The 57,147-nt window shown below is 69.3% G+C and carries 47 protein-coding genes and 1 pseudogene (1 of these 48 only partly in view); 29 read left to right on the forward strand and 19 right to left on the reverse strand.

Going from position 1 to position 57,147, the window contains the following annotated elements:
• The first annotated feature begins 460 nt into the window (after positions 1-460).
• Genes ACFYQ5_RS23530 through ACFYQ5_RS23545 form a run of 4 tightly spaced genes read left to right on the forward strand, consistent with a single transcriptional unit; the run spans position 461 to position 6,325 of the window.
• On the forward strand, positions 461-787 hold the full coding sequence (locus ACFYQ5_RS23530; protein WP_389200097.1) for an SseB family protein: 327 nt from the start codon (positions 461-463) through the stop codon (positions 785-787).
• 11 nt (positions 788-798) lie between these two features.
• Positions 799-1,353, forward strand: coding sequence for a hypothetical protein (locus ACFYQ5_RS23535; protein WP_389200099.1), 555 nt, complete (start codon positions 799-801; stop codon positions 1,351-1,353).
• Positions 1,350-5,888 (forward strand): DUF6531 domain-containing protein, encoded by a 4,539-nt coding sequence (locus tag ACFYQ5_RS23540; protein ID WP_389200101.1) that lies wholly within the window; start codon positions 1,350-1,352, stop codon positions 5,886-5,888. Before ACFYQ5_RS23535 ends, ACFYQ5_RS23540 begins: the two co-directional genes overlap by 4 nt.
• A complete protein-coding gene (locus tag ACFYQ5_RS23545; RefSeq protein ID WP_389200102.1) occupies positions 5,885-6,325 on the forward strand; it encodes a hypothetical protein in 441 nt (146 codons plus the stop codon). Before ACFYQ5_RS23540 ends, ACFYQ5_RS23545 begins: the two co-directional genes overlap by 4 nt.
• Positions 6,326-7,346: 1,021 nt before the next feature.
• Here the strand turns inward: ACFYQ5_RS23545 and ACFYQ5_RS23550 are convergent.
• Positions 7,347-7,517, reverse strand: coding sequence for a hypothetical protein (locus tag ACFYQ5_RS23550; protein ID WP_389200104.1), 171 nt, complete (start codon positions 7,515-7,517; stop codon positions 7,347-7,349).
• 365 nt (positions 7,518-7,882) lie between these two features.
• Between ACFYQ5_RS23550 and ACFYQ5_RS23555 the strand changes: the two genes are divergently transcribed.
• Positions 7,883-9,145, forward strand: a complete 1,263-nt coding sequence (locus tag ACFYQ5_RS23555; RefSeq protein ID WP_389200106.1) for an MFS transporter — start codon at positions 7,883-7,885, stop codon at positions 9,143-9,145.
• A gap of 200 nt (positions 9,146-9,345) precedes the next feature.
• Here ACFYQ5_RS23555 and ACFYQ5_RS23560 read toward each other — a convergent pair whose 3' ends face one another.
• The 3 genes from ACFYQ5_RS23560 to ACFYQ5_RS23570 form a co-directional block, all read right to left on the reverse strand.
• Positions 9,346-10,599, reverse strand: coding sequence for a hypothetical protein (locus ACFYQ5_RS23560; RefSeq protein ID WP_389200108.1), 1,254 nt, complete (start codon positions 10,597-10,599; stop codon positions 9,346-9,348).
• Between the two features lie 62 nt (positions 10,600-10,661).
• Positions 10,662-12,401, reverse strand: a complete 1,740-nt coding sequence (locus ACFYQ5_RS23565; protein WP_389200110.1) for an SMI1/KNR4 family protein — start codon at positions 12,399-12,401, stop codon at positions 10,662-10,664.
• 181 nt (positions 12,402-12,582) lie between these two features.
• Entirely contained in the window at positions 12,583-12,840 is a 258-nt protein-coding gene (locus ACFYQ5_RS23570) for a hypothetical protein (RefSeq protein WP_389200112.1), read from the reverse strand.
• Positions 12,841-13,081: 241 nt separating this feature from the next.
• On the opposite strand from ACFYQ5_RS23570, the pseudogene ACFYQ5_RS23575 reads away from it, so the two are divergent.
• A pseudogene (locus ACFYQ5_RS23575) lies at positions 13,082-13,261 on the forward strand (SAM-dependent methyltransferase); the annotation flags it as partial.
• A 60-nt stretch (positions 13,262-13,321) separates the two neighbouring features.
• Here ACFYQ5_RS23575 and ACFYQ5_RS23580 read toward each other — a convergent pair.
• Positions 13,322-14,776, reverse strand: coding sequence for a hypothetical protein (locus ACFYQ5_RS23580; RefSeq protein ID WP_389200114.1), 1,455 nt, complete (start codon positions 14,774-14,776; stop codon positions 13,322-13,324).
• A 517-nt stretch (positions 14,777-15,293) separates the two neighbouring features.
• Positions 15,294-15,836, reverse strand: a complete 543-nt coding sequence (locus tag ACFYQ5_RS23585) for a GNAT family N-acetyltransferase (RefSeq protein ID WP_389200116.1) — start codon at positions 15,834-15,836, stop codon at positions 15,294-15,296.
• A gap of 50 nt (positions 15,837-15,886) precedes the next feature.
• Here ACFYQ5_RS23585 and ACFYQ5_RS23590 point away from each other — a divergent pair, with 50 nt between their 5' ends.
• Entirely contained in the window at positions 15,887-16,702 is an 816-nt protein-coding gene (locus ACFYQ5_RS23590) for an exodeoxyribonuclease III (RefSeq protein WP_389200118.1), read from the forward strand.
• 165 nt (positions 16,703-16,867) lie between these two features.
• Here ACFYQ5_RS23590 and ACFYQ5_RS23595 read toward each other — a convergent pair whose 3' ends face one another.
• Both ACFYQ5_RS23595 and ACFYQ5_RS23600 read right to left on the reverse strand, forming a co-directional pair.
• Complete coding sequence (locus tag ACFYQ5_RS23595; RefSeq protein ID WP_389200120.1) at positions 16,868-18,475, reverse strand: recombinase family protein; 1,608 nt, start codon at positions 18,473-18,475, stop codon at positions 16,868-16,870.
• Entirely contained in the window at positions 18,476-19,105 is a 630-nt protein-coding gene (locus tag ACFYQ5_RS23600; protein WP_389200367.1) for a MerR family transcriptional regulator, read from the reverse strand. It abuts the gene before it with no gap.
• 169 nt (positions 19,106-19,274) lie between these two features.
• On the opposite strand from ACFYQ5_RS23600, the gene ACFYQ5_RS23605 reads away from it, so the two are divergent.
• From ACFYQ5_RS23605 to ACFYQ5_RS23620, 4 genes are all read left to right on the forward strand, one after another.
• Positions 19,275-20,798: a flavin-containing monooxygenase gene (locus tag ACFYQ5_RS23605; RefSeq protein WP_389200122.1), complete on the forward strand. Its 1,524-nt coding sequence runs from the start codon at positions 19,275-19,277 to the stop codon at positions 20,796-20,798.
• Positions 20,795-21,745, forward strand: a complete 951-nt coding sequence (locus tag ACFYQ5_RS23610) for an alpha/beta fold hydrolase (RefSeq protein WP_389200124.1) — start codon at positions 20,795-20,797, stop codon at positions 21,743-21,745. The genes ACFYQ5_RS23605 and ACFYQ5_RS23610 overlap by 4 nt, the downstream gene beginning before the upstream one ends.
• Positions 21,742-22,626 carry an SDR family oxidoreductase gene (locus tag ACFYQ5_RS23615; protein ID WP_389200126.1) on the forward strand — a complete coding sequence of 295 codons (885 nt, stop codon included), beginning with the start codon at positions 21,742-21,744 and terminating at the stop codon, positions 22,624-22,626. Before ACFYQ5_RS23610 ends, ACFYQ5_RS23615 begins: the two co-directional genes overlap by 4 nt.
• 86 nt (positions 22,627-22,712) lie before the next feature.
• A complete protein-coding gene (locus ACFYQ5_RS23620) occupies positions 22,713-22,922 on the forward strand; it encodes a hypothetical protein (RefSeq protein ID WP_389200128.1) in 210 nt (69 codons plus the stop codon).
• Between the two features lie 218 nt (positions 22,923-23,140).
• Here the strand turns inward: ACFYQ5_RS23620 and ACFYQ5_RS23625 are convergent, their stop codons facing one another.
• Positions 23,141-26,539 carry a S41 family peptidase gene (locus ACFYQ5_RS23625; protein ID WP_389200129.1) on the reverse strand — a complete coding sequence of 1,133 codons (3,399 nt, stop codon included), beginning with the start codon at positions 26,537-26,539 and terminating at the stop codon, positions 23,141-23,143.
• A 177-nt stretch (positions 26,540-26,716) separates the two neighbouring features.
• Here ACFYQ5_RS23625 and ACFYQ5_RS23630 point away from each other — a divergent pair, with 177 nt between their 5' ends.
• A complete protein-coding gene (locus ACFYQ5_RS23630; RefSeq protein WP_389200131.1) occupies positions 26,717-27,289 on the forward strand; it encodes a TetR/AcrR family transcriptional regulator in 573 nt (190 codons plus the stop codon).
• Between the two features lie 128 nt (positions 27,290-27,417).
• A complete protein-coding gene (locus ACFYQ5_RS23635; protein ID WP_389200133.1) occupies positions 27,418-29,631 on the forward strand; it encodes an MMPL family transporter in 2,214 nt (737 codons plus the stop codon).
• A gap of 125 nt (positions 29,632-29,756) precedes the next feature.
• Here the strand turns inward: ACFYQ5_RS23635 and ACFYQ5_RS23640 are convergent, their stop codons facing one another.
• Entirely contained in the window at positions 29,757-30,125 is a 369-nt protein-coding gene (locus tag ACFYQ5_RS23640) for an SsgA family sporulation/cell division regulator (RefSeq protein WP_389200134.1), read from the reverse strand.
• A gap of 176 nt (positions 30,126-30,301) precedes the next feature.
• Between ACFYQ5_RS23640 and ACFYQ5_RS23645 the strand changes: the two genes are divergently transcribed.
• The 4 genes from ACFYQ5_RS23645 (at position 30,302) to ACFYQ5_RS23660 (ending at position 34,129) form a co-directional block, all read left to right on the forward strand.
• Entirely contained in the window at positions 30,302-31,363 is a 1,062-nt protein-coding gene (locus ACFYQ5_RS23645; RefSeq protein WP_389200136.1) for an energy-coupling factor ABC transporter permease, read from the forward strand.
• Positions 31,363-32,124: a cobalt ECF transporter T component CbiQ gene (gene cbiQ / locus ACFYQ5_RS23650; RefSeq protein WP_389200137.1), complete on the forward strand. Its 762-nt coding sequence runs from the start codon at positions 31,363-31,365 to the stop codon at positions 32,122-32,124. The genes ACFYQ5_RS23645 and cbiQ overlap by 1 nt, the downstream gene beginning before the upstream one ends.
• Positions 32,121-32,891: an energy-coupling factor ABC transporter ATP-binding protein gene (locus ACFYQ5_RS23655; RefSeq protein WP_389200139.1), complete on the forward strand. Its 771-nt coding sequence runs from the start codon at positions 32,121-32,123 to the stop codon at positions 32,889-32,891. Before cbiQ ends, ACFYQ5_RS23655 begins: the two co-directional genes overlap by 4 nt.
• Before the next feature lie 77 nt (positions 32,892-32,968).
• Positions 32,969-34,129 carry a serine hydrolase domain-containing protein gene (locus ACFYQ5_RS23660; RefSeq protein ID WP_389200369.1) on the forward strand — a complete coding sequence of 387 codons (1,161 nt, stop codon included), beginning with the start codon at positions 32,969-32,971 and terminating at the stop codon, positions 34,127-34,129.
• A gap of 363 nt (positions 34,130-34,492) precedes the next feature.
• Here the strand turns inward: ACFYQ5_RS23660 and ACFYQ5_RS23665 are convergent, their stop codons facing one another.
• Positions 34,493-34,696 (reverse strand): DUF397 domain-containing protein, encoded by a 204-nt coding sequence (locus tag ACFYQ5_RS23665; protein ID WP_389200141.1) that lies wholly within the window; start codon positions 34,694-34,696, stop codon positions 34,493-34,495.
• Complete coding sequence (locus tag ACFYQ5_RS23670) at positions 34,693-35,574, reverse strand: DUF5753 domain-containing protein (RefSeq protein ID WP_389200142.1); 882 nt, start codon at positions 35,572-35,574, stop codon at positions 34,693-34,695. The genes ACFYQ5_RS23665 and ACFYQ5_RS23670 overlap by 4 nt, the downstream gene beginning before the upstream one ends.
• 561 nt (positions 35,575-36,135) lie before the next feature.
• On the opposite strand from ACFYQ5_RS23670, the gene ACFYQ5_RS23675 reads away from it, so the two are divergent.
• A complete protein-coding gene (locus ACFYQ5_RS23675) occupies positions 36,136-36,567 on the forward strand; it encodes an ATP-binding protein (protein WP_389200144.1) in 432 nt (143 codons plus the stop codon).
• 699 nt (positions 36,568-37,266) lie between these two features.
• Here the strand turns inward: ACFYQ5_RS23675 and ACFYQ5_RS23680 are convergent.
• The 4 genes from ACFYQ5_RS23680 to ACFYQ5_RS23695 all read right to left on the reverse strand — a co-directional run bounded on the left by ACFYQ5_RS23680 (position 37,267) and on the right by ACFYQ5_RS23695 (position 41,721).
• Complete coding sequence (locus tag ACFYQ5_RS23680; RefSeq protein WP_389200146.1) at positions 37,267-37,650, reverse strand: hypothetical protein; 384 nt, start codon at positions 37,648-37,650, stop codon at positions 37,267-37,269.
• Positions 37,651-37,763: 113 nt separating this feature from the next.
• Positions 37,764-38,066, reverse strand: coding sequence for a hypothetical protein (locus tag ACFYQ5_RS23685; RefSeq protein WP_389200147.1), 303 nt, complete (start codon positions 38,064-38,066; stop codon positions 37,764-37,766).
• A gap of 101 nt (positions 38,067-38,167) precedes the next feature.
• Complete coding sequence (locus tag ACFYQ5_RS23690) at positions 38,168-39,802, reverse strand: penicillin-binding transpeptidase domain-containing protein (protein ID WP_389200148.1); 1,635 nt, start codon at positions 39,800-39,802, stop codon at positions 38,168-38,170.
• Positions 39,803-39,954: 152 nt separating this feature from the next.
• Positions 39,955-41,721: a dolichyl-phosphate-mannose--protein mannosyltransferase gene (locus tag ACFYQ5_RS23695; protein WP_389200150.1), complete on the reverse strand. Its 1,767-nt coding sequence runs from the start codon at positions 41,719-41,721 to the stop codon at positions 39,955-39,957.
• A gap of 53 nt (positions 41,722-41,774) precedes the next feature.
• On the opposite strand from ACFYQ5_RS23695, the gene rsmI reads away from it, so the two are divergent.
• The 6 genes from rsmI (at position 41,775) to ACFYQ5_RS23725 (ending at position 46,591) form a co-directional block, all read left to right on the forward strand.
• Positions 41,775-42,671, forward strand: coding sequence for a 16S rRNA (cytidine(1402)-2'-O)-methyltransferase (gene rsmI / locus ACFYQ5_RS23700; RefSeq protein ID WP_389200151.1), 897 nt, complete (start codon positions 41,775-41,777; stop codon positions 42,669-42,671).
• Positions 42,672-42,842: 171 nt separating this feature from the next.
• Positions 42,843-43,238: a hypothetical protein gene (locus ACFYQ5_RS23705; RefSeq protein WP_389200153.1), complete on the forward strand. Its 396-nt coding sequence runs from the start codon at positions 42,843-42,845 to the stop codon at positions 43,236-43,238.
• Positions 43,239-43,270: 32 nt separating this feature from the next.
• Positions 43,271-44,137, forward strand: a complete 867-nt coding sequence (locus tag ACFYQ5_RS23710) for a TatD family hydrolase (RefSeq protein WP_389200155.1) — start codon at positions 43,271-43,273, stop codon at positions 44,135-44,137.
• Positions 44,138-44,252: 115 nt separating this feature from the next.
• Positions 44,253-44,813, forward strand: coding sequence for a ubiquitin-like domain-containing protein (locus tag ACFYQ5_RS23715; protein WP_389200157.1), 561 nt, complete (start codon positions 44,253-44,255; stop codon positions 44,811-44,813).
• Between the two features lie 9 nt (positions 44,814-44,822).
• Positions 44,823-45,695, forward strand: a complete 873-nt coding sequence (gene rsmA, locus ACFYQ5_RS23720; protein ID WP_386464248.1) for a 16S rRNA (adenine(1518)-N(6)/adenine(1519)-N(6))-dimethyltransferase RsmA — start codon at positions 44,823-44,825, stop codon at positions 45,693-45,695.
• Entirely contained in the window at positions 45,692-46,591 is a 900-nt protein-coding gene (locus ACFYQ5_RS23725) for a 4-(cytidine 5'-diphospho)-2-C-methyl-D-erythritol kinase (protein ID WP_389200159.1), read from the forward strand. Before rsmA ends, ACFYQ5_RS23725 begins: the two co-directional genes overlap by 4 nt.
• Before the next feature lie 91 nt (positions 46,592-46,682).
• Here ACFYQ5_RS23725 and ACFYQ5_RS23730 read toward each other — a convergent pair whose 3' ends face one another.
• Positions 46,683-47,375, reverse strand: a complete 693-nt coding sequence (locus ACFYQ5_RS23730) for a lipoprotein (RefSeq protein ID WP_389200161.1) — start codon at positions 47,373-47,375, stop codon at positions 46,683-46,685.
• 92 nt (positions 47,376-47,467) lie between these two features.
• On the opposite strand from ACFYQ5_RS23730, the gene ACFYQ5_RS23735 reads away from it, so the two are divergent.
• The 5 genes from ACFYQ5_RS23735 (at position 47,468) to ACFYQ5_RS23755 (ending at position 56,016) form a co-directional block, all read left to right on the forward strand.
• A complete protein-coding gene (locus ACFYQ5_RS23735) occupies positions 47,468-49,285 on the forward strand; it encodes an ABC-F family ATP-binding cassette domain-containing protein (RefSeq protein WP_389200163.1) in 1,818 nt (605 codons plus the stop codon).
• A gap of 131 nt (positions 49,286-49,416) precedes the next feature.
• Positions 49,417-51,039, forward strand: a complete 1,623-nt coding sequence (locus ACFYQ5_RS23740) for a PQQ-binding-like beta-propeller repeat protein (RefSeq protein WP_389200164.1) — start codon at positions 49,417-49,419, stop codon at positions 51,037-51,039.
• A gap of 335 nt (positions 51,040-51,374) precedes the next feature.
• The gene (locus ACFYQ5_RS23745) at positions 51,375-53,180 is read left to right on the forward strand and encodes a PQQ-binding-like beta-propeller repeat protein (RefSeq protein ID WP_389200166.1); all 1,806 of its coding nucleotides are present in this window, start codon (positions 51,375-51,377) and stop codon (positions 53,178-53,180) included.
• 58 nt (positions 53,181-53,238) lie between these two features.
• On the forward strand, positions 53,239-55,074 hold the full coding sequence (locus tag ACFYQ5_RS23750; protein ID WP_389200168.1) for a PQQ-binding-like beta-propeller repeat protein: 1,836 nt from the start codon (positions 53,239-53,241) through the stop codon (positions 55,072-55,074).
• A gap of 246 nt (positions 55,075-55,320) precedes the next feature.
• Entirely contained in the window at positions 55,321-56,016 is a 696-nt protein-coding gene (locus ACFYQ5_RS23755) for a LuxR C-terminal-related transcriptional regulator (protein ID WP_389200371.1), read from the forward strand.
• 33 nt (positions 56,017-56,049) lie between these two features.
• Here ACFYQ5_RS23755 and ACFYQ5_RS23760 read toward each other — a convergent pair whose 3' ends face one another.
• Both ACFYQ5_RS23760 and ACFYQ5_RS23765 read right to left on the reverse strand, forming a co-directional pair.
• Positions 56,050-56,349 (reverse strand): hypothetical protein, encoded by a 300-nt coding sequence (locus ACFYQ5_RS23760; RefSeq protein WP_389200169.1) that lies wholly within the window; start codon positions 56,347-56,349, stop codon positions 56,050-56,052.
• Positions 56,350-56,364: 15 nt separating this feature from the next.
• A protein-coding gene (locus ACFYQ5_RS23765; RefSeq protein WP_389200171.1) for a sodium:solute symporter family protein crosses the window boundary here: on the reverse strand, positions 56,365-57,147 show its 3' end. 888 nt of this gene lie beyond the right edge of the window; only the last 783 of its 1,671 coding nucleotides appear in the window; the start codon falls outside the window, past its right edge; it ends in the stop codon at positions 56,365-56,367.

Raw genomic sequence — 57,147 nt, forward strand, 5'->3', positions numbered from 1 at the left:
ACCGCTTCTGGTACTTGCTTGCCACCTGGTCACTGCTTCCTCTGGAACCACTCAGGTCCCAGTTTCCAGGTGTTCACGATCAAGGGGAAGCTTCAAGTTCGAGGGCAACGTTCGACGGGACACCGATACGGACACGCGCCTCGTCCAGATGGGATGGGTGCCCTTACGGATCTGGGAACACGAGGTCATCGACGCAGCGGTGGGCAAGGTGGTACGTGCCCTCGGCGAACAGGGGCATCCGCGGGCGCTGCGGATACTGGGCGCTGCCGCGCCGACGAGGGGGTAAGCCTCACGTGCCCGCAAGTCGGTGGCGCTGCGTGCGGCAGCCGGTTGCGCATCCCGTGCCTGGTTGAAATAGGGCATCTACCCGTCGTCGACAACTCGAGTGCTGGCACGTACGTGCGATCATTTACGGTGGGTGTTCACGTGGTGACGACGCGAGCGGGCTGGGGGAAATGAGATGTCGCTGCGTGACCTGGTCCGTGACGAGACAGTCATGTCGATGTCTCGTTCGGAGCGGCTGGCGGCGGTGCGTTCCGCGCGCCTGTACTTCCAGCGGCCGCAGGAGCCAGGCTTCTTGGTGTGCGAGACGGAGGAGGGTCCGGTGGTGCCGGTATTCACTTCTCTGGGAGGACTCGCGCTGTTCGCCGGAACCTGCGGGTGGGCGTCTACGACGGTCGCGGACTTGGTGGAGCTACTGCCCGAGAACTTGTGCGTGTTGGTGGATCCGCTGGGCCCGCGGACGTTCGTGCTGGATCCCGACGCGCTCGGGATCATCGACCCGTAGGGGGGAACGCAGTGACGGAGCATGACACGGGAGTGCCGGGTTCGGGCGGCCCGAAGCCGGGTGACGGCTACAAGATTGAGATCGCCTCGGTGCGTAGGGTTCTGACGCCGCTGGAGGAGTCCGTGGTGGCCGCTCACAAGATCAAGCGTGACTGGGAGACGCTAGCCGGGCGCATCCAGAATTCGGCCGTCTTCGACGTCTACGATTCGACCGAGAAGATGCTCTCGTCCTGGGGCTTTGGCATGGGGAGGGTGGCCGAGCACACGGACACGATTGTGGAGACGCTTCGGCAGGTCATCGCCGCCTACGTGCTGGCCGACCTGTTGCGCATCAAGGACTTCGCGCCCACCGAGGACAACATAGCCAAGCTGCCGTTCGGCGAACACGGTCTGAAGGCGTGGCAGGACGGGTCCAGGCCGAAGTTCGATCCGCCGCCGGAGATCTATCAGGAGCCGTGGCTGGATGACGGCGGAACCGGGGGGACTCAGGACGTGCCCACCCGTCCCCGCCTGCGCTATGACGGCGGCTGGGAGGCCGACGGTGGGTCGGGGGGGACGATCGCATGACGCAGCGCGATGTGATGGAGGGTGGCGCTACCGAGCGCCTACCGCCCCATGCCAAGCCCGGCGACGTCATCTACGGCACGCCGTCCGACATCGATGACCTCGTCATCAAGCTCCGGGCCTATGCGGGCGCGTTCAAAGACGGGATGGACAAGCTGGTCGACCTGTCCTTGATGAACTGGACCGGGGCCGGTGCGGAGGGGTTCCAGAGCGCGACCCGGAAACTTCCGCAGGAACTGGAGTCCGCGCACACGTACTTCGGGGTCGCAGCGAGCGCCCTGGACGCCTATGCCGACAAGCTGCGCTCGGTCCACACCCGAGTCAAGCCGATCATCGAGGACGCGGACGAAGCGCGGGCGACCTCCAAGCGCCACTGGAGAACTGTCACGGACTACAACTCCGCCGTGGAACGGGGAGATGATCCGCTGCCCGAGCGCCCGCCGGAGGATGATCCCGGCCTCACTGCGCTGCAGGGCTGCTACGGCCGCCTGGACAAGCTGGAGAGCGAGCTGCAGCCCGTCATCGACGCGGCCAAGAGTGCACTCGGCAAGGCGGCTGAGAAGGCCCCGGACAAGCCCCCGCCCCCCAAGGGCTGGGACAAGGCGAAGAAGGGGATCGGCGACTTCTTCGGCGGAGCGGGTGACACCCTGGGCGGCTGGTACGAGGATTTCGACGACTTGGTCAACGACGGCCCTGACGGCGTAGGTCTGCGACTGGCAGGCATGGTGGATGGCGCCATCTACGCCGCAGATCACCCCAAGGAATTCGCCAAAGCCGTCACCAATTGGGATGAATGGCAGCGCAATCCCGCCCGTGCGGCCGGCCAGCTCACCCCAGACCTCCTCCTCGCCCTCGCCTCGGGCGGTGCCGGAGCGGCGCGGCGCGGCGGAGTCGTGGCCAAGGATGCCGCACAACGCCTGCTCAACCGGGAGCGGACGCTGCGCCGGGACGGTAGTGCCCGCGAGCGGACGGACAGCGATCCGAACAGGAACAACACGCCCAACGAGGAGCGGCCCACGACCGGTGAACCGATCGACGTGGCGACCGGTGAAATGATCATGTCCGCCACCGACGTCACGCTGCCCGGCGCCCTGCCGGTGGTCCTGGAGCGGCACTACGTGTCGGGGCATCCGTGCGGGGGGTGGTTCGGTCCCACCTGGGCAGGCACGCTTGACCAACGACTGGAGATCGACGAGGCAGGTGTCGTCTACGTCACGGACAGCGGCATGCTGCTGACGTATCCGGTGCCGGAGCCGGATGAACCGACGTTGCCCACCTCCGGTCCTCGTTGGCCGCTGTGCTGGGACGGCAAGCCCGACGGCACCTTCCGTATCGTCCTCCCGGAGCAGAACCGCACCCTGCACTTCGCGCCGCTGCCCGTGGGCGGCCGTGAGCTGGCTCTGACGGCGATCACCGACCGGACAGGCGATGGAGACCGCATCGCAATCGCCTACGACGCCCAGGGCGCACCGAAAGAGATCACCCACTCCGGCGGCTACCGCATCGCCGTCGATACCGACCCCAAGCTGCTGCGTGTCACAGCCCTTCGTCTCCTGCACGGTGAACAGCGCGAGCACAGCACCACCCTCGTCTCCTACGCATACGATGCTGCGGGCAACCTGACCGAAGTCTTCAACTCAGCCGGCAGGGCTCTGCGGTACCGGTACGACGCGGAACACCGTGTGACGTCGTGGACGGACCGCAACGGCACGTCATACGGGTACGTCTACGACCCCCGGGGCCGCGTTCTGCGCGGCATCGGCCCGGACGGCATCCTGTCAGGCCGACTGCACTACGACACGGCTGCCCGTACCACCCGCTACACCGACTCACAGGGCAATACCACTGTGTACGTCTGCAACGAGGCGTACAAGATCATCGCGCAGACCGACCCGCTCGGTAACACCAGCCGCACGGAATGGGACGAGTCCAACCGGCACCCCATCGCCGCCACCGATCCCCTGGGCCACACAACGCGCTACCGCTACGACGACCAGGACCGGCTGATCGCTGTTGAGCGGCCCGACGGCACCGTGGCCGAGACCGTTTACGACGACTGCGGTCTGCCGCTCGAGACCCGTCAACCGGGCGGCGCGGTATGGCGCCACACCTATGACGATCGTGGGTCACACACCTCGACCACCCACCCCAGCGGTGCCACCACGCACTACGCGTACAACAGCTCGGGCCACCTCACGTCCATCACGGACGCTCTGGGCCACACCACCCGGATCACGACGGACGCGGCAGGTCTCCCGGTCGAGATAGCTGACCCCCTGGGCCGCACCACGCGCATGCGCCGGGGCCCGCACGGTCAGGTCACGGCTGTCACCGATGCACTGGGAAGGACCACGCGTCATGGCTGGACGATCGAGGGCATGCCCGCTTGGCGGGAGGGCCCGGAAGGTGCCCGCGAGGTGTGGCAGTGGGATGCCGAAGGCAACCTCGCCCTCCACACCGACGAGGCCGGGCACACCACGACCTACACCCACACCCACTTCGACCAGCCCGCCACGAGGACCGACCCCGACGGCGCGCACTACGCCTTCGCCTACGACACCGAGCTGCGTCCGACCAGTGTCACCAACCCCCGGGGGCAGCAGTGGCATTACACGTACGATGCGGCAGGCCGCTTGGTCGAGGAGACCGACTTCAACGGTGCCAGACGCACCTACGAACGCGACGCGGCGGGCCGCCTCACAGCCCAGACGAACGCCCTGGGCGAAACGCTGCGCTACACACTTGACGCGGTCGGGCACATGGTCGCCCAGCACGATGAGACCAACGGCGACATCACGACCTACACATACGACGCGAGCGGCGCCCTGATCCACGCGGCGAACGCGGACACGGAGATGACCCGTGAACATGACTCGGTCGGCCGCGTCATCTCGGAAACGATCAACGGCCACATCAGTGCCTATGCGTACGACGCCATGGGCCGCCGCACCCATCGCACCACCCCCTCGGGCATGTGCTCGGAGTGGACCTACGACCCTGCCGGTCGCCCTGCCGGACTGAGTGGTGGCGTCGGAACCATGGCCTTCACCTACGACGCTGCCGGCCGCGAGACCGAACGCCGCATCGGTGACGACACCACCCTCAGGCAGACCTGGGACAGGGACAACCGCCTCACAACCCAAACCCTCTCCACCGGCCACCAGGCCGAAGCGGACCGCATTCTCCAGCACCGCACCTACGCCTACCGACCCGACGGATACCTCACCGAGGTTCGTGAACTCACGACTGGTACGCGGCATTTCGCGTTGGACCCCGTCGGACGTGTGACGAGTGTCCAGGCACACGGATGGGGCGAGGAGTACGCGTACGACACCGCCGGCGATCAGACCCGCGCCTCAGCGCCGCACCACCCCGCGACCGGTGACCGGACCTATGAGGGCGCCCTCATTCGCCGGGCGGGGCGCACCACCTACGAGCACGACGCCGCCGGCCGCCTGATTCGCAAGGCCCGCAAGCTCCTCAACGGACAGACCCGCACGTGGACCTACGCCTGGAACGCGGAAAACCGCCTCGTCAAGGCCACCACCCCGCACGGCGAGGAATGGACCTATACTTACGACCCCCTGGGTCGCCGTACATCCAAAACAGGTCCGGACGGAACCCCTCTCTCCTTCACCTGGGACGGCACCCGCCTGGCTGAGCAATTCACCTCGGGTGGCGCGGCAACGACATGGGAATACATGCCGGGCACCCATCGCCCGATATCCCAATCCACACATCGAGTGCTCGAAGCCGGGCGTGATAGCGCCCGCTCGATACGTGCCCTGGAGGACTCCACCCCCCAGTCCGAGTACGACGACCGCTTCCACGCGATCATCACGGACTTGGTTGGTACGCCTGTCGAACTGGTCACTTCCGACGGCACCCTCACTTCGCAGCCCCGCACCACCCTCTGGGGCACACCCCTCCCCACTCCTTCTGCGGGTGGGGTGGACTGCCCGCTCCGCTTCCCAGGTCAATACGCAGACCCGGAAACCGGCCTCAACTACAATTACTTCCGGCACTACGATCCGGAAACTGCCCGCTATGCGACACCTGACCCACTTGGGTTGGTTCCAGCGCCCAATGCGGTGGCATACGTCCGTAACCCCCACACGTGGACTGATCACCTGGGTCTCGCTGGGGATGATGGACCGGAATGGGTCGATCCCAAGGACCTGAACTTCTCCCAACGCACCGTGTCCCCGAACGACTACGTGGAGAAGATGCGTTCCGGTGAGTGGGACTGGCGACGTCCCGGAACGGCATTGAAGGTCATGGAAGTGGACGGTCAACTGGTGTCGTATGACAACCGACGGCTTGATGCGGCGCGTGAAGTGGGGAGTCCGGTGACCATCGAGCGAGTCGATCCGAATGCGGTTCACCCCGATTCGACAACGGGGCGGACGTGGGCGGAGCAATTCAGCAGGCGTATGAACTCCGCGCGGAACAGAAACGAACTGGGCGAGCCCGTCCCCCCGACGGGACTCACAGAGAGGCCACAGCACGTGCGCAACGGGAAGTGTAAGAGGAAATGACCGCGATCCAAAAACTATGGGAAGATTTTGAGCTGCCCATCAGGGATGCACTGCACTTCAACGACGGGCGCTCATATGACCTCGACCTGGACCCCGACGCGCCGACCGGTTTTCATGTCCTACCACCCTTCGACCTGGAGGGAACGCTGAGAAACGATCCGTCTTGGACGTCTTCGGTTGATGGGCTTGCCGAAGTGGACCTGGGGAGGGAAGGCCTGCTGTGGGGCGGTGAGGGTTCGTACGGGTCAGAGGGGTTCATCGCGCGGTTGACCGCCGATCGGGCACTGGTCTGGGCGATTTTCTTCACGGAATCCAATCCATTCGATCGCATCCAACTGTCCAACAAACGCGCTACTTTCAGCTCAACCTCTGGTATCGACATCGCAGTTGACATCGACGATCCACGAACTCCGGTCATAGGAATACTTCCATCCTGATCTCGCAGGTCACGGGCCTGGTGCGGGTCCGTGATGGCGCGCTCGGGCTGATCGGGTGCGAGGGGCGGTCTGTGACCTCCGGGCCTCGGAGTCCGCCAGGATCAGCAGGGCCTGCGGGAGTGTGGTCGAGGTGTCAGGCGGGCAGAGGTGACCGCGGGAAGCCGCCGCGGCACCGTCGGCACGCCGGCCCTCGTCCTTATCCGCCTCCTGTCGTGCCTCACCACGCCGACGACTTTGGCAGCCAAAATGGTGGTCGGGTCCAGGTGTCAAGGACGGCACGTCGTGAGATCCGCTCGACAAGGCGAAAGCTGGAGTGCCTAAACCTCAATCTCCAATTTGTTCAAAGGCGTATCCTCCGGAAAGATATCTGAAGCTGGCGTCACCCCCGGTGTTGGACATTTCGGCCTGCTGGCGCAATTCCTGGGGCGGGGCGATCCTCGGTTGTCAGGAAAACCTCGGAAAGGCCGCCCTCATGAATTCTTACCTTCGTGAGGTCATGGCGAGAGCAGTCACCGTGCCTGGTCCCCGGGTGTACAAACTGGCGGCGGGCGGGTTGAGCCACACCTCGTGGGGCACCTCATGCAGCGTCTGGCGGCTGCTCGACGGCGTGCACGATCCTGATTCCTCTGCAACCCGTCCTCGTCCCCATGCGGGAGCTTGCCGGCGAGCGGGTAGACCTTTTTAGATGTGCCATGCAAATGGCTGGGTAATGATCTTCGAACGGCTGGGAAGGGCTGGCACGGAGTCTCCGTACGTGCAGGTCAGACCCACCCGTGAACGGCCCACCGCACGACTGTTCTTGAGTCAGCTCAGGAAGAGTTCACAAGATCCCGTCCGATCTGGTTGATCGGGCGGGATCTTGGCGTTTCCGGGAAGTGGTTCGAGGAGTTGTCCGAACGCGATCGGTGCCGGAGGGGGTTGCCGGGCGGTCGTCGGCCGGTGTTTCTGGGTGGTTCGGGTGGGTGAGGCGTTTCTGGGCTGTGGGCGGGCGTGTGTGATCCCGGCCTGTGGTGCTGGGGTCTCAGATGGGTTCGCGGATCTCCGGCCGTATGGGCGGCGGCAGGCCGGCCGCGTCGGGGGGCGTGGATGCCGATCCAGCGAGCGTGGCGACGCCCCGGGAGGCGCCGGTCGCTTGTGTTCGGCTGGTCTGGTGCCAGCTGAAGAGGATGTGCAGGTTGATGCTGCAGATCATCAGCGCGAGCAGGATGGTCTGCGCGACCCGCCCGTGGACGAGTCGCTTCGTGGGGGCGGAGATGTCGATGCCGTGGCTCTTGGCGCTGCCGTTGAGGCCTTCGATGTTTGCTCGCTCGGGCCGGTAGGCGTCCTGCCAGGTGGGGTGGAGGTAGTGCCGGTCCTGGCGGAACTTGTCGAGCTTGCCGAGGGCGCCCGGGTCGGACGGTGATCGTGGGCTTCTGGCAGATCCGCGGCAGCTCGTCCTGGGGCAGGTCTGTCAAACGTTTACAGTCCCCTACTCGTGAATAAAGCCACGGGCAGAATGCTTTCCGTACGCCGGGCGGGGGTGCGCCTGGGTCTTCGTGGCGCGGAAGGGGCAAGGGTATGGGCTGGGGCGGAGGGCGGGTCTTACGCGACCGCAATGTGGTGTTTTACCTGAGCGGTGTGGTGGTCTCGGGCTTCGGTAGCTCTGCTATGGCCCTGGCAGCCGGTGTGTGGACCAAGTCGCTCACCGGGTCGGACAGTCTGGCTGCCCTGACGACCTTCTGCGTATGGGCGCCCATTCTGTTCGGCCCGCTGATCGGCACACTGGCTGACCGGGCGCGTCGGCGTCCATTGCTGATCTGGACCAATCTCGGCATGGCCGCGGTGCTGCTGCCGCTTCTCGCCGTACGTTCCAGCGACCAGATCTGGATTCTGTTTGCTGTACTGATCGTGTACGGCACCAGCTCGGTACTGCTGGATGCGGCGGAGGCCGCACTGGTAGCGACCGCTGTACCGGAGGCACTACGCGGAGACTTCAACGGCCTGCGGATGACGGCGAACGAGGGCATGAAACTCGTCGCCCCGCTTCTGGGCGCGCTTCTATTCGTCCAGTTCGGCGGCACAGCAGTGGCCCTGCTGGACGCGGTCACCTTCGTGCTTGCCGCGATAGCTTTCGCCCTCATACGTGTGTCAGAACCCATGCCCCGCCCGGCTGAAGCCCAACGATGGAGCGTCCAGGCCGCCGAGGGAATCCGTTATCTGCGACATCACCCGGTTCTGTGGCGGCTGGTGCTGGCCGGGGCCGCAACTATGGGCGTGGCCGGGCTGAACGGGGCGTCGGTCTATGCGGTGGTCGATGCTGGTCTTCACCGTCCGCCTGCCTTCGCCGGGGTCCTCTACGCCGTGCAGGGCATCGGCTCGGTAGTCATCGGGCTGTTCGCCGGTGCTCTGCTGCGGCGGATGCCCGAACGAGTCTTCGCCGCAGCGGGCATCATGCTGTTCGCGCTGGGCGTCGCCCTGCGCGTCATCCCCTCGGTGCCAGCAGTCCTGCTTGCCAGCGCGATGATCGGCGCGGGGCTGCCCTGCGTGCTGATCGCAGCCATGACGGCCGTCCAACGCGAGACGCCGGGCCAGCTCGTGGGCAGAGTGGCGGCCACCGCCAACACCCTTCTCTTTGCCCCCAATGCCATTGCCCTGGCCGCCGGAGCGGGTCTGCTTGTGCTCGTGGACTACCGCGTCCTGCTACTCGTTGCCGGGGCCGCAGCGGCCACCGCCGCGGTCGGCTGCCTTCTTGGTAGCCGTGGGCGGACACAGGTAGCAGCCCCGGCCCTGGGAGAATCAGGTCGCGTCGAGGACCGGGACATCGATGACGTCACCAGCTAATGGAGGTCGACGGCTTTCTCAGCGAGGCTGTGGGCTGGGAAACGATCTCTGACGATCTGGGAAGTGATCTTCAGGCTGTTTTTCCGCTGCTGGTCAGGCCCACTCGTGAACACCCCACCGCACGACAGTTCTTGAGTTCGCTCAGGAAGAGTTCACAAGATCCCGTCCGATCTGATTGATCGGGCGGGATCTTGGCGTTTTCAGGGTCTGCTCGACGCGGTGTCCGAATTCGGGTCGGCTGTGAGACGCCCCTTCTGGAGGGTTGCGGCCGGTGTCGGGGGTGGTTCTCTGGTGCGGGAAGCGTGCTGGTGCCGTCGCTGGGCATGCGAAGGCCGCCCCTGCTCGGCATCAGGTGTTCGTGAGGGGTGCGTCTCGGGTGGGCGGGGGAACTCCGGGGCGACCAGCGGTGGTTCTCCGAGTTCCATGAGTTCGCTGGTTTCGTCGGGTTCGCTGATGGGCGTCGTCGTGCGTGGGGTGGTGTTCTCCCAGGTAGACAGCGTGTGCAGGGTGATGCTGCAGATCATGAGGGCGAGGAGGGTGGTCTGGGCGACGCGGCCGTGGGCGAGTCGTTTCTTGGGGTCGGCGACATCGATGTGGTGGCTTCTGATTCTGCCGTTCAGCCCTTCGATGTTTGCTCGGCCGGGGCGGCAGGCGTCCTGCCAGGCGGGGTGGAGGTAGTGCCGGTCCTGGCGGTATTTGTCGAGCTTGCCGAGGTCGCCAGGGCGGACAGTGATGCTGGGCTTTTGGCAGATCGGTGGGAGTTGCTCGCCGCCGGGGAGCGGGACGGTGGGTTTGGCGGCGGTGTGGGCCGCGGTGGCCCGTTGGCTGGTGAGGTCGACGACGGCTGGCCGGGGTGTGGTGATGTGGTGGACCTGGTTGAAGCGGGAGCAGGTCACCGAGGGCGAGGTCCGGCGGCGGGGGCATTGCAGGCGGATCGCTCCGCGTGCGTCGGCGGACTGTTTGATCTTGAGGAAGTACGGTTCGCGGGCTGTGATCAGTTGGCTGAGCGGTGTGTTGTCGTCGAGGTCGCGTACGGCTTTGTCGTCGAGGCCGGTGGTGGCGAGTGCGGTGGGCATGGCAGGGCAGGCGAGGGATCCGTCGACGAGCAGAGCGCCGTGGTGGGTGCCCTGGACGCCGCGTTGTCCTTGTTTGTAGTCGAGGACGGGTTGGTGGCCCAACTGGCGTGCGGGCTGGGCGAAGTGGGCGGTTGTCCGGTCGGTGCAGGTGCGGTCTGCGGCCAGCAGTCCGGTGGGGAAGCCGAACGGGGTGAGCCTGGCCAGGGCGTGGACGGCGTTGGGGCCGGTGCGTTTGCCGGGGGTGTCCAGGACCAGGCCGAGGGCGAGTTGCGGATGCTCACTGACGCGTCGGCCCGCCTGTTGATGATGGGCGGGGCGGCGGCGACCAGGAGGCTGGCGCTGTGGCCGAAGATTTATTCCCGCCCGTCGCAGACTCACCTCCTGCCCTTCGCGCGTGAGGTCGCTGTCGAAGCGCCTGTGCAATGGACGCCGCAGGGCGGCTATGCCTCGCCGAGCTGGTCCATGAATTCAGCCCGCCAGTTGGGGTTCCGACGCTGGTGGAGGACGCTGCCGATGACCTCGTGAGCCGGCAGGGAGAGTGCATCGACCAACGCGCCCGCCGCGTTGGCACGGTGCTGCCAGGCCTCCCTCTCGCTGTAGTCGATCAGAAGGCGGCCGTCGCCGCCCCGGGGCAGGCGCCATGCTGCCGCCGCGTCCGCGAAGACTGTTCGCAGCCGTATGCCAAGTGGTGAGTCGTCGTCGACACCTTGGCCCTCGTCCTGTCCCGCTCGAGGAAGAGCTTCGATGACCTCCGGGTAGGTATCGAGGCCGGTCTCGGCGGCCAGACTGGACATTTGTATCGCCAGCACGGTGCGCAAGCGTGCCTCTGGGGCCGTGGTGATGTGTTCGGCGAGTTCGGTCGGCGGACGGTATCGCCCGCCCACTCCTGGCAGCACCGGCAACACCTGGGCACTGGCCAACTCGCCGGTCAGGGCGCCCGGCGACAGGTCGATTCCGAAGTGGTCGGAGACAGCCCTGCAAACCGCCTGGAGAGTTGCACGCTGGAGCAGGGGCGTCCGCTCCGTCGGCATCCCCAGCATCCCCAGCGAGGTCCGTCCGTCTGGCAGGAGCCGGCCCGCGGCTGGGCCGTGTGCGGGCAACTCGGGAAAGATGTCAAACGGATCCCCCTCACCGGGCTGCTGGTAGGAGCGCCGTGTGTCATAGACCGTGACGAGTTCCCCGTCGTCGTAGAAGGACATCGTGGTGGACCCGGAGAACGACAGGGATACCGCTTGAGTACCTCGGGACAGACGACGCAGGACCTCGCTCCGGTTGCCCTCCCCCCGGTGCCCTTCCTCGATTCCGAAGGCCCACTGCCCACAGCGCCCGGCCCGGACCACCGGGAGGAATCCGGTCGTCCATCGCTGTGCGTCTTCCTGTGCCTGGCCGCGTGAGCGGGGGCGGTGGGTGTCGGCCAGGGCTCCGAAACGGTGCAGGAGCTCCGACTCGTTCAGGCCCCGCACGAAACTGAGGCAGAACGAGGCGTATTCTCCCGCCCATCCCTCCTCCGCGACTACGGGGAAAGCGTCGTGGTCCATTTCAGGTGCGGCGGGTGCGGGGACAGTCGCCGCGACCTCCCGCAGTGACCTGGGGACGGGGAGCGGCGGAGGTTCTTCCTCCCAGAGCAGAGTCTCCTGCCAGATGACGGGCACGAACTTCCGCCACCACCCCATCGCAAGCCCGTGCTCGAGGCCGCCCGCGAGCTCATGCAGGAAGGCTGCAAGCGAAGACCAACGCCCGAAGCTCGGCCCTTCCCCCTTGACGTGCGTTCCCACTGCGCCGAAAGTCGCACCCTCCCGGCAGTCGAGGACCAGGCCATCCGGCGGATTGTGGTCCGCGAACATCAGGAACTTCGGATGCCAGTACGTTTCATCCGGAGGATCCTCGCCGGCCCTGTTCCACAGCCGCTGGTCCATCCGACCGCGCCGCAGAATGGCATCAATACCCAACGGCAGATCCCCTCCAGGGAACTGGAAGAGACCGTGCCCCGGTGAGACGCCGTCGTGGCGGCGTAGGGACTCGACCAGGTCAGCGGGGAACTTCAATCTCAATTCGTCCGCAGCCGCGGAGAGGGCGTCCGCTGAGGCGGGCGGGCGCAGAGACTCGAAGGTACGCGGTGCGTGTTCGGCCAGCCAGGTCTCGATCCGCTGCCAGGACCGATCCACGGGATGCACAGTCATGAGCGGATGATCGCAGCCGCCGCCGACAACCGGACAGGCCAGCACGGACCTGGGAAACGATCTCCACCCATCTGGGAAGCGATCTTCAACCGGCTCACTCACCGCTGGTCGGACCTACTCGTGAACACCCCACCGCAGGGCCGTTCACGGGGTCATCCCGGAACGGTTCACGAGATCCCGGTCACTGCTGCGGCGTGACGGCCGCGTGCTGCTGGCGCTGGAGGATCAGCCCGGTGCGGACGAGCCGACACCGGCAGAACTTGCCGACGACGCTGCGGCACTCGGCCTCGTGGCCGCCGACGCGGCTGACCGCGATCCGCTGCCGGGCCGTGTGACGGTGCTGAGAGAACTTCGCGCTGCGGCAGCGCCCGAGGGCACGCTCCCGCCAGCAGACACCCGGCTCGTTGGCCTGGCCGGTTTCCCGCTCGCCTACGACCATGAGCGCAGACGTTTTCTGCCACGCGCAAGGGAGGCCGTTCCTCGGCACACCGAGCAGACGGTGTCCGGTCTCGCCGGCGCTCAAACCCTGATCGATGAGGGGCACTCGGCCGTGACCCGCGACGGGTGAAGGCCGCCCGTCTCCAAGCGGCCCGTCGGCGGGGCGGTTTCGCCGCTTTCACCGTCAAGGGGCCGGGCCGGTCGCCCGCTACTGAGAGGTGGGAGGCCGAGAGCTGTTGGTCGCGCTGCAGAAGGGCGCGATCGCGTTGCGCATGCGTACGCGCGAGGAGGTCGAGCCCTTCTTCGAAGGGCTGGAGCTCGTCGAGCCCGGGCTGGTCACGGCGCCCGAGTGGTATCAGGAGGCGCCCGCGCCGGTGTACGAGCGGAGCGGGTTCTACGTGGGTGTGGCGCGGGTTCCCTGAGGACGGACGGGAGTTCGGCAGCCGTTCCCGCTGAACCCGGGGGAGCTGTACCGTCGGCGGTCACGGAGCAGTCGGGAGGTGTTCGTACACCGTCACCCGTCGGCCGCGGATCTGTTTGTCGGACACCGGAGTGAAGTACTTCTTCAGCACCTCGATCTTCGTCAGGTCCCGCTCACCCCGAGTCGGCCTCGCCACCGGCGCGGCGTCCGTGACCAGTATGATCCGGCGCTGGGTGAGCATCGCCGACCGAACCCGCGCGGGGCTCGCCTCCACGCCCTTCAGCGTCCCGGACTCCTCGGGGGTCTCCGCCAGCGCTATGTCCCGCAGACCGGTGGAGACGTCGGGGGACACCAGCACGGTGTCCCGGCGTGCCGCGGGTATGAAGAGCACCCCGTCCCCGTCCTCCTTGACCTGACGCATCTGTTCGGCGGCCGCCAAGACGTCGTCCACCCGGCTCGCCGGGGACCTTTTGGACAGTGACTGCGGCAGCAGCGCGATCATCGCGACGGCGGCCGTCGCCGGGATCACCCACGGCGACGCTTTCGGTGCCCGCCGGGCGGCCCCTCGTACTGCCGCGTCGAGGACCACACCGATCAGCAGTGCGAGACCGAGCAGGCTGAACAGGATGTACCGGTCCACGAACAGCGGCTTGAACAGGGAGAGTCCGGTCAGGCCGAGTTGCGGCACCGCCAGCAGGGGCAGCCCGACGGATGCCGCCGACAGCCGTCCTGCCCGGGGCCTGTCCAGCAGGCTTCCGAGCCCACCGATCACCAGCAGTACCGCCGGGCCGATCATCATGTGCCAGGTCAGCGGAGGTATCCAGGACACCTGGTCGGACTGGTTCATGCTGAAGAGGATCAGGGGCAGGGCACCTGTCGTCGCGGCCGCTGCAGCCGTCGCCCAGCGTGTCGGCACCCCGTGCCCGGCTCGCGTCCACAGAAGGGTCGCCAGGTGTGCCGGCAGGATCAGCAGCGCCAGCCAGTTCAGCCAGCCGCAGACGAGGACCGTACAGCCGTAGGCCACCCAGTACGGCCTCCGGTCGCGGCCCTGCAGCGCGGTCACGAGCAGCAGGGTCGAGATCCCGGCTCCGGCCGCCACCAGTGCGTAGGGCCGGCCCTCCTGGAGGTAGAACTGCACGGCGGGAAGCATTCCGAAGACCAGTCCACCCGCCAGACCCACCCAGGCCCCGGCCAGCCGCCGGCCGAGGAGCGCTACGCAGGCAGCTCCCACCGCTGTGGCCAGTACGGAAGGTAATCGCAAGATGGTGGTGGAGGGCCCGAAGCACTCGAAAAGTCCGTGCATGAACAGGTAGTAGAGCGCGTGCACGACGTCGACGTGCTCCAGCATGTTCACGATGTCGTCGGTGGATCGCCGGGCCACTTGCCAGGTCGCGGCCTCGTCCCGCCAGAGACTGTTCTCCCGGGACAGGCCCCACATGCCGAGGGCGACGGTCCACACCACCGGAATCAGCCATATGTGAAGAGGGCTACGAGGAACGGCGGTTGCGGGTTTCATGAACGTGGGCTCGGACCTCGAATAGGGAGGGCGTGACGAATCCGGCGGTATGGGGATGAAGGGCCCGGCGAATCCTGGAAAGAGAATTGTCAGCCTGTTTCACGCCGATCGCCAGCTTATTTCAAGCCATGGGTGGCAGCGGTTGATGCCCTGCATGGGAATGTGCCGTTCGGTAACCCGGCACCGTGAATCGGGACTTTACCGGTAGGGCCAGCCTGGCACATTGAATGTGAGGCACATCACTCACGGGTCAGTACGGCTAGCTAGCCGTCGAGTCCTGCGAGTGGAGGCGTGGTGATGCCGGTTCGCCCACCGGTGCATGGCTGAGCGGTGTCTATCCGTGGTGCTGGGCGATGCTTATCCGTAGTTCGGCAGGGGTGAACCCTGACTGCTCTCATGCTTTTCCGTCGCCGCCGCGTAGCGGAGGGAGGAGTGACCGGAATGCGAGTCCTTCAATTCCGGAACCAGTCCCTCCGGTGGCGCGTCATCGCGATTATGCCGATAAGTCATCGGGTATTCAGGTGCGGTCTGTGAGTCCGTCGGCGGAAGTCGTCTTCGACGGCACTTTCTCACGAGAGTGTGACCCCAGCGGCTTTGCCATGCAGATGCTGCTGTCGTACGTCCGGTAGTGGCCGAACTTCGCGCAGACGGTGTAGCCGCTCGACGTGTACAGCGCGATCGCTTCCGGCTGCTGGTCGCCGGTCTCCAGGACCATGCGGGTGCGCCCGGCCGCGCGGGCGTCGGCCTCCAGGGCGGCGAGGATGCGGCGCGCGAGGCCCTTGCCGCGGCCCTCGGGTATCACGAACATCCGCTTGATCTCGGCGTCGCCGTCGGAGTATCCCTCGGAGTTCTGCTCCTGGCTGCGCCAGCCGCCGGTCGCCAGGGGGCGGCCCTCGTCGTCGTAGGCGAGCAGGTACAGCCCGCGCGGCGGATCGAACATGGTGGCGTCGAGCGGTGTGACGTCGCCCTCGTCGCCGTAGCGCTCGGCATATTCGAGCTGCACCTGATCGTTGAGTTTCACGGCGTCAGGGTGATCGAAGGGGCGACTACGGATATTCATGCGAGACATGGTACAGGTATGCATTGCCTCTCTGTAGGTACTGTACCGGGATGCTGACTGTTACCACCGTGAACGTGAACGGGCTCCGTGCCGCCGCGAAGAAGGGCTTCGTCGAGTGGCTGGGGCAGACCGAGGCCGATGTGATCTGCCTCCAGGAGGTCCGGGCCGAAGCGCAGCAGCTCCCCGATGAGGTGCGTGAGCCCGAGGGTTGGCACGTCGTGTACGCCCCGGCCGCGGCCAAGGGGCGCGCGGGTGTCGCGGTCTATACGCGGCACGCGCCGGAGCGCGTCCAGATCGGGTTCGGCGGGTTCGATGTCCCGGGGAGTGAGGAATTCGACACCGCCGGCCGCTACGCCGAGGTGGACCTCCCCGGTGTGACGGTCGCCAGTCTGTACCTGCCCTCCGGTGAGGTCGGCACGGAGAGGCAGGAGGAGAAGGAGCGCTTCATGGCGGCCTTCCTTCCTTATCTCCAGGGGCTGAGGGAGCGGGCGGCGGCGGAGGGGCGTGAGGTGGTCGTGTGCGGCGACTGGAACATCGCCCACCGTGAGGCCGACCTCAAGAACTGGAAGTCCAACAAGAAGAACTCCGGCTTCCTCCCCGAGGAACGGGAGTGGCTGACCCGGGTGTTCGACGAGGCGGCGTACGTCGACGTGGTCCGTGCGCAGCATCCGGAGGAGGAGGGCCCGTACTCCTGGTGGTCCTACCGTGGCCGGGCCTTCGACAACGACGCGGGCTGGCGCATCGACCTAGTTTGCACAACGCCCGGCATCGCCTCCACGGCGGTCAAGGCGTGGGTCGAGAAGGCAGCCAGTCACGGTGAACGCTGGAGTGACCATGCTCCGGTCACCGTGGTGTTCGACCGGTAGGCGAACCGCATTCTGTGCCGGCAGTCGAGCGGCAGGCGCGATCAGGACCGCGCTCTGCTCCGCTCCTGCGGCAGGCGGGTGACGTCAGTCGGAGGACTGAGCGTCAGACGACGTAGCTGCCGGCGCCAAGCACGGTCCTGAGTCGGCCTTCCGCGCGGAGGGCGGCTACAGCCTTCTGGGTTTGGACGCAGCGTACGAACCGCGCTGCTGACGGGGGACTGTGGTAGCGACTGCTGAGACCCTGGCCGGGCGTCGCTGGGGGTGTCGTGGTCGCGGCAGGCACCCGTCAGGCTCTTCAACAGCGTCCCCCCGCAGGGATTTGCTCTGGAGACGGCTGAGCGGGTGCCGGGCACCGGCGACACGGCGTGAGGCGTGAAGCCTCTCCTGCTGTCCGATGGCGAACGTCAGACGGCTTTCGTCTGCTGCGACCCTCAGCCGGTTGTCTCCGCCGGCCTTTCCTTTGCGCACGGTGACTGTGACGCCCATTTCCCGCAGCATCTGGCGACGTTCGGCGGTGGAGCTGCGGTCCCAGAACTCTGCGTATGTCTCGCCCGTCTCAACGGTCTCTGTCCGGGTAGGCTCGGCGGGCGCTGCTTCCAGGGCCCCCGCACGCCGTTCCAGGGCGTCTACTTCCTCCTGCCAGATGCGACGCCCGATGGTGCTCTGCCGTGACGCCTGAGAGGCGTACAGGGCTCGTAGCTCCGTCTCGATCTCCCGCAGTTCCGGGCCAGGGTCGTAGCCCCTGTGCGTGACAACCCGCGTCATGGGCCATGCGCCGATTCGCTGCATGAGCTGTGCTTCCGCGTAGTCGTCGAGCCAATCCGCGCGCATGGACGAGGCTGCCGGGCATCGGACCCCGCGTGAGGACGCACGGCAGACGTAGTCATGCGCACCCTTGCGCGCCGACTTGTACAGGTTCAGCCCACAGCCAGCACACTTGGCAACCCCGAGCAGAAGCGCGTCTGTGTCCTTCCTGGTCCGATTCTTCTGCGGTGTCTTCGCTGCCAGGCACTCACCCAGGGTTGCGAACTCGTCGCGGGTCAGGATCGGGGGGCCGATGAGGACAGGTTCGCCGGCATGGTCGCGAACAGTCCTGCCCTGGTGGGTCCTGTAGCCGAGCAGCGTCGGGGACCGCAGGGCTTTCGACAGCGTGGAAGTCGTCCAGCGGAAGCGGTCCAGGCGGACACCACCGCGCATGCCACCGGTGGGGCGACCGGCCTGTAGGGCCTGGTAGTCGCGTGGTGTGGGTGTCCCATCGTCGTTCAGCCCGTTGATGATCGCTGTCAGGCCCTCCCCAGCAACCACACGGCGGATTACGTCCAGTAGGGCTGGCAGCGCGTCAGGGTCATGGGCCAGGACGAAGCCCGGCCCGTTCGGGTTAGGTGCCTTGGTAAAGCCCCACGGGGCCAGTCCGCCGCTGTACCGACCCTGTGACCGCAGCGCGGCATGCGCCCCGGCAACACGCTCCGATATGGCTTGTGACTCCATCTGCGCACTGAACGCCAGCATCATCATGATCAGTTCGGAGACTGGCGACACGGACCGCATGTCGAGTTCGAACGGGGCGCCGCCCGGCCCCTCGGCGAACAGGAGCAGCTTGCCGTGCTGCTTGGCCCACTTACCCAGTTCGGCCATGTCCGCCATGGATCTCACGGCGCGGTCAAGGCGCCACCACACGATGCCGTCGAACTCGTCCGGCCGGCGTAGCCACTGGCCTAGCTCCGGGCGTTCGCACGGTGAGCGGTGGAGCGACCACGCGCCGGTGACGGTCACCTACGAGCGCTGATCGTCCTTGCGCAACCGCCGGTCCAGCGCCATGGACAGCTCCGAGTCCACCACGGCGTGGGCGAGTGAGCGCAGTTGGTCCGGGTCGGTGTGCGCGGTGTGGGTGCGCAGGACGCTGAGGAAGAGGTCCGCGAGGGCGTCGGCGTGCTCGCGGACCTGGCGGCCCGCCGAGAGCACGGCGTCGAGCGGGACCCCGGCCCGCACCAGCTCGGACGACGCCTCCAGCAGGCGGCGGCTGATGTGGACGATCTCGTCGCCGTCGATGCCGAGGTAGCCCAGCTCCATGGCGGCGGCGAGGTTCTCCGCCGTCGCCTGGTCCTGGAAGTAGTCGGCGAGTTGTTCCGGTGTGAGCCGGACCGGGGTCTCCTCGGTCGGTTCGCCCAGGCCGAGCACCTCGGCGACATCGCGTCCGCTGTCGAAGGTGCTGGCGAGGTCGGCGATGCCGTTGAGGGTGTGCCCCCGCTTTAACAGGCCCGTGACGGTGCGCAGCCGGGCCAGGTGGTGGTCGTCGTACCAGGCGATGCGGCCCTCGCGGCGGGGTGGCTGGATCAGGCCGCGCTCCCGGTAGAAGCGCAGGGTGCGCACAGTGATGCCGGCCTCCGCGGCCAGCTCCTCCATGCGGTATTCACGGTGTTCGCGTCCTTCAGCCACACCCGCACCCTATGTTGTACCGCCGGTAACTTTCCTTGCTCAGCCCCCTACCCATCGGTACGGGGCTGCTCTACCCTCCCAACCATGCCAGTGATTGCTGGCAGAGTCGTGGCACGTACCGCGGGGAGGCGGCAGCATGGCCCAGCACGAGCACGTACGAGTGGCGGTGATCGGATCCGGATTCGGGGGCCTCGGGGCCGCGGTCCGGCTTCGCCGCGAAGGCATCACCGACTTCCTGATCCTCGAACGGGCCGGCTCTGTCGGCGGCACCTGGCGCGACAACAGCTACCCGGGCTGCGCCTGCGACGTACCGTCCCATCTGTACTCGTTCTCGTTCGCCCCCAACCCCGACTGGCCGCGCACCTTCTCGGGGCAGCAGCACATCCGCGCCTACCTGGAGCACGTCACCGACACCTTCGGTCTGCGCCCGCACCTCAGGCTGGACCACGAAGTCACGGTCATGCGCTGGGACAACGACGAGCTGCACTGGGTGATCGAGACGGCGAACGGCGCCACGATCACCGCCGACGCGGTCATCTCGGCCACCGGTCCGCTGTCCGACCCGAAGCTGCCGGACATACCAGGGCTCGCCGAATTCCCCGGCAAGGTCTTCCACTCCGCGCAGTGGGACCACGACTACGACCTCAGCGGCAAGCGCGTCGCGGTGATCGGCACCGGCGCCTCCGCGATCCAGATCGTCCCGGAGATCCAGCCCAAGGCCGGCCGGCTCACCCTCTTCCAGCGGACCCCGCCGTGGGTGATGCCGCGCATGGACCGTGCGATCAGCGGCGTCGAGAAGTGGCTGCACCGCACGCTGCCGTTCACGGCCACCGCGCGTCGCGGACTCCTGTGGGGCATCCGGGAGTTGCAGGTGGGCGCCTTCACCAAGCACCCCAACCAGCTCGGGCTCGTGGAGTCCATAGCCAAGTCCAACATGGCGCGGGCGATCAAGGACCCCGCGCTGCGGGCCAAGCTGACGCCCTCGTACCGCATCGGCTGCAAGCGCATCCTGCTCTCCAACGCCTACTACCCGGCGCTCGCGCAGCCGAACGTGGACGTGGTCGACTCCGGCCTGTCCGAGGTGCGGGGCTCCACCCTGGTCGGGTCGGACGGTTCGGAGACCGAGGCCGACGTGATCATCCTCGGCACCGGCTTCCACGTGACGGACATGCCGATCGCCACCCGGGTCGTCGGCGCGGACGGCATCACCCTCGCCGAGTCCTGGAAGGACGAGATGCAGGCGCTGCGGGGGGCGACGGCGGCCGGCTTCCCCAACTGGATGACGATCATCGGGCCCAACACGGGGCTGGGCAACTCCTCCATGATCCTGATGATCGAGTCCCAGCTGAACTACATGGCCGACTTCATGCGTCAGCTGGACGTCCTGGGCGGGCGAGCCGCACTCGACGCGCGGCCCGCCGCCGTCGGCGCCTGGAACCAGCGGGTCCAGGACCGCATGAAGCGGACCGTGTGGAACACCGGCGGCTGCACGAGCTGGTACCTCGACGCCAACGGACGCAACACCACGGTCTGGCCGGGCACGACGGCCGAATTCCGGCGGGCCACCCGCTCGGTCGACCTGGGTGAGTACGACGTCATCCGTCCCCCCGTCACCCACTCCACGGCGCAGGCGGCCGTGACCGAGGAGGCCGCACGATGAGCCGACCGACGCAGACGGGCCCCACCCCTCCGGTACCCGTACGCGAACTGAGCGTCGTCTCCGCCGACGGCTCGCGCGTACACGTCGAACTGCACGGCCCCGAGGACGCCCCCGCAGTGGTCCTGGCGCACGGCTGGACCTGTAACACCCGCTTCTGGGACGCCCAGGTCCGTGACCTCGCGGTCGACCACCGGGTCGTCGTCTACGACCAGCGGGGCCACGGCAGTTCGCCTGAGGCGGGCCCCGACGGATACAGCACGCGTGCCCTGGCCGACGACCTGGAGGCGGTGCTGAAGGCCACGCTCGCCCCGGGGCAGAAGGCCGTGCTCGGCGGGCACTCCATGGGAGGGATGACACTGATGGCGGCGGCGGGACGCGACGCCCTGCGGGAGCACGGGGCGGCCGTGCTGCTGTGCAGCACCGGCAGCTCGCGCCTGACGGCCGAGTCGCTGGTGCTGCCGCTGCGGGCCGGCGCCCTCCGCACCCGGATGACGGCGGCGGTCCTCGGGGCGCGCGCACCGCTCGGGCCGGTCACGGCGGTCTCGAAGAAGATCCTCAAGTACGCGACGATGGGACGGGGTTCGGCCCCGGACAAGGTCGACGCCTGTGCCAGGATCGTGCACGCGTGTCCTCGGCGGGCGCGCGTCGCCTGGGGGTACGTACTCGCGGAGCTCGACCTCGAGGCGCGTCTACGGGAGCTGCGGCTGCCGACCGCGGTGATCGCGGGCACGGAGGACCGGCTGACACCGCCCGTGCACGCGCGGGCCATCGAGGCGGCACTGCCGCAGAGCCTCGGGCTCACCGAACTGGCGGGTATGGGCCACATGACGCCGGTCGAGGCTCCCGAGGCGGTCACGGCGAAGCTCCGTGAGCTGGTGGCCGCGTACGTCACTGTGGAAGGTGGGGGCAGCACGGCGGCAGCCGTGCACGAGGAGGAGGTCGCATGAGCGGCAGGCGGAGTCTCGAAGGGCAGGTCGTCGTCGTCACGGGCGCGGCACGTGGGGTGGGCGAGCTGCTGGCCCGCAAGCTGTCGGCGCGCGGTGCCACACTGGCGCTGGTCGGACTGGAGCCGGACGAGCTGAAGAAGGTCTCCGAGCGGCTGCACTCGGAGAGTGACCACTGGTACGCGGACGTCACGGACCACGTGGCGATGAGCCGGGTCGCCGAAGAGGTCAAGAAGCGCTTCGGGAAGATCGACGTCGTCGTCGCCAACGCGGGCGTCGCCACCGGAGGTCCGCTCGTGGACTCCGATCCGGAGGCATGGCGGCGGGTCATCGAGGTGAACCTGATCGGCGGCGCGGTGACGGCACGGGCCTTCCTGCCGCTGCTCATCGAGAGCCGTGGCTACTTCCTCCAGGTCGCCTCGCTGGCGGCGATCACGCCGGCGCCGATGATGAGCGCCTACTGCGCGTCCAAGTCGGGCGTGGAGGCGTTCGCGCACTGTCTGCGCGGCGAGGTCGGCCACCAGGGCGTGAAGGTCGGGGTCGGCTACCTGTCCTGGACCGACACGGACATGGTGCGCGGCGCCGACGAGGACGACGTCATGCGGGAGTTGCGGCAGCGGCTGCCGTGGCCGACGAACCGCACGTACCCCCTGGGCCCGGCGGTCGACCGGATCGTGGCCGGGATCGAACGGCGCTCCACGCATGTGTACGCCCAGTGGTGGCTGCGCGGGATGCAGCCGATCCGGGGGTATCTGCCGATGGTGATCGGGGTCGTCGGGCAGCGTGAGATGAAGCGCTTCGGGTCTCGGCTGGACGGCGTCAGCAAGGGGCTCGTGGGGGCCGGCGGGCGGGCGGACAGAGAGGCGCGAGTTCCGCGCGGATGATCGAAATGCGGTGAATGTCCGGGTGTGTAAGTCTGGGCGAGGCCCCACCGGGGCCACCCCCACGCACCCACATTGGAGTGAACGGCATGGGCATCGCAGACCAGTTCAAGGACAAGGCGCAGGAGCTTGCCGACCAGGCCAAGCAGCAGAAGGCGGGCGGCAAGCGGGACGAGGCGCGTGAGCGTTCCGACGACCGCCCGGACCGCGACGCGGACCAGGCGTCGGACCGCCGGCCCGGCGCGCGGAACCGCGCGCAGGACGTGACGGACGAGGCACGTGAGCGCTTCGAGCGCTGACGTGCGGCGCGGCTGAGCGCCTGCGGTCGGTTGGGGCGTACCCGGGGTTCCGGGTACGCCCCTTCTTGTGGGTGCGCGGTGCGCGGTGCGCGGTGCGCGGTGCGTGTGCGTGGTACGTGTGCGCGGTACGGGTCTTTCGGGGCTCTGCCCGGACCTCGCACCTCAATCGCCGGAGGGGCTCGATCCGGCTGTGGCCCCGGGCGGGCTCGACGCGTCGGTCACCTCGGGGGGAGTGGGGGCCGTCGTAGGTTCGGGGCCGTTTCGTAGGTGGGCGGTGTGGCCGCCGGGTGGGCGGCCAGGAGGTCCAGGGCCACCCTCACCGCGTCGTCCAGTACCGCGTGGCGGCCCTCCGCCCAGTCCAGCGGGGTGCGCAGCGCCTCCAGGTCGGGCTCGACCCCGTGGTTCTCGACGGACCAGCCGTACGTGTCGAACCAGGCGGCGTTCATCGGCACCGTGATCACCGTGCCGTCACCGAGCCGGTGCCGCCCGGTCATGCCGACCACACCGCCCCAGGTGCGCTGGCCCACCACCGGACCCAGCTTCAGCAGCCGGAACGCCGCCGTGATCATGTCCCCGTCGGAGGACGTCGCCTCGTCGGCCAGGGCGACGACCGGCCCCCGGGGCGCGTTGGACGCGTACGAGACCGCATGGGCGTTGCGGGTCAGGTCCCAGCCGAGGATCGTGCGGGTGAGCTTCTCGACGACCAGCTCGCTGATGTGCCCGCCCGCGTTGCCCCGTACGTCCACGATCAGCGCGGGGCGCGACACCTCGAGCCGGAGATCGCGGTTGAACTGGGCCCAGCCGGAGCCACCCATGTCGGGGATGTGCAGATAGCCGCACTTTCCGTGGCTCAACTCCCTTACCACCTCACGGCGTTTGGCCACCCAGTCCTGGTAGCGCAGCGGCCGTTCGTCGACCAGGGGGACGATCGCGATGCGCCGGGACCGGCCCCCGCACTCGCCCACGGCGGGGCGGAACGTCAGCTCCACGGTGGTGCCGCCCGCCGCCGTCAGCAGCGGGTACGGCCCCGCCACCGGGTCGACGGGGCGTCCGTCGACATGGGTGAGGACGGCACCCTCCCGGATCCCCGTACCGGCCAGCGGCGAACGGGCCTTGGAGTCGGAGGAGTCGCCCGGCAGGATGCGCTGCACCATCCAGTCGCCGTCCCGGCACACGAGGTTGGCGCCCAGCAGCCCGATCGCCCGCTGGTAGTGCGGGGGGCCCTCGTTGCGGCGGGCGGGCGAGACGTACGCGTGGGAGGTGCCCAGCTCGCCGAGGACCTCGCGCAGCAGATCCGCGAACTCGTCGGGGGACGCGATCCGTTCGACCAGCGGGCGGTACTGCTCCAGTACACCGGCCCAGTCGATGCCGCACATGTCCGGTTCCCAGAAGTAGGACCGGATGATGCGCCCCGCCTCCCCGTACGCCTGGCGCCATTCGGCCGCCGGGTCGACGTCGTGCAGGATGCGTCGCAGGTCGAGGAAGACCGTCGTGTCGCTGTCGCCGGGCTCGTTGGACGGGACGGCGCGCAGCTCGCCGTCGTCCATGACGACCAGCCGGGACGCGTCCCCGCTCACCGCGAACCAGTCGAGGTGGCCGACCAGTTCGGTCTTGCGGGCCTTGGCGATGTTGAAGTGCTCCAGGGTGGGACGGCCCGACATGTCCGCGGGGTTGGCGAACGTCTCGCCCAGTGCGCCGGAGATCGGCCAGCGCAGCCAGACGAGGCCGCCGCCGCTGACCGGCCGGAGCGCCGAGTACTTCGACGCGGAGACCGGGAACGGGGTCACCCTGCTCTCCAGCCCCTCGAACTCCACCATGACCGTGGGCCCCTCGACTGTGCCCTCGGGAACGTCCACCGGGTCCAGGCCGCCCGCCGCCGGCCTGCCGTCCGGGAGCAGGGCGAAGGGGGAAGGGGTGGCCGAGGTGAGGGGGACCAGATACGGGCGGCAGCCCAGCGGGAAGGAGAGGTCACCGGTGTGGACGTCGTACACCGGGTCGAATCCGCGCCAGGAGAGGAAGGCGAGATAGCGGCCGTCGCCCGTGAAGACGGGGTTCTCGTCCTCGAAACGGCCGTTGGTGACATCGACTGTCACCGGGGCGTCCGGGCCGGTGATCCGGGCCAGCTTGATCTGCCGCAGCGACCTGCCGATGCCGGGGTGCGACCAGGTCAGCCAGTGGCCGTCCGGGGAGAACGCCAGATCGCGGACCGGTCCGTTCACGGAGCGGATGAGTTCGGTGAGCCCGCCGTGGGGCGTCCCCGGCCCGGTGAGCGCCTCCAGCGGTGCGACGGTCCTCGGCGGTGCGACGGCCTCGGCGGGTCCGGTCCCGGCGGGCTCCGGGGAGTCCCCGTCCAGGTCCAGGGGCTGCTCCTCCGCCGTGTCCAGAAGCAGCAGACGGCCGTCGTTCGACGCGATGGCCAGCCGCTCGCCCTCCGGGTCGGAGGTGAGCTCGTGGACCCTGCCCAGCTGCCCGGCGGCCAGCCGGCGGGGCGGGCGGTCGCCGCTGGCCCGGGGGAGGGAGGCGATCTCGATCGCGTCGTCGCCCTCCGCGTCCGTGACGTACGCGACCTGGCCGCTGCTGCCGAGCATCTCCGGCAGCCGGACCCGTACCCCCGGGGTGTCGGTGATCGTGCGGGCGGGGCCGTCGCGGTGGGTGAGCCAGTACAGGCTGCCGCGCACCGAGACGGCGCTCGCGCGGCCCGTCTCGTCGACGGACAGCGAGTCGACATGGCTGGACGCCGGTACCTGGTGCGTACGCCGGCCCGTCCGTGGCCCCCCGAGCCGCACCTCCAGCTTCCGGGGCGCCGCGTCCGGCGTTTCCAGGTCCTCGACCAGCCACAGATCGCCGCCGCACTGGTAGACCACCCGGCTGCCGTCGCTGGAGGCGTGCCGGGCGTAGAAGGCGTCGTGGTCCGTGTGCCGGCGGAGATCGCTGCCGTCCATCAGGCAGGAGTACAGATTGCCGACGCCCTCGTGGTCGGAGAGGAAGGCGATCCGGCGCCCCACGAACATCGGCGCGTCCAGGTGCCCGCCGATGTCCGGCAGCAGCCGCTCGCCGTGCAGCCACAGCCGGCCGGTGGCCCCGCCCCGGTACCGCTTCCAGGCGGCCGGCTCGTGCGGCGGCTTCCCGGTGAGCAGCAGGGTGCGGCGTTCGCCGTCGACGTCGGCGACCGCGATGTCGGAGACGGGCCCCCAGGGGAGCTTGCCGCCGGGGCTGCCGTCGGTGGGGACGCTGTACGCCCAGGAGAAGTACGAGAACGGCTGGTTGTGCGAGGAGACGGCGAGGATCTGGGACGCGTCCCCGGGGTCGGGACTCCAGCCGCAGACCCGGGCGTCGGTGGAACCCCAGTAGGTGAGTCTGCGGGCGGGCCCGCCGTCGACGGGGGCGAGGTGGATCTCGGGATCGAGCGTGCGCCAGGTCGTGTAGGCGATGCGGCTGCCGTCGGGCGAGAAGCGCGGATGACTGACCCTGGTCCGGTCGACAGTCAGCCGCCACGCCCGGCCGGGCCGCTGCCCCGCCGGGGCGAGAGGGGAGACCCAGAGGTCGTCCTCCGCCGCGAAGCAGAGCAAGTCCTTGTGGAGGTGCGGGAAACGGAGATACGCGACGTCGTCACTCACCCTCCAATGCTTTCCGTGCGAAGGGTGCGCGGCAACTTGTGGTGCAGCACACAGCGAAACAGTTTCGTTTCGCTGGGAAGGGGGAGTACCTTCAAAGTGTACGAAACAGTTTCGTTCCGTTAGTCGATCTTCGACTGACGTACGATCCAGCAGGCGCAAGGAAGAGGAGGTCGACCCATGGCACGCAGCCGGCTCACGCCCGAACGCGAGAGCGAGCTGTACGCCGCTGTGCTCGATCTGCTCGGCGAGGTCGGCTACGAAGCCCTGACCATGGACGCCGTTGCCGCCCGCACCCGTTCCAGCAAGGCCACCCTCTACCGGCAGTGGGGGAGCAAGGCCGAGCTGGTCGTCAAGGCGCTCCGGGACAACAAGCCGGTGCACCTTGCCGATGTCGACACCGGTTCGCTCCGCGGTGACTTCCTCGCCGTGCTGGCGCGTACCGACGACTGCCAGATGGAGCGGAACTCCGCACTGATGCGGGGTCTGAGCCATGCCGTCCACGACAACCCCGATCTCTTCCAGGCGCTGCGGGATCTGCTGATCGAGCCGGAGATGACCGGCCTCGGTGCGTTGCTCCGGCGGGCCGTGGACAGAGGTGAAGTGCGTGCGGACAATCCGGCGCTTTCCTATGTTCCGCACATGATGATCGGCGCCGTCGGCGCTCGCGAACTGGTCGAGGACCGGCCGGTCGACCAGGCGTTCCTCACCGACTACGCAGAAGCCGTGGTGTTCCCCGCCCTCGGTCTCTGACGTCCCCTTTTCTTCTTTTCTTCGTACGACCCGTCTCCCCGACGCCCCACCTGACACGCCGCTCTCGTCGTCGGGCTGGTTCCTCATGCCCTCTTCCACTCAACGACCTGACCGGGAGTAACCTCTCCGTGGCTACATTCCTGTACAAACTTGGGCGGATCGCCTTCAGGCGCCGCCGTTACGTCGCGCTGATCTGGGTGGCGCTGCTGGCGCTGGCCGGCTTCGGCGCCGCCTCCGCGTCCACCGCCACCTCCAGCTCGTTCTCGATCCCCGGCACGGAGGCCCAGCGGGCCTTCGACCTGCTGGACGAACGTTTCCCCGGAGGCAGCGCCGACGGTGCGACCGCCCGGGTCGTCTTCAAGGCACCCGCAGGCGAGAAGGTCACCGCGGCGGCCGACAAGGCCGAGATCCAGGAGATCGTCGGCGAGCTGAAGTCCGGCTCGGAGCAGATCGCCGCTGTCGCCGACCCGTACACGGCGAACGCCGTCAGCAAGGACGGCTCGACCGCGTACATCTCCGTCTCCTACAAGGTGAGCTCCATGGAGCTCACCGACGGGACGCGGGAGGCGCTCGAGGAGGCGGCCGAGGCCGCGCGGAGCGGTGGGATGACCGTGGAGATCGGTGGTGACGCGCTCCAGGTGATGCCGGAGACCGGGGTAACCGAGGTCATCGGGGTCGCCGTCGCCGCCGTGGTGCTGGTCATCACCTTCGGATCGCTGATCGCCGCGGGGCTGCCGCTGCTCACCGCGCTCATCGGCGTGGGGATCGGTGTCTCGCTGATCACCGCCCTGGCGAACGTGCTCGACCTGGGAACCACCACCTCCACGCTCGCGATGATGATCGGCCTCGCGGTCGGCATCGACTACGCCCTCTTCATCGTCTCCCGCTACCGCGCCGAGCTGGCCGAGGGCCGGGAACGCGAGGAAGCCGCCGGCCGGGCCGTCGGCACCGCGGGGTCCGCGGTGGTCTTCGCCGGTCTGACCGTCGTCATCGCGCTGGTGGGTCTCGCCGTCGTCAACATCCCGATGCTGTCGAAGATGGGCTTCGCCGCCGCGGGCACGGTCGCGATCGCCGTTCTCATCGCGCTCACCCTCGTCCCGGCGATGCTCGGCTTCGCCGGGAAGCGGATCATGGGACGCAAGGCCCGCAAGGCCGCCGAGGCGGAGAACGAGCCCGAGGCGAAGCCGAACATGGGCACCCGCTGGGCGCGGTTCGTGCTGCGCAAGCCGGTGTGGGTGCTGCTGGCCGGGGTCATCGGCCTCGGTGTCATCGCCGTACCCGCCGCCTCGCTGGAGATGGGGCTGCCGGACGACGGTTCGCAGCCGAAGAGCACCACGCAGCGCCAGGCCTACGACCTGCTGTCCGACGGCTTCGGCCCCGGATTCAACGGCCCGCTGCTGGTCGTCGTGGACACGAAGAACAGCACGGACGGCAGGACCGCGGTCGACCGGGTCTCCCAGGAGATCGAGGGCATCGACCACGTCGCCGCCGTCACCCCGGCCGCCTTCAACAAGACCGGCGACGCCGCGACCATCACGGTCGTCCCCCAGGACCGGCCGAGCTCCACGACCACGGAGAACGTCGTCCACGCCATCCGTGACGCGGGCGCGGACGTCAAGGGTGACACCGGCGCGGAGGTGCTGGTCACCGGTGCCACAGCGATGAACATCGACTTCTCGGAGAAGATGAACGACGCGCTGCTGCCCTATCTGACGCTCGTCGTCGGGCTGGCCTTCCTGCTCCTGATGGTGGTCTTCCGCTCGCTGCTGGTGCCGCTGAAGGCGGCCCTCGGCTTCCTGCTCTCGGTCGTCGCGGCCCTGGGCGCGGTCGTCGCGGTCTTCCAGTGGGGCTGGCTCGCCTCGCTCTTCGGGGTCGAGCAGACCGGTCCGATCATGAGCATGATGCCGATCTTCATGGTCGGTGTGGTCTTCGGTCTCGCGATGGACTACGAGGTCTTCCTGGTCACCCGGATGCGTGAGGCGTACGTCCACGGCGAGACGCCCGGCCAGGCGATCGTCACCGGCTTCCGGCACGGGGCCCGGGTGGTCACCGCAGCCGCGGTGATCATGATGGCCGTCTTCGCCGGTTTCATCGGCTCCAGCGAGTCGATGATCAAGATGATCGGCTTCTCCCTGGCCATCGCCGTCTTCTTCGACGCCTTCGTGGTGCGGATGGCCATCGTGCCGGCGGTGCTCGCCCTGCTCGGCAAGCGCGCCTGGTGGCTGCCGCGCGGGCTCGACCGTGTCCTGCCCGACGTGGACGTCGAGGGCGAGGGACTGCGCAAGAACCTCGTCGACGACCCGGCTGCCGACGGCGGGGAGCGGGAGCCGGCCCGCGTATGACACCCCCTGACCCCGGGGCCCGCGCCTGAGCGGAGCGCGGCTCCGGAGCGCCGGTCACCTGTGGGGACGGGGGCCGGGGCGGCGGAGAGCCCTCGTGCACGCGGCACGAGGGCTCTCCGCTCCGTTCAGGCGCTGCCTGCGGTGGCCGGGGCGGCCGGCGGGCGCTCCGCCGCCCTCGCGCGGGTCCGCGACAGGAGGCGGATGAGGGGCGCGTTGTCGAACTGGAAGACGGCGACACCGTCCGTCGCGTGCAGCTCCAGGACCAGCTGGGCCCGGCCGCACGGCCACATGCGTACGTCGCCGTGGGTGACGGGGGAGCGCAGCCCGCGTTCCAGGAGGTCGAGGGCGAAGACCCACTCGACACCTCCGGGGAGCCGGACCCGTACGGTGCCCGGTTCCGCGGGGTCGCAGCGCAGCTCGACGGGGACCAGCCGGGAGTCAGGGCCGTCCGTGATGAGCCGGGCACGTAGGTGTTCTTGGATCGCGAGGGACATGGCCGGCTCCTCCTGTGTAAAGATCTCTCCCCCTAATGTCCCATATATTCCCGTTTGGGCATGTCGGGCATGGGTTAGCTGTCATCTCTATGCTCTTGCGAGCTATGTGCAACAGGGCCCTATCATGGAGCGTTTCCCGACCCCGCCAGCAGTAACGCCCGAAGCGGAGCCACTCCATGCATGTACCCGACGGTTTCATCGACGCACCTGTCTCCGCCGTCGCAGGTGTCGTCGCCGCCGGTGCGGTCGCCGTGGGTCTCCGCGGCGCCCGGCGTGAACTCGGGGGAGAGCGGACGGCTCCACTGGCCGGACTCGTCGCCGCGTTCATCTTCGCCGTGCAGATGCTGAACTTCCCGGTCGCGGCGGGCACCAGCGGCCACCTCCTGGGCGGGGCGCTCGCGGCGATCCTGGTCGGGCCGTACACCGGGCTGCTCTGCATAGCGGTCGTCCTCCTGATGCAGGGCGTCCTCTTCGCCGACGGAGGTCTCACCGCGCTCGGCGTGAACATCACGGTGATGGGCGTCGTCACCACCGTCGTCGCCTACGCGGTCTTCCGCGGGCTGACCCGGGTGCTGCCCCGCACCCGCCGCTCGACGACCGTCTCGGCCTTCGTGGCCGCGCTGGTCTCCGTACCGGCCGCCGCCGTCGCGTTCACCCTGATCTACGCGATCGGCGGGACCACCGACGTACCCATCGGCAAGGTCCTCACCGCGATGGTCGGCGTCCACGTCCTGATCGGCGTCGGGGAGGCGGCCATCACCGCGCTGACCGTCGGCGCCGTGATCGCGGTGCGCCCCGACCTGGTGCACGGCGCCCGGTCGCTCGCCGCCCCGCTCAAGCTCCGTGTCGACGGCGACCTCATCGACGTACCGGCCGCCCCGGCCGCCGCGCACGAACCCGCCGCCGCCCGCTCCACACGCAAGGTCTGGGCCGCCGGCCTGGCCGCCGCGCTCCTTCTCGCGGGCTTCGTCTCCTTCTACGCCTCCGCCAGCCCCGACGGCCTGGAGAAGGTCGCCGCCGACAAGGGCATCGACGAGAAGGCCGAGGAACACGGCGCGGCCGATTCCCCGCTCGCCGACTACGGAGTCAAGGACGTCAGCAACGCCCGCGTCTCCGGAGGCCTCGCCGGAGTGATCGGCGTCGGCGCCACCGTCGTCGTGGGCAGCGGCGTGTTCTGGGCCGTACGCCGGCGCCGCACGCCGGAGGCAGCCGACTCCCGTACCACCGAGTCCGTCTGATGGGCGCCGGCCACGCCCACAAGCTCTACCGGCACGGGCACTCGCCCGTCCACGCCCTGCCCCCGCACTGCAAGCTCGCCGCCGTCCTCTGCTTCGTCGTGGCTGTCGTCTCCACCCCACGCGAGGCCGTCTGGGCCTTCGCGCTGTACGCGGGTCTGCTCGCCGCCGTCGCCGCGATCGCCGGGATCTCCGCGGGGTTCCTGCTGAAGCGGCTGGCCATCGAGGTGCCGTTCGTCGCGTTCGCGCTGCTCATGCCGTTCGTCGTGCCCGGCGAGCAGACCGAGCTGCTCGGCTTCTCCGTCAGCGTCCCCGGCCTCTGGGGCGCCTGGAACGTACTCGCGAAAGGCACCCTCGGCGTCGCCGCCTCGGTGATCCTGGCCTCGACCACCGAGCTGCGCTCCCTGCTGCTCGGGCTCCAGCGGCTCAGGCTGCCCCCGATGCTCGTCCAGATCGCGTCCTTCATGATCCGCTACGGCGACGTCATCACCGACGAACTGCGCCGGATGTCGATCGCCCGCCGCTCCCGCGGCTTCGAGGCCCGCGGCGTACGGCACTGGGGCGCCCTCGCCAAGACGGCCGGAGCCCTCTTCATCCGGTCCTACGAGCGCGGCGAACGCGTCCACCTCGCGATGGTCAGCCGCGGCTACACCGGCACCCTGCCGGTGATCGACGACGTGACCGCCTCCCGCACCCAGTGGGCGCACGCCGCGGCACTCCCCGTGCTCGCCCTCGTCGTCTGTCTGCTGGGATGGACCGTATGAGCCTGCCCACCGCCTCCGCGCCGTCCCTCGAGGTCAGCGGCCTCGCCTACGCCTACCCCGACGGCCACCAGGCCCTCTTCGGCGTCGACCTGACCGTGGCCCGGGGGGAACGCGTGGCGCTCCTCGGTCCCAACGGCGCGGGCAAGACCACCCTCGTCCTCCACCTCAACGGCATCCTCGACGCGGGAGCGGGCACCGTCCGGGTCGCCGGGCTGCCCGTCGAGAAACGCCACCTCGCGGAGATCCGCCGCCGCGTCGGCATCGTCTTCCAGGACCCCGACGACCAGCTGTTCATGCCGACCGTCCGTGAGGACGTCGCCTTCGGTCCGGCCGCGGCCGGGATGCGCGGCCCGGAGCTGGAGGAGCGGGTCATGGACGCGCTCAAGCAGGTCGGTATGGAGGAGTACGCGGCGCGGCCCCCGCACCACCTCTCCTTCGGCCAGCGCCGCCGGGTCGCCGTCGCCACCGTCCTCGCCATGGAGCCGGAGATCCTCGTCCTGGACGAACCCTCCTCCAACCTGGACCCGGCCTCCCGCCGTGAACTCGCCGACATCCTGCGCTCCCTGGACGTCACCGTGCTGATGGTCACCCATGACCTGCCGTACGCCCTCGAACTCTGCCCCCGAGCCGTCATCCTCAGCGACGGGGTGATCGCCGCCGACGACCGTACACAGGACCTGCTCTGCGATGACGCGCTCATGCGCAGGCACCGGCTGGAGCTGCCCTTCGGCTTCGACCCGCGTTCCGTGTCCGTACCGCGTCCGTGAACAGGAGGTGACCCGGCACCCGTTCCACCTGTGGCGCGATGCACCATGGGGGGATGAGCGGGAGCGCGGGAGCAGGCGTGGATGTACGGGGCACGGTGACACCGGGATTCGAGGCGGTACGGGACGCTTTCGTCCGTAACTTCGAACAGCGCGGGGAGCGGGGAGCGGCCGTGACCCTCTACCGCCACGGCCGGAAGGTCGTGGACCTGTGGGCCGGTACGCGCGATGTCGACGGCACCGAACCCTGGGCCGTGGACACCGTGCAGATCGTCCGCTCGGCGGGGAAGGGCATCGCCGCCGCCGTACCGCTGCTGCTGCACCAGCGCGGACAGGTGGACCTCGACGCCCCCGTCGGCACGTACTGGCCGGAGTTCAAGGCGAACGGCAAGGAACGCGTCCTCGTGCGCCATCTCCTCGCCCACCGTGCCGGGCTGGCAGCGCTCGACACGACGCTGACGCCTGAGGAGGCCGCCGACGGGGTGTCGGGGCCGAGGGCCGTCGCCGCCCAACGGCCCCAGTGGGACCCCGGAACCGACCACGGGTACCACGCCCAGACCTACAGCTGGCTCGTCGGCGAACTGGTGCGCAGGGTCACCGGGCGGACCATCGGCCGCTGGATCGCCGAGGAGATCGCCCGGCCTCTCGGCCTGGACTTCTGGTTCGGGCTCCCGGCCGACGAGGCGCACCGGATCGGGCGGATCGGCCCCGTCGAACCCCCGGCGGCCGAGAACAGCGGCGCCCTGCGCACGCGCCCCAAGCGTTCCGTCGTCGATGCCTACAACGACCCGGCCTCCCTCACCCGCCGGGCCTTCGGGGCGATCGACCCCTTCCCCGACGAGAACGCCCCGGCCTACCGCGCCGCCGAACTCCCCGCGTCCAACGGCGTCGCCACCGCACGCGGGCTCGCCCGCTGCTACGCCGCGATGATCGGCGAGGTCGACGGCCACCGCCTGTTCGCCCCCGCCACCCTCACCCTGGCCCGCACCGAGGAGTCCGCGGGCCCGGACCGGGTGCTGGTCGTCAACACCCGTTTCGGCCTCGGCTACATGCTGCACGGCCCGGCCGCGCCGCTGCTCGGCCCCGGGTCGTTCGGGCACCCCGGGCGCGGGGGTTCGCTGGGCTTCGCCGACCCCGAAGCGGGCATCGCGCTCGGCTATGTGACGAACGGTCTGCAGAAGGGAGTCACCGCCGATCCCCGCGCCCAGGCCCTGGTCCGGGCCGTACGGCCGGCGCTGTGACTCCTCCACGCTTCCACGGGTACGCCGCGCCCCTCACCGGTGCGGGGGCCGGGGTATCGGCGCCGCCACGGCCCGCAGGCTCGCCGACGAGGGCGCGGCCGTCCTCGTGATCCTTGCTTCTGCAGGGGGGTGCATTCTGAGCATTGCGAGAGCCTCGAATCGTGCAGCTCAGCAGCCGATTGAGGAGAGGCTGACCGAGTACAACATGTGTTGTGCAAGATCGGCCGATCGTTGACCCTGCACGACCCTGCGGGTGGACGGCGGTCAGCCGGCCGTCAACACGGGCTTCCGCAAAGCGGTTTCGGGCGACGGGCAGGGCCATGGCTGAGCCTTTGGAGAGGAGACGGTCAGGCGCTCCGGTGCCTACTCTTCAAGCAGGCGTCCGTCCTTGACTGCTCCCAGGAACGCGCCCCAGGCGCCCGGGGCGTGGAACTGTGCACCGTAGGAGGGATCTTTGCTGTCCCGGACGGCGCGGCCGCCGTTGGCGGTGTGGGCTACTTCCACGCAGTCGCCCTGCTGATCCGAGTACGAAGATTTTTGGAACAGGCCGACAATCTCAGGTATCACGATTTCTCTTCCTTCTCTTCCTGCGGTCGGCTGCCGAGAAGCTTCTCAATGCGCTTGGCGGTTTCCTCTGGGGAAATAGCCGCCGAGCGTAGCTGATCAAAGACATTGACATAAACGGCAAGGTCTTCCGCTGACTCCACCACGGTCGTGTTGGTAACATTTCGTACAGTTACCGCCTCGACGTTCGGCTCTACCCCGAACGAAAAGGCGACGAACGCACCAGACATTCCTGCTGCTTTACTCGCTGACTCGGGCAGTATTTGTACGGTGACGTTTTGCCTCTGACCTGTGTCGAGGAGCCTCTCCCACTGGGCCCCGCAGAGGTCGGGGGTGTGCACCAGGGATGTGATAGCCGGTTCCCAGATGATGGCAGTGAAATGCGTGCCACCCTGCGCAATCCGTTTCTGTCGCTCCTGGCGAACCTCGACGAGTTGACCAATTCTTTCGGGGGAAATGAAGGTCGGTCCGGACGAAATAACTGCCTCTGCGTACTCTGCGGTCTGCAAGAGCCCCGGAATGAGGGCAGGCTCCCAGGAGCGAATGTAAGTCGAGTCATTTTCGAGCGTGATGTGGTCTGCATAGTCCGGTCGGACCGTGTCCTGGTAGTCGAGCCACCAGCCGCGCTCGTTGCTCGCGCGCGCCCAAGTCTCCAGCCTGGTGCGTTCGTCTGCGTCCCGTACCCCGTACCGGTCCATGAGTGTCCGGACCTCCAGGGCTGAAGCTGACACCATCCCGCCCTCGAGGCGGCTCACCTTGCTGACCGACTTCATGATTGCCTCGGCAGCAGCGGCTTGATCCAAGCCTGCCGCCTCGCGGTATCGCCTCAGCGCCGCCCCAAGCCTTCGGCTTCGAACGGTGGGCCTCCCACCAGCGGGCATGTCGCTCCTCTCTCAATGTCCGTCCCAGTGTGCCGTCTTGAGCGGAGCCGGAGCCAGCGTCGCACGGGTGTGCGAGGGGTCGCAAATTTGCGAGAGAGCTAGTTGCGATAGTGGAGGGGATGCGCTTAACGTGGCCGCCGTGACGCACTGTGCGGAGTTTTGTTCAGTGCGTGATCGTGAGCAGGACAGCGAAACCCCCGCGACCGCTGCAGGTCCGGGGGCATGGCCAACGCTTTGAAGGAGCGTCGACGTGCTGAAGCTTATCGCCCGTCTCTTCCATCCGGCCTTGCGGCGTTCAACCGCAGGTTGCGGACCCGTTCGGAGCTCGATCCGGGCTCCACGCCCGGCCCCCGCCGTCTCGCGTCACCTGCTGGTGTGCCGCTGTGCGCTGCCGGCCGAGCTCGTACCCCGCCGCGCTGACGGCCCGTACTCCCAGGCGGCGTACGAGCGGTGAGAGCGTGCCGAGAACCGTACGCGCCGGGAGTGGCGCCATGCGGTCCAGCCGGTGCCGCGCGCCATCGGCTCCGGCCCGCGCCCGGCCCGCGGCATGGTGGTGCGCTGATGGGCGACGTAAAGGGGGCCGAGGTGGTGCGGCGCTGGAGCCATGACCCTCGCTGTGTCGGGGTGGCGCGTGCCGAACTCCTTACGACCCTGCGGAGGTGGGGCCTCGCGCCACTGAACGACGCGGCGGCTCTCGTTCTCTCGGAGCTGCTGACCAACGCCGGGCGGCATGCGCGTGTTCCACGGGGCCGGGAGATCGAAACGCGCTTCCTCCTGGTGGACGACGGCCTGCGTATCGAGGTGCATGACGCGTCGCCAGTCCCACCACGGAAGCGCGCGCCGGATCTGGAGGCCGACGGCGGCAGGGGGCTCTTCATCGTGGCTGCTGTGGCCGACAGCTGGGGATACGGCGATCGGGCCGGCCCTGGGAAGGTCGCATGGGCCGAATTGGCGCTGCCTCCTGCCGCAGGCACTGAGGTGCGCCATGGGTGAGCTCCGGATGTGCGCGGTCCTGGTTCGGCGCGGTGACGGTATCGACGTACGGGGGCGGTGGCTCGAGGTGCACGGTTCACGCTTGGAACGGTTCGCGACCGGCGGTGCTGTCGTGGTGCTGAACTTCGTTTCCGGAGGTCGGATGCGGGTGCCCGTCTTCAAGCATCTATGGGTGTTCCGGCAGGCGGCTTCCCCTGGCGGCGCCCAAACGGGCAATGGGGCGCTTCACGTTGGCGTTTCCGGCCCACCGCCGATTTTCGAGGTGGAGTGCATGACGTGCCACGCCGCGTGTGAAGCGTCCAAGGAGCTGGACTCCGCCGAGCGATTCCGGTGGCGCGTCCGACATGCGTGGGAGACCGGTCACATGGACTACCGGGACACCCGAACCGGGTTCCTGCGCGCCACACCCTCGTAGCTTCAGCAATCCCGGCCCTCGTCGGTGGCCGGTCGGTCCTTCGCCGCCGGCCATCTCCGAGGGATTTCCGAGAGGGACCGCTGCCCGGTCCGTAGTGCCGCATCCACGTTCGCCCTGTCGACGACGGTCCGTAGGCGTTGGTCGTCCCGACCCGGTGCCCCTGCGGATGATCCGCATCAGCCGCCTGCCCTCGTCGTCATCGATCTCACGGACCTGTACACGTCCAGCCACGTGATCATTCTGGCCCGGCCCGCCGCGCAGGGAACCACCCACGCGGCGGACTGCTACGAGGCAAACTTGGTCAGCGCGCGGGTTAGTTCGGCGTCGTACTGATCGGCGTCGAAGTGAAAAACCGGAGGGTGCGCGGCGTCAACGGGTACCTGCCAGTCGGACCACCCCACGATCCCACCGTGACGCTGCACGAACACAGACAAATAGCCACAGCATCCGCCCGTGCACTCGGGCTCACCCAGTACTGCACGACGTCCCTCGCCGATCGCCCAGAGTGGCCCCTGACCCTGGGCAGGCAACGCCTCCTCGACAAACGGGCCGCGGCCTCCCTCTCCGATCGCCGCAGCCACCACTTCCTCGCCATCGATCCGGAAAGACAACTGGGCAGCCCATCGGGGTCCCGGTGGCAACACGCTGACCTCAAGCCGATTGAACACCCAGGCACCCTACGTGAGTACTGGCCGACGCAGTTCCGTTCCTACAACTGGATGCGGGCGTCTGGCCGACTGCCAGTCGACGCCCGAAGAGGCGAACGTTGCCTGATGCGGCACTAGTTCGTGGAGGTGAACTGCTCGTCAGGAGCTGTCACGGTGGCGGCCTTGTTGTCCTGCAGCTGCTGAAGACGCTTCAGCGTTGCGGTGACCGTGGCTTGCGCACCTGAGGGGGCATCTGTCGTGTCGCCCTCGATCCTCACACGAATGTTGGCCCTGCCCGAACGGGCGAACCCGTAGACGGTGTCCTCGCTGGCGCCGGGGTTGATGACAAGGGTGCTCTCGTCGCCCAGCAAACGTTGCCTGACGCGGCACCAGCCCATCTGGTGCGCTGCCGCCGACGGTTCCGGTGGGCGGAACATTGGCGCACTGGTGTCGGACCTGGTCGGCAGGGGCGGTTGGCCGCCGCCCCTGCCGGACGTCGCCGGCTCGTAGCCGCACAGGCCGGTCAACCGAGGGGGTGTCAGCTGCCCGCGCGCAGCACCGCCGCCACCACCGGGCCGGCCGCGTCGCCGCCGTGGCCACCGGACTGGACGACCGCCGCTGCCGCGAGGTCGTCGCTGAAGCCGGTGAACCAGCTGTTGGACGTGGACTGCCCGTCGACCTCGGCCGAGCCCGTCTTGGCGCCCTTGTCGCCGCCGACCGAGGCCATGGCCGCCTGGCCGGTGCCCCAGGAGGCGGTGGCCCGCATCATGTCGGTCAGCTGTCCGGAGACGTTCTGCGACAGCGAGCGGGACGCGGTGGCGAGCTGACGGTCGTCCAGGGACTGCGGGACGATGACCGGCTGACGGAACGTTCCTGTGCGGGCGGTCGCCGTGACGGACGCGATGGTGAGGGCGTTCATCTGGACGGTGCCCTGGCCTATGTACTGTGCCGCCGCCTCGCCGCCGGTCTCCTCGGGCACACTCCCGTCGAAGGAGACGACGCCGCTCTTCCAGTCGAGGCCGATACCGAAGACCTCACGGGCCTCCTCGGGCAGCGCCGAGTCGTCCTGCGTGTCGTCGATCAGCTTGATGAAAGCGGTGTTGCACGAGCGCGCGAAGCTGGTCGTGAAGCTGCTGGACGCGGGCAGCTCGAAGTGCTTCAGATTGTGGAACGTACGGCCTTGGTACAGCACCTCCTTCGGGCACTCCGCGGCGCCGCTCGCCGTGACCAGGCCCTTCTCCAGGAGCATCGCGGCGGTCACGATCTTCAGCGTGGAGCCGGGTGCCTGCTTGCCCTGCATCGCCGCGTTGAAGCCGGTCGCCGGGTTGTTGGCGACGGCGCGGATCGAGCCCGTGGACGGCCGCACGGCGACCACCGACGCCCCGCTGTACTGCGTGACCGCCTTCTCGGCCGCCGCCTGCGCGTCTGCGTCGAGCGTCGTCTGCAGCTTGCCCGGCTTCCCCTTGGCGAGCGTCAGCAGAGTGGTGTCCGGCAGCTGTTCGTCGGCCGGCTCGATCCAGGTCTCGATTCCCGGTGAACCGCCCGCCGTGTCGCCGTACTTCTCACGCAGGCTGTCCAGGATCGGCCCGAGCGACGGGTACGTCTCCTTGTCGAGCACCTTGCCGTTGTGGTCGACGGCCTCGATCGCCGCCGTAGAGGACTCGCCGGTCCTCAGCGACGCCCCTTCGGTCAGCTGCGGGTGGATCACCGTGGGCTGCCAGTCGACGAGGGCCTTGCCGGTCGTCAGGCCACGCACCACGGTCAGCTCGGAGGAGTACGACCAGGGCTTGGTCTTCCCTCCGTAGGACACCGTCGCCTTCACCGTGTACGGCACCTTCGTGCCGACGGCGGCGCCCGGCGTGATCACCGCCTTCGTGACGTGGACCTCGTCCGCGTAGCCGGCCAGCAGCGGCTCGGCGACGGTCTCGTTGTTCGTGAGAAGGGCGGCCGCCGACGCGTCGCCCGACGCCCACGCCTCGAGGAATCCCTTGGCGGTCTCCTCGATCTCTTCCTTGCCCGGCGGCCCTGTCTTCACCTCCGAGGACGCCGAAGCGGTCCCCGTGGCCCCGGCCTCGCCCCCGTCCAGCAGCACTTCGTACGCGCCGTAGCCGAGTCCTCCGGCCACCAGTACGAACACTCCGCCGATCACGGCGACCTTCGCTCCACTGCGCATCGGTGCAGTCCCCTCCCCAGGAGCCCTCTTGAACGTGTTCAAGAGGGTCTTCCTTTGGCACCCTACGGGACACGGGAGAGGCCTGAGGCGGTTGTTACCGGACCGCGATGCGCCGCGAGAGAGCGCTTTCCTCCCTTCGCGTGGCCCGGTCGCTACACCCAGGTGTCCAGCCACATCCGTTCGCGCCAGGAGGTGTCCGGGATCGACGTGCCCGTGTACAGCGGCCAGAAGTAGACGAAGTTCCAGACGATCAGCAGCACCAGGACGCCCGCCGCGATCGCGCCCAGCGTGCGTCTGCGCTCGCCCGTGGGATCGGCGGTGTCCATGCCGAGGCGGTGCTTGGTGCCCGTTCCGGCCGCCGGGCCGAGCAGGGCGCCGATCATCATCGTGACCGCCAGGCACAGGAAGGGCACGAACACGACCGCGTAGAAGAGGAAGATCGTCCGCTCCTGGTAGAAGAACCAGGGCACCCAGCCCGCCGCCACCCCGCACGCGATCGCGCCCGCCCGCCAGTCGCGGCGGAAGGCCCAGCGCCACAGCACGTACAGCAGCGCCACGGACGCCGCCCACCAGAGCAGCGGGGTGCCGAGCGCCAGGACCTCGCGGGCGCACTTGCGGGTCTCGGATTCGAGGCAGCCCGTCTTCTCCTCGTAGAAGTACGAGACGGGGCGGCCCAGGACGATCCAGCTCCACGGGTTGGACTGGTAGGTGTGACCGGAGGTCAGGCCGATGTGGAAGTCGTAGACCTGGTTCTCGTAGTGCCACAGGCTGCGCAGCCAGTCCGGGAGCCAGGTCCAGTTGCCGCCCTTGCCCTCGGTGGCCGCCCAGTTGCGGTAGTACCCCTTGTCCGTGACGATCCAGCCGGTCCACGAGACGACGTACGTGCCGATCGCGACCGGCACCGTGGAGACGAACGCGGGCAGCAGGTCCCTGAGGACCACCGCACGGTACGGCTGCACCGCGCCCGCCGTGCGCCGCGCGCCGACGTCCCAGAGCACCGCCATCACCCCGAACGCGGCCAGGATGTAGAGCCCGTTCCACTTCGTCGCGAAGGCGAGGCCGAGCATCAGGCCGGCCGCGATCCGCCACGGGCGCCACCCGAGGCGGAGTGATTCGGCGATGTGGACGTCCGGGCGCAGGAGACCCTCCTCGTCGACCGGGAGCGCCGCGGCCAGCCTGCGGCGGGACCGGTCACGGTCGATGAGGAAGCAGCCGAAGGCCGCGAGCACGAAGAACATCAGCACCAGGTCGAGCAGCGCGGTGCGGCTCATCACGAAGTGCAGCCCGTCCACGGCCAGCAGGGTGCCCGCCAGGCAGCCCAGGAACGTCGAGCGGAACAGGCGGCGGCCGATGCGGCACAGCATCAGGACCGAGATCGTGCCGAGCAGCGCCACCATGAAGCGCCAGCCGAAGGGGGTGAAGCCGAAGAGCTGTTCGCCGAACCCGATGATCCACTTGCCGACCGGCGGATGGACGACGTAACCCGGGTCCACCGGGATGTCCACCGAGGACGGGTCCTTGAGGATCAGCTTGTCGACGTCCTTGGGCCAGGAACCCTCGTACCCCTGGTTGACCAGGGCCCAGGCGTCCTTGGCGTAGTACGTCTCGTCGAATATCACCGCCTTCGGGCTGCCCAGGTTCCAGAACCGCAGCACCCCCGCGACCAGGGCGACCAGCAGCGGCCCGCCCCACGCGGACCAGCGCACCAGGTGGCCGGCCAGGGCCGGTGGCACGGCGAGCACGTTCCAGAACTGCCGGCCGGGGCGGGTGTAGGGCGGGACCAGGCGTTCGCGCAGCCCCGTCTCCGGCCGGGGGGAATGGCCGAAGCGGCGCAGCCGCTGCTGCCAGGAAGGCGGCTGGTCGCCGGTGTGATCCCCGGCGTCGTTGCCCTGCTGGGCTTCGGGCGCAGTACTCGTCACCGCGCCATCGTAGGGAACGCATCTGTGCGAGTGGTGCCGCCCGTGCTGGGAGGATGGCCGATGTGACTGGAACGACTGGAACGCTCGTACTCGCAGGGACCCCCATCGGCGACGTGGCGGACGCCCCGCCACGGCTCGCCGCCGAGCTGGAGACGGCCGATGTCGTGGCCGCCGAGGACACCCGGCGGCTGCGCCGGCTCACCCAGGCGCTGGGCATCCACACGACGGGGCGTGTCGTGTCCTACTTCGAGGGCAACGAGACGGCGCGCACGCCCGAACTCGTCGAGGCGCTGGCCGGCGGCGCGCGCGTCCTGCTCGTCACCGACGCCGGGATGCCGTCCGTCTCCGACCCCGGCTACCGGCTCGTCGCCGCCGCCGTGGAGCGGGACATCAAGGTGACCGCCGTACCGGGCCCGTCGGCCGTGCTGACCGCGCTCGCGCTGTCCGCCCTGCCCGTGGACCGCTTCTGCTTCGAGGGCTTCCTGCCGCGCAAGGCGGGCGAGCGGCTCGGGAAGCTCCGCGAGGTCGCCGACGAGCGCCGCACGATGGTCTTCTTCGAGGCCCCGCACCGGCTGGACGACACCCTGGCCGCGATGGCCGAGGTGTTCGGAGCGGACCGCAGGGCCGCCGTGTGCCGGGAACTGACGAAGACGTACGAGGAAGTGAAGCGCGGCCCGCTGGGCGAGCTGGCGGTCTGGGCGGCCGAGGGCGTGCGCGGCGAGATCACCGTCGTGGTCGAGGGCGCCACGGACTCCGGGGACGAAGGACTGGACGCCGCCGAGCTGGTGCGCAGGGTGCAGGTGCGCGAGGAGGCGGGGGAGCGGCGCAAGGAGGCCATCGCGGCGGTGGCCGCCGACGCGGGGCTGCCCAAGCGCGAGGTGTTCGATGCGGTGGTCGCGGCAAAGAACGCGGCTCGGACCGGCCAGGAACAGGGCAAAGGACTAACCTGAAAGGTAAAGCCCGGGCCGCGTAGCGGGGCCTTGGGCCACGGAACGGCCAAAAGCGTCCCAACACTCGGCAGGCCTGGTGCTTCGCCGCCGGAGAAGGCGTCCACTTGAGGGTGGAACGCACCATCCGGAGTGCTTGTCCGGAGTGCTTGTCCACGGACAAGAGGAGCAGGCATGAGTGAGATCGCAGCAACCACCGCGCACGAGGCGTACGCCTTCGCCTGCATGAGGTGTGGGTACGGCTGGGAGCAGGCCTACGAGATAGAGCACCACACCGACGGCTCGGGCAACGCGTTCGTGGTCTACCGGGCGGACGGAAAGCGCGTGCCCTCGCCGCTGTCCACCCCGACGTGCACGAACTGCGGCGGCCACGTGGTCCGCATCATGCGCGCCGGCCGGGTCTCGACCGTGCAGGAGCTGCTTCAGCGCCAGTACGCCACCCGACCGGCGAACGCCGGTGAGGACGTGACCGGTGGGGAGAGGGTGGTCGCCACCGCCGTGCCGGCCTCCGGCCCCGCGCCGCGCCACTGGCAGCTGTCGGATCTGCTGCATCCCTTCCACCGGCGCTGAGAGAGGGCCCGGGGCCTCGTAGAGTCGTCGGCATGAGCCGTACCGACGCCCCGCCGCTGCCCGAACCCCTCAGGGTTCCGGTCGCCGATTCGCACACGCACCTGGACATGCAGGACGGAACCGTCGAGGAGGGGCTCGCCCGGGCCGCGGCCGTCAACGTGACCGCCGTCGTCCAGGTGGGCTGCGACGTGAAGGGCTCCCGCTGGGCCGCCGAGACCGCCGCCGCGCACCCGTCCGTGCACGCCTCCGTCGCCCTGCACCCCAACGAGGCGCCGCGCATCGTGCACGGGGACCCGGACGGCTGGTCACGCCAGGAGGCGCGGGAGCCGGGCGGGAGGGCGGCGCTCGACGAGGCGCTCGCCGAGATCGACGCGCTGGCCGCCCTCGGCCACGTACGCGCGGTCGGCGAGACCGGCCTCGACCACTTCCGGACGGGCCCCGAGGGCATGGCGGCCCAGGAGGAGTCCTTCCGGGCGCACATCGAGATCGCCAAGCGGCACGGCAAGGCCCTGGTCATCCACGACCGTGAGGCCCACGCGGACGTGCTGCGCATCCTCGCCGACGCCGGCGCGCCGGAGCGGACCGTCTTCCACTGCTACTCCGGGGACGCCGAGATGGCCCGGATCTGCGCGGCGGCCGGGTACTTCATGTCCTTCGCGGGCAACGTCACCTTCAAGAACGCGCAGCCGCTGCGCGACGCCCTGGTGGTCGCCCCCGCCGAGCTCGTGCTCGTCGAGACGGACGCCCCCTTCCTCACGCCCGCCCCCTACCGTGGACGGCCCAACGCGCCCTATCTGATTCCGGTCACGCTCCGTGCCATGGCCGAGGTGAGGGGCACCGACGAGGACACCCTGGCGGCCGCCGTCTACGACAACACCGCGCGGGCGTTCGACTTCTGAGGGCCACCGGACATCCTGGTCGACACGTTGGGTAATCGTACGACTTTGGAGGGTGACGGGTCCTCGGCTATCGTGCCCGCGCAACGGGGTCGGCAGCCGGAGTCTCTGGAGCGTCGTGGGCCATTCGCAGGGCAGTCACCGTGCAGCGCGCGGCAGTCGGCGCACCAGGCAGGCGCCCGCGCGGGTCCCCGCCCCGGCGGCGCCGCGGTCCCTCCACGAGGAGCGGACGATCGTCGCCGGGCTGTGGCCGGGCCGCCCGTCCGTCCACGACCCGACCGTGCTGGACACCCCGCTGGTGCCCCGGCAGACAGCCGCGCGGACGGAGGGCGCCGGACACCGGGCGGCCCGGCGGCACCGGAGCGGCCCGGAGACCCTCCGCAGGCTCGTCCCCCGGGCCCTGGTCATCGCCGTCCTGGCCGGCGGCACAGCCGGGTTCCTCGCCCAGGACAAGGCCGTCCGCGTCAGTGTCGACGGGACGTCGCGCACCCTGCACACCTTCGCGGACGACGTCGGGGAGCTCCTCGAGGACGAAGGCGTGACGGTCGGTGCCCGCGACCTCGTCGCCCCCGCCCCCTCCACCGGGCTGGACCACGGCGACGAGGTCGTCGTCCTCCGGGAGGCACAAGGTTTCGGGCCCGTGCCGGGCGGCGCCCCTTGGGCCCCGCGGCGGCCGTAGGCTTAACGGGTGAGCACCACAGAGCCCGACGCCCTCCTGGGCCCCGCAGACATCCGCGAGCTGGCCGCAGCGCTGGGCGTACGCCCCACCAAGCAGCGCGGTCAGAACTTCGTCATCGACGCCAACACGGTCCGCCGGATCGTACGGACCGCCGAGGTGCGGCCCGACGACGTGGTGGTCGAGGTCGGGCCCGGTCTGGGCTCGCTGACCCTGGCCCTGCTGGAGGCGGCCGACCGGGTCGTCGCCGTCGAGATCGACGACGTGCTCGCGGGCGCCCTGCCGGCCACGGTCGCCGCCCGGCTGCCGGGGCGCGCCGACCGCTTCGCCCTGGTCCACTCGGACGCGATGCTGGTCACGGAGCTGCCCGGCCCGGCGCCGACCGCGCTCGTCGCCAACCTTCCGTACAACGTCGCCGTGCCGGTCCTGCTCACCATGCTGGAGCGCTTCCCCACCATCGAGCGGACGCTCGTGATGGTGCAGGCCGAGGTCGCCGACCGGCTGGCCGCCAAGCCCGGCAACAAGGTCTACGGCGTGCCCTCCGTCAAGGCCAACTGGTACGCCGACGTCAAGCGCGCCGGGTCCATCGGCCGCACGGTGTTCTGGCCCGCGCCCAACGTCGACTCGGGGCTGGTGTCCCTGGTGCGGCGCACCGAACCGATCCGTACCACCGCGAGCAGGACCGAGGTCTTCGCCGTCGTGGACGCCGCCTTCGCCCAGCGCCGCAAGACGCTGCGCGCCGCCCTGGCCGGCTGGGCCGGATCGGCGCCCGCCGCCGAGGCCGCCCTGACCGCTGCGGGGATCTCGCCGCAGGCCAGGGGCGAGGCACTGACCGTCGAGGAGTTCGCCGCCATCGCCGAGAACAAGCCGGAGCCTTCCGCATGACTCACAGCGTCACCGTCCGCGTCCCCGCCAAGGTCAACGTGCAGCTCGCGGTGGGCGCCCCCCGCCCCGACGGCTTCCACGACCTGGCCAACGTCTTCCTCGCCGTCGGCCTGTACGACGAGGTCACCGTCACCCCCGCCGACGCCCTGCGCGTCACCTGCTCCGGCCCGGACGCCGGAAAGGTCCCGCTGGACGCCACCAACCTGGCGGCCCGCGCCGCGATCGCCCTGGCGGCCCGGCACGGCCTCGCCCCCGATGTGCACATCCACATCGCCAAGGACATACCCGTCGCCGGCGGCATGGCGGGCGGCAGCGCCGACGGCGCCGCGGCCCTGCTGGCCTGCGACGCCCTGTGGGCCACCGGCGCGAGCCAGGAGGAACTCCTGGAGATCTGCGCCGAACTGGGCAGCGACGTGCCGTTCAGCCTGATCGGCGGGGCCGCCCTCGGGGTCGGCCGCGGTGAGCAGCTGACCCCGGTCGAGACCGGCGGCACCTTCCACTGGGTCTTCGCCGTCGCCGACGGCGGGCTCTCCACCCCCGCGGTGTACGGCGAGTTCGACCGGCTCACCGCCGGTACGCGGGTGCCGGAGCCGACCGCCTCCGCCGCGCTCCTGACAGCCCTGCGCAAGGGCGACACCAGGGCGCTCGCGGGCGCCCTCGGCAACGACCTCCAGGCCGCCGCCCTCTCCCTGCGCCCCTCACTGGCCGACACCCTCGCGGCGGGCACCGCCGCCGGCGCCCTGGCCGCGCTCGTCTCGGGATCCGGGCCGACCACCGCGTTCCTGGTCGCGGACGAGGCGGCGGCGCGGAAGGTGGCGGACGCCCTGCTGGCTTCCGGCACCTGCCGCAGCGCCCGGCCCGCGGCGTCACCGGCGGCGGGCGCCACCGTCGTCTGACCGGTCGGGCAGGCTGGACAGCCGGTCGTCACCGAAGGGATCCGAGTGCGTCACCTCGGCCACCGGCTGACGGCCGGTGTCACCACCGCCGTCAGGCCGGCTTCACGGTCCTCTTCGCCAGCTCGTACGCCGGGAGCATCTCCTCGTGTTCCTGGGAGTCCAGCCCGCCCAGGTGCACCACGACCGGGCCCTCCGGCGTCGCGACGGCGAAGGCGCTCTCCGTCTTCTGCTCGTCCGACAGCTTCAGGTGCACCGTGTAGGTGACCTCCGCGACCGCCACCGATCCCGCTTCCGTCGCCTTGTACGCCGCCTCGGACGCGTTCGGGTCGCCGGCCAGGAAGTCCTCCAGCGCCGCTCGCGGCGTGGTGCCGGACCCCTTGCCCTGCCAGACCCGGAGGTAGCCGATGTTCCCGGCGGGCTTGGCGTCGATCTCGCAGACCATGGTGGCCGATCCCTGCTGTCCCAGGGCCGCGAGCTCGGAGCCGGGATCCACCTCCACGGCCTCCGGCTTCCAGTCCGCCGCCAGGTCGAACGTCACCGGCAGCTCGCAGGCCGAGCCGGGGGCGCCCAGCGTGGCACCCTTCGCCGCTGCGGGGCTCTCCGCCGCCTTCGAGGGGAACTCGTCCCCGTTCCGGCCCGCGTCACCGCCGCCTGACGACGACGAACAGCCGGCCAGCGCCGCCGTCACCACGACCGCCGAAACCACGGCACGCACCGCGCCACGCATCATGAAGTCCCCACCCCGGAGTTGTTCGAACCGCTCCGACCTGGGGTTACTCCCCATGATCGATCGCCGCACGTTATCGCACCCCGCGCGGCGACTACTCTGGGACGTCGAGCGGTCCCCGACGCAGGGATCCCCGAGGCAGGAGTGAAATGGCCGTCAATCTGGTCAATGTCGAGCAGGTCAGCAAGGTGTACGGCACCCGTGCCCTGCTCGACGGTGTATCCCTCGGGGTGTCCGAGGGCGACCGGATCGGCGTCGTCGGCCGCAACGGCGACGGCAAGACGACGCTCATCCGGATGCTCGCCAAGCTGGAGGAGGCGGACACCGGCCGGGTCACCCACAACGGTGGGCTGCGCCTCGGTGTCCTCACCCAGCACGACTCGCTGGATCCGAAGGCCACCATCCGGCACGAGGTGATCGGCGATCTCGAGGACCACGAGTGGGCCGGCAGCGCCAAGATCCGCGATGTGCTGACCGGGCTCTTCGGCGGCCTCGCCCTCCCCGGTTTCGAGCACGGCCTGGACACCGTCATCGCCCCGCTCTCCGGGGGCGAGCGGCGCCGGATCGCGCTGGCGAAGCTGCTCATCGCCGAGCAGGACCTGATCGTGCTCGACGAGCCCACCAACCACCTCGACGTCGAGGGCATCTCCTGGCTGGCGGGACATCTGCGGACCCGGCGCTCCGCGCTCGTCTGCGTCACCCACGACCGGTGGTTCCTGGACCAGGTCTGCACCCGCATGTGGGACGTCCAGCGGGGTAGCGTCCACGAGTACGAGGGCGGCTACAGCGACTACGTGTTCGCTCGGGCCGAGCGGGAGCGGATCGCCGCGACCGAGGAGTCCAAGCGGCAGAACCTGATGCGCAAGGAGCTGGCCTGGCTGCGGCGCGGCGCCCCCGCCCGTACGTCCAAGCCCCGCTACCGCATCGAGGCGGCCAACGAGCTGATCGCCGATGTGCCGCCCCCGCGCGACACCAGCGAGCTGATGAAGTTCGCCAACGCCCGGCTCGGCAAGACCGTCTTCGACCTGGAGGACGTGACCGTCCAGGCCGGACCCAAGACCCTGCTCACCCACCTCACCTGGCAGCTCGGCCCCGGTGACCGCATCGGCCTGGTCGGCGTCAACGGCGCGGGCAAGACCTCGCTCCTGCGGGCGCTCACCGAGGCGTCCCGCAGCCAGGGCGACGTACAGCCCGCAGCCGGGAAGATCGTCGTCGGCAAGACGGTGAAGCTCGCCTACCTCTCCCAGGAGGTCGCGGAGCTCGACCCGAAACTGCGGGTGCTCGAAGCCGTCCAGCAGGTGCGCGACCGGGTCGACCTCGGCAAGGGACGCGAGATGACGGCCGGTCAGCTCTGCGAGCAGTTCGGCTTCGTCAAGGAGAAGCAGTGGACGCCCGTGGGCGACCTGTCCGGTGGTGAGCGGCGCCGGCTGCAGATCCTGCGTCTGCTGATGGACGAGCCCAACGTCCTCTTCCTCGACGAGCCCACCAACGACCTCGACATCGAGACCCTGACCCAGCTGGAGGACCTCCTCGACGGCTGGCCCGGTTCGATGATCGTGATCTCCCACGACCGGTTCTTCGTCGAGCGGACCACGGACCGGGTGATGGCGCTCCTCGGCGACCAGGCGCTGCGGATGCTGCCGCGTGGCATCGACGAGTACATCGAGCGCAGGCAGCGCATGGAGGAGACGGCCACGCCCGCCTCCGCCGCGGGGTTCCAACCGCCCAAGACGGCACCGGCCGAGGCCGTCTCGCCGCAGGCGGCGCGTGCCGCGAAGAAGGAGCTCCAGAAGGTGGAGCGGCAGCTCGACAAGATGTCGACCAGGGAGACGACGCTGCACGCGCAGATCGCGGACAACGCCACCGACTTCGAGAAGGTCGCCGAGCTCGACGCCGAACTGCGTGAACTGGTCGCGGAGCGGGACGTGTTGGAGATGCGCTGGCTGGAGCTGGCCGAGGAGGCCTGAGCAGTCCTGGGCCGTCCTGAGGGGCGGCCCGGGCCGGCCCGGAGGCCGCGCCCGGGCGGGTGGTAGAAAGTAGGCCCGCTCGGGTTGACGTGACCCTGCGGAGCCAGGACCGTACGAGGGGGACTCCGCCGATGACTCAGCCTTCCGGCACACCACCGCAGGAAGGCTTCGGGGCACCGCTCGGTCCGCCGCCGGGCACGCCCCCCGGATACGGCTACCCGCCCGGGCCGTACGGGCAGTCGGCGCAGAGCGGTTACGGCTTTCCGCCGCAGCCGCCCACGGTGACCGCGCCGGGCAGGCCGTCCGGGCCCGGTGGCGGCGGCCGCTTCAAGGGCAGGACCGGCAGGGTGGCCGGCGTCGTGCTCGCCCTGGTCCTGGTCGCCGGTGGCGGCGCCTGGTTCGCCCTGGGCGACGACGGGAAGAAGCCGGCCGCAGGCGGTGCGACGGGTGCCTCGCCCACGGCGGAACAGAACGAAGGCAAGGACGACGAGGTGAGCGACGCGGCACTCGCGGCGCAGCTCGACGCCCGCCGTGAACCGGGTGAGGCGAAGGTCCGGTGGCTGCAGAGCCTGGGCGCCGACCTCCCCGGAAGGGCCATGGGTGTCTACGGGCCCTGGGAGGCCGGAGACGTCGTCGCCAAGGGCATGTACCGCACGGTGTCGGGCTACTCGGTGGCCGACGGCAAGCAGCTGTGGAGCGTGGAGCTGCCGGACGACATCTGCGCGGCGCCCACCCGCCCGACCGACGACGGCAAGATCGTGGTCGCCGTCGAGGCGAAGGAGTCCGACAACGGCACGGACTGCACCGTTCTGCAGATGATCGACCTGCGGACGGGTGAGACGGGCTGGAGGAAGACCTTCCCGAAGATCCCCGTCGCCGAGGTCGAGAAGCGGGTCGTCATGGCGGCGAACGGCGACACGGTGACGTACGCGCGCCCCGGCCACGTCCACACCTACCGGGTGCATGACGGGCAGGAGCTGTTCGCCGCGCAGCCCCGCGAATGCCGGTCCTACGCGTTCCTCAGCGGTGCCCGGATGAGGGCGGTCGCGAACTGCGAGGGCGGCAACCAGGTCCAGGAGTTCGACCCCGCGTCCGGGAAGAAGAAGTGGGCGTACACGATCGAGAAGGACTGGTTCGTCGACCAGGTCTACTCCGTCAGCCCGCTGCTCGTCTCGGTGCAGAAGGGGGACGAGTGGCGGGTCCTCGCCCTGCGCGACAACGGCACCCTCCGGTCGCACATCGAGCTGGGCACCCGGGACGTCGAGCTCGGGTTCGCCGACTACGAGGTGAGGTGCGGGGGCTATCTGGTGGTGACCCGCAACCGGGACGACTGCCGGGGCGTCGCCGCGGACGACGACACCTTCTATGTGTCGACCAAGCGGAAGCACGTCGAATTCGACCTCGACAACCGGATCATCGCCTTCGACCTGAACACCGGCGAGCAGAAGTGGACGGCCGACGCCCCGCTGGGACGCCGGATGGAGCCGATGCGCATGGAGGGCGGGAAGCTGCTGCTCCACGTGGCGGCCACCAGGACGCGGGGAGGCGAGATCGCCACGCTCGCGCCCACCGGCGGATCCCCGCAGACGGTGCTGACCCATCCGGCGTCGACGGCCGCGATCGAGGCGGGCATGACCGCGGCCGAGGTCGACTACACGGACGGCCGTTCCCTCCTCACCCTGCCGCTGGTCGGCACCGCGGAGGACGACGAGGCCGAGGCGGGCACGAAAACGATGATGGCCTTCGGCGAATAGGGGATTCTCTGCGGAGAATCCACCAAAGCCGCGCGCCAGGAACACAATTGACGGAGCGTCGGAGAAACGGGCGTCACAGGGCCTCACCAGGCACGTAACGGCGGCATCACGGCCCGGTTCTCCCTTGGGAACAGGGGGTGGACCGAACCGGTGTCCGAGGTGGTGCGGGTGGTACAAAGAAGCCCCGCTCGACTGTCGTAACGCCGCGGAACCCATGCCCGATTCGCTCCTTTCCGGGGGGAATTCAGAGACTTCTCGCACCTCATCCTCTGAGCCCAGCGGAATCGCGGGGGAGACCGGACCGGGCACCGGACCGCACGAAGGGGGACGTGCTGATGACCCAGCCGCCCAGCCAGCAACCGCCGCAGGGGGGCTTCGGGGCTCCGCAGGAACCTCAGGGCACTCCTCAGCCACCCCAGCCGCAGTCACCCGCTGCCCCACCGCAGATGCCGCCCACGCCTCCCCCCGCGCAGCCGGGTTACGGCTACCCGCAGGCACCCGGCGCGCAGCCCGGCTACGGCTACCCCCAGGCTCCCGGCCAGGCGGCCCCCGGCCCGTACGCCCAGCAGCCCGGCCCGTACGGCGCCCCCTCGGGGCCGTACGCGCAGCAGCCCGGCCCGTACGGTCAGCAGCCCGGTTACGGCTACCCGCAGCAGCAGTACCCCGGCGCGCCCGCGCCCGGCGGCTCCGGCGGGGGCCCCTTCAAGGGCAAGCCCGCCGTCGTCATCGGCGCGGCGCTCGCCGTGCTCCTCGTCGTCGGCGGCGGCATCTTCTTCGCCACGAGCGGCGACGGCGACGACAAGAAGCCCGTCGCCAAGTCCAGCAGCGGCGCCGCGGATCCGAGCGCCTCGCCCACCGTCGACCAGGGCGACGGCAAGGGCGACGGCCGCGAGGCCGAGGACGACCTGAACGCCGGGCGCAAGGCCGGTGAGGCGAAGGTCCTCTGGCTGACGACGAACGACATCGACCTGCCGCGCAGCGGCGCGGACGTCTACGGCCCGTGGATCGTCGGGGACACGCTCGTCAAGGGCATGTACCGCTCGGTCGTCGGTTACTCGGTGGCCGACGGCAAGCCGAAGTGGACCCTTCCGCTGCCCGCCGACATGTGCGCCGCACCCGGGTCGCCCACGGCCGACGGCAAGATCGTCATCGGTGTCGAGAACGGCACCACGGACAAGGCCACCTGCTCCGAACTGCAGATGATCGACCTCAACACCGGCAAGGCCGGCTGGAAGAAGACGGTCAAGCAGAACGGTACCTGGGACCTGCTGTCCGACGTCGGTCTGGCGATCAGCGGTGACACGGTGACCGTCGGCCGCACGAACAACTCCAACGGCTACCGGGTCAGCGACGGGAAGGAACTGTTCGGCAAGCCGTCAGGGAACTGCCAGCCGTTCGCCTTCGCCGGCGGCCCCAAGCTGATCGCCGCGGTCAACTGCCGCACCGACGACGTGGAGAACCCGCAGCACCAGATCCAGGAGGTCGACCCGGCCACCGGGAAGGCCAAGTGGACGTACCAGCCCAAGCGCGGCTGGGAGATCGACAAGGTCTACTCGGTGAGCCCTCTCGTCGTCTCGCTGACCCAGCGCGAGGAGAAGAAGTGGGGCATCCTCGCGCTCAAGGAGAACGGCGCGCTCCGTTCCCAGCTGGTCAGTGAGGCGGGGGACAACCCCGCCGTCGACTGCGGAAGCGACTTCGCCATCTTCGGCCAGAAGCTCGAAGGCTGCACCGGCATCGCCGCCGACGCCAACACCTTCTACATGATGACCGAGGACGACACCAGCGGCAGCGCCCGCACCAACAAGGTCATCGCGTTCGACCTGAACACCGGCAAGTCCAAGTGGAAGGCGGCGGCGCCCGCCGAGCGCACCATGAAGCCGCTGCGCATGGAGGGCGGCAACGTCCTGGTCTACCTGGAGCCCTCGTACGACAAGGGCGGGGCGATCGCGACGATCGCACCCACCGGAGGCGCGCCCGAGGTGGTGCTGCAGCACCCGGACTCGACGACCGGGATCGAGAACTTCTTCTCGTCCAAGATCGCCTACGAGGGTGGCCGTTCCTTCGTCGTCAGCGACCGCGTCAGCGCGAGCAACGACGAGGAGGAGAAAGCGAAGACGACCATGATGGCCTTCGGCAAGTGACGGCCGACGACGGCAACCGCCACCCCTTCTCCTCAGACCCAGCAGAGGTACGTACGCCATGACTCAGCCGCCCAACGAACCGCCCCAGGGCGGATTCGGCGCCCCGCAGGAACCGCCGTCCGGCGGGTTCGGCGCGCCCACCCCGCCGCCCGCCGACCCGTTCGGCAAGCAGCCCCCGGCCGCAGGCGGTTACGGCAGCCCGCCCCCGCCGCCCGCCGGTGGATACGGCGCCCCGCAGGCGCCGCCCCCCGGGCAGCCGCCCACGCAGCCCGGTTACGGCTACCCGCAGGCACCGCCTCCCGGGCAGCCGCCCACGCAGCCCGGTTACGGCTTCCCGCAGGCACCGCCTCCCGGCATGGCTCCGCAGCAGGGGTACGGCTACCCGACCGCACCGATGCAGCCGCAGTACCCCGGACCCCAACAGGGCGGCGGCAAGAAGTTCACCACCCAGATGCAGATCATCGTCGCCGCGGTCGTCGCCGTGGTGCTGATCGTCGGTGGCGGAGTCCTCTACGCCTCCGGCGGCAGCGACGACGACGGCAAGCAGGACGAGGCGTCCTCGGCCGGAACGGGCGGCGGCGAGAGCAAGGGCGGCGAGGGCGCGGACCTGGGAGGCGGCACGGAGAAGGCCCCGGCCGACACCAAGTCCCAGGTCGGCTTCCAGCTTCCGCACCCGAAGGTCACCGACACCACGGTCGTCGACGGATCCTGGGTCACGGACAAGGCGTACGTGAAGACCGGCGTGTACGAGATCGTCGGCTACGACCTCGCCAAGGGAACCAAGCTCTGGTCGATCCCGCTGACCGGCCAGGTCTGCGCCGCGTCCCGGCACATGAGCAAGGACTACAAGACGGCCATCGCCTTCGCGGAGGGCAAGCCGAGCGCCGAGGACAAGTACCCCTCCTGCACCCAGATCGGCGCGCTCGACCTGGCCACCGGCAAGCTCATGTGGAGCAAGTCCGTCACGTCCACCGCCAGCGGTGACGAGCCCGTCAGGTTCGGCGAGGTCACGCTCAGCGGGACGACGGTCGCCGCGGGCGGAACCGGCGGCGGGGCCGCCTTCAACCTCACGGACGGCGCCGAGCTCTGGAAGCCCAAGGCCGAAGCCAACAACTGCTACGACATGGGATACGGCGGGGGCGACGCCCTCGCGGTGGTCCGCAAGTGCGGCAGCTACGACTCCCCGCAGCTCACCATCCAGGCACTGAACCCGACCACCGGCGCACCGCTCTCCTCGTACAACATGCCGGCCGGTGTCGAGTACGCGGCCATCGTCTCCACCAAGCCGCTCGTCGTCGCGGCCGACGTCGGCGACACCGCCGGCGACGGCAGCAGCATCTCGGACTTCTTCTCCATCGACGCGGCCACCGGCAAGCTCATCGTCCGGATCTCGGCCGACGCGGACAAGTACGCCGGGGACTGCGGCTCCACCGAGGTCGAGCAGTGCAGTTCCCTGGCCGTCGGCAACAACAGGATCTACGTGCCGACCGAGGAGCACGAGGGCAGCGGCGAGTACGGCGACACCAATGAGATCGTCGCCTTCGACCTCACCACCGGCAAGCTCGTCGGAGGCAGGGCGGACGCGGGCGACCGCTACGCGCTGACCCCGCTGCGCATGGACGGCTCCAACGTCATCGCGTACAAGCAGCCCCCGTACGACAAGGGCGGCCAGATCGTCTCCATCGACGGCTCCACCTTCGAGGAGACCGTGCTGATGGTGAATCCGGACGACGAGGCGGTCCGTGACGCGGAGACCAGCTTCTCCATGAACTACTCCGAGTTCATCTACGAGAAGGGCCGGCTGTTCGTCTCCGAGAAGATGGTCAGTGAGCCCAGCAAGTCCAGCTCGGTGGACGACAAGCAGTACCTCGCGGTGTCCTTCAGCACCGTCTGACCCGCCCGGCCCGTGCAGGGGCCGGCAGTGAACGGCCCTGCCGGTTGATCATCAGACCGGCAGGGCCGATCGTTTTCCGACGGCCAAGTAGCCCTGAATGACTCAGAATTCGGCATTCTGGGGGGCTTCTGAACAGTAGGGGGCGCACCGCGTCGAACAAGCGTGTAACTTGCCGGGTCAGAGGGGCCGGGGGGCCTGTTCAGGGTTACGCAGCGGTACGACGCTGTACACATGGGGGCTATCTCGATGGGCGTGCGGCTCATGGTGGTCGATGACCACCGTCTGCTCGCCGAGGCACTCGCCTCGGCGCTGAAATTGCGGGGGCACCGGGTGCTCGCGGCAGCCGCGCCGACGTCCGGAGCCGCGGACCTGGTCGTCAGCAGGGCGCCGGAGGTCTGTTTGTTCGGCACGGCGGCGCCCGCCGAACCCGGGGCGTTCGACCCGATCGTACGGATCGGACGGGAGCGCCCGCAGATCGCCGTGGTGGTGCTCGGCCCGGTGCCGAGCCCGCGCGGGATCGCTGCGGCCTTCGCCGCCGGCGCGGCCGGTTACGTCCGCCACGACGAACGCATCGAGGGCGTCGAGCGCGCCATGATCAAGGCCCGTGCGGGAGAGGTCGCGGTCTCCCCGCAGCTGTTGCGGGGCGCCTTCGCCGAGATGCTGTATCCGGCTGTCCAGCCGGACGACGAGGGGCAGCGACTGCTGCGGATGCTGACCCCGCGCGAGGTCGAGGTGCTGGTGCGGGTCGCCGAGGGGGAGGACACCCGGCTGATCGCGGCCGGTATGGAGATCGCGCCGAGCACCGCGCGCACGCATGTGCAGCGGGTGCTGATGAAGCTCGGCGTCGGCTCCCGGCTGGAGGCCGCCGCACTCGCGGCCCGTACGGGACTGCTCGACCGGGCGGCGCCGGGAACGGCGCGGGGGCCGGACGGCCTCGCGTGAACGCGTGACGGTCCGGCCCCCGCGGCGTACCGGTCAGCCCTCCGGCGTGCTCGGGGCTTCTTCGGGCGCCTCGTCGGGCGCCTGGGCCGGGCGCAGCTTCATCCAGATCAGGAAGAAGAGGCCGAGCGCCAGCATGGCCAGGCCGGTCCAGAGGTTGATGTGGACGCCCTCGGCCTTCTTCAGGTCGGCTTCGGACGGGTTGATACCGGCGATGGTGACGATCACTCCGTAGACCACGAAGAGACCGCCGATGATCCGCCGGATGTCGAAGAGCCGGGCCGCGGTCGCGGACTTGCGCTCCAGTTCGGAGACTTCCTTGTGCAGGTCGGACATGGTGAGTGCCTCCGATCAGAGCGAGTAGGGCAGGTAGCACAGCGCGGCGAGGACGATGGCGCCCCAGCCGAGCAGGGCGGGCTTGCGGTACCAGGCGCCGTCGCCCTCGTCCGGCACCTCGTCGGCGTCCGGGGACTCCGTCCCGTAGACCAGCCCGGCCAGTTCGGCCTCCGGCTTGGGCGCGGTGAAGAGAGTGACGGCGACCATGACGACCGCGCCGGCGACGAATCCGACGATGGCGGACACGAAGTTGGCGCCCTGGTCGGACGGGATGTCGATGATGCCCTGCTTGTAGATGACGAAGTAGTTCACCATCGCGGCCGTGGTACCCGCGACGAGGCCCCACACACCGGACTTCGTCGAGGCGCGCTTCCAGAACATGCCGATGATGAAGACGACGAACATCGGGACGTTGAAGAACGAGAACAGCGTCTGCAGGTACGTCATGATGTTGGAGAAGCTGGCCGCGATGAACGCCGTGCCGATCGACGCCAGCACACCCACCGCGGTGATCAGCCGGCCGAAGCGCAGGTAGTACGCGTCGGGCTGGTCCTTCTTCACGTACCGCTGCCAGATGTCCGTGGTGAACACCGTGTTGAACGAGGACACGTTGGCGGCCATACCGGCCATGAACGCGGCCAGCAGACCGGTCACCGCGATGCCGAGCACACCGTTGGGCAGGAGCTCCCGCATCAGCAGCGGAATGGCGTCGTTGTACGTGAGGTCCGAGCCGGACGTGCCGATCTTCGGGACGACGACGGCGGCGACCAGGCCCGGGATCATCACCGCGAAGACGAT

The sequence above is a fragment of the Streptomyces sp. NPDC005794 genome (assembly GCF_042871445.1).
In the GTDB taxonomy this organism is placed as follows: Bacteria; Actinomycetota; Actinomycetes; order Streptomycetales; family Streptomycetaceae; genus Streptomyces.

What these genes read in the sequence shown, in the direction of transcription:
- ACFYQ5_RS23675 (WP_389200144.1), top strand. Translation starts at nt 36,136, where the DNA reads ATGGGCGACGTAAAGGGGGCCGAGGTGGTGCGGCGCTGGAGCCATGAC.
- ACFYQ5_RS23730 (WP_389200161.1), bottom strand. Translation starts at nt 47,375, where the DNA reads ATGGGGAGTAACCCCAGGTCGGAGCGGTTCGAACAACTCCGGGGTGGG.
- ACFYQ5_RS23750 (WP_389200168.1), top strand. Translation starts at nt 53,239, where the DNA reads ATGACTCAGCCGCCCAACGAACCGCCCCAGGGCGGATTCGGCGCCCCG.
- ACFYQ5_RS23705 (WP_389200153.1), top strand. Translation starts at nt 42,843, where the DNA reads ATGAGTGAGATCGCAGCAACCACCGCGCACGAGGCGTACGCCTTCGCC.
- ACFYQ5_RS23540 (WP_389200101.1), top strand. Translation starts at nt 1,350, where the DNA reads ATGACGCAGCGCGATGTGATGGAGGGTGGCGCTACCGAGCGCCTACCG.
- ACFYQ5_RS23740 (WP_389200164.1), top strand. Translation starts at nt 49,417, where the DNA reads ATGACTCAGCCTTCCGGCACACCACCGCAGGAAGGCTTCGGGGCACCG.
- ACFYQ5_RS23585 (WP_389200116.1), bottom strand. Translation starts at nt 15,836, where the DNA reads ATGAATATCCGTAGTCGCCCCTTCGATCACCCTGACGCCGTGAAACTC.
- ACFYQ5_RS23710 (WP_389200155.1), top strand. Translation starts at nt 43,271, where the DNA reads ATGAGCCGTACCGACGCCCCGCCGCTGCCCGAACCCCTCAGGGTTCCG.
- ACFYQ5_RS23685 (WP_389200147.1), bottom strand. Translation starts at nt 38,066, where the DNA reads ATGTTCCGCCCACCGGAACCGTCGGCGGCAGCGCACCAGATGGGCTGG.
- ACFYQ5_RS23745 (WP_389200166.1), top strand. Translation starts at nt 51,375, where the DNA reads ATGACCCAGCCGCCCAGCCAGCAACCGCCGCAGGGGGGCTTCGGGGCT.
- ACFYQ5_RS23620 (WP_389200128.1), top strand. Translation starts at nt 22,713, where the DNA reads ATGGGCATCGCAGACCAGTTCAAGGACAAGGCGCAGGAGCTTGCCGAC.
- ACFYQ5_RS23725 (WP_389200159.1), top strand. Translation starts at nt 45,692, where the DNA reads ATGACTCACAGCGTCACCGTCCGCGTCCCCGCCAAGGTCAACGTGCAG.
- ACFYQ5_RS23610 (WP_389200124.1), top strand. Translation starts at nt 20,795, where the DNA reads ATGAGCCGACCGACGCAGACGGGCCCCACCCCTCCGGTACCCGTACGC.
- ACFYQ5_RS23565 (WP_389200110.1), bottom strand. Translation starts at nt 12,401, where the DNA reads ATGACTGTGCATCCCGTGGATCGGTCCTGGCAGCGGATCGAGACCTGG.
- ACFYQ5_RS23545 (WP_389200102.1), top strand. Translation starts at nt 5,885, where the DNA reads ATGACCGCGATCCAAAAACTATGGGAAGATTTTGAGCTGCCCATCAGG.
- ACFYQ5_RS23605 (WP_389200122.1), top strand. Translation starts at nt 19,275, where the DNA reads ATGGCCCAGCACGAGCACGTACGAGTGGCGGTGATCGGATCCGGATTC.
- ACFYQ5_RS23755 (WP_389200371.1), top strand. Translation starts at nt 55,321, where the DNA reads ATGGGCGTGCGGCTCATGGTGGTCGATGACCACCGTCTGCTCGCCGAG.
- ACFYQ5_RS23640 (WP_389200134.1), bottom strand. Translation starts at nt 30,125, where the DNA reads ATGTCCCTCGCGATCCAAGAACACCTACGTGCCCGGCTCATCACGGAC.
- ACFYQ5_RS23630 (WP_389200131.1), top strand. Translation starts at nt 26,717, where the DNA reads ATGGCACGCAGCCGGCTCACGCCCGAACGCGAGAGCGAGCTGTACGCC.
- cbiQ (WP_389200137.1), top strand. Translation starts at nt 31,363, where the DNA reads ATGGGCGCCGGCCACGCCCACAAGCTCTACCGGCACGGGCACTCGCCC.
- ACFYQ5_RS23580 (WP_389200114.1), bottom strand. Translation starts at nt 14,776, where the DNA reads ATGAAACCCGCAACCGCCGTTCCTCGTAGCCCTCTTCACATATGGCTG.
- ACFYQ5_RS23590 (WP_389200118.1), top strand. Translation starts at nt 15,887, where the DNA reads ATGCTGACTGTTACCACCGTGAACGTGAACGGGCTCCGTGCCGCCGCG.
- ACFYQ5_RS23570 (WP_389200112.1), bottom strand. Translation starts at nt 12,840, where the DNA reads ATGGTCGTAGGCGAGCGGGAAACCGGCCAGGCCAACGAGCCGGGTGTC.
- ACFYQ5_RS23550 (WP_389200104.1), bottom strand. Translation starts at nt 7,517, where the DNA reads ATGATCTGCAGCATCAACCTGCACATCCTCTTCAGCTGGCACCAGACC.
- ACFYQ5_RS23670 (WP_389200142.1), bottom strand. Translation starts at nt 35,574, where the DNA reads ATGCCCGCTGGTGGGAGGCCCACCGTTCGAAGCCGAAGGCTTGGGGCG.
- ACFYQ5_RS23645 (WP_389200136.1), top strand. Translation starts at nt 30,302, where the DNA reads ATGCATGTACCCGACGGTTTCATCGACGCACCTGTCTCCGCCGTCGCA.
- ACFYQ5_RS23735 (WP_389200163.1), top strand. Translation starts at nt 47,468, where the DNA reads ATGGCCGTCAATCTGGTCAATGTCGAGCAGGTCAGCAAGGTGTACGGC.
- ACFYQ5_RS23655 (WP_389200139.1), top strand. Translation starts at nt 32,121, where the DNA reads ATGAGCCTGCCCACCGCCTCCGCGCCGTCCCTCGAGGTCAGCGGCCTC.
- rsmI (WP_389200151.1), top strand. Translation starts at nt 41,775, where the DNA reads ATGGCCGATGTGACTGGAACGACTGGAACGCTCGTACTCGCAGGGACC.
- ACFYQ5_RS23555 (WP_389200106.1), top strand. Translation starts at nt 7,883, where the DNA reads ATGGGCTGGGGCGGAGGGCGGGTCTTACGCGACCGCAATGTGGTGTTT.
- ACFYQ5_RS23760 (WP_389200169.1), bottom strand. Translation starts at nt 56,349, where the DNA reads ATGTCCGACCTGCACAAGGAAGTCTCCGAACTGGAGCGCAAGTCCGCG.
- ACFYQ5_RS23615 (WP_389200126.1), top strand. Translation starts at nt 21,742, where the DNA reads ATGAGCGGCAGGCGGAGTCTCGAAGGGCAGGTCGTCGTCGTCACGGGC.
- ACFYQ5_RS23530 (WP_389200097.1), top strand. Translation starts at nt 461, where the DNA reads ATGTCGCTGCGTGACCTGGTCCGTGACGAGACAGTCATGTCGATGTCT.
- ACFYQ5_RS23690 (WP_389200148.1), bottom strand. Translation starts at nt 39,802, where the DNA reads ATGCGCAGTGGAGCGAAGGTCGCCGTGATCGGCGGAGTGTTCGTACTG.
- ACFYQ5_RS23600 (WP_389200367.1), bottom strand. Translation starts at nt 19,105, where the DNA reads ATGGAGGAGCTGGCCGCGGAGGCCGGCATCACTGTGCGCACCCTGCGC.